Annotated in this window: 50 protein-coding genes and 2 tRNA genes (2 of these 52 running past the window's edge); 31 read left to right on the top strand and 21 right to left on the bottom strand. The window is 60.8% G+C overall.

Annotation, left to right across the window (positions count from 1 at the left end; genetic code table 11):
• Together F8N66_RS19555 and F8N66_RS19550 are read left to right on the top strand one after the other, a co-directional pair.
• Window positions 1-1,009, top strand: the 3' portion of a protein-coding gene (locus tag F8N66_RS19555) for an adenylosuccinate synthase (RefSeq protein ID WP_095192127.1). 284 nt of this gene lie to the left of the window's left edge; 1,009 of the gene's 1,293 nt are visible here — the last part of the coding sequence; its start codon lies off the left edge, out of view; it ends in the stop codon at window positions 1,007-1,009.
• 150 nt (window positions 1,010-1,159) lie between these two features.
• The gene (locus tag F8N66_RS19550) at window positions 1,160-3,094 is read left to right on the top strand and encodes a methyl-accepting chemotaxis protein (RefSeq protein ID WP_150771758.1); all 1,935 of its coding nucleotides are present in this window, start codon (window positions 1,160-1,162) and stop codon (window positions 3,092-3,094) included.
• A 118-nt stretch (window positions 3,095-3,212) separates the two neighbouring features.
• Here F8N66_RS19550 and F8N66_RS19545 read toward each other — a convergent pair whose 3' ends face one another.
• The 4 genes from F8N66_RS19545 to F8N66_RS19530 all read right to left on the bottom strand — a co-directional run bounded on the left by F8N66_RS19545 (window position 3,213) and on the right by F8N66_RS19530 (window position 6,419).
• Window positions 3,213-4,775: an ABC transporter permease gene (locus F8N66_RS19545; protein WP_150771757.1), complete on the bottom strand. Its 1,563-nt coding sequence runs from the start codon at window positions 4,773-4,775 to the stop codon at window positions 3,213-3,215.
• Entirely contained in the window at window positions 4,775-5,785 is a 1,011-nt protein-coding gene (locus tag F8N66_RS19540) for an extracellular solute-binding protein (protein WP_150771756.1), read from the bottom strand. The genes F8N66_RS19545 and F8N66_RS19540 overlap by 1 nt, the downstream gene beginning before the upstream one ends.
• A 294-nt stretch (window positions 5,786-6,079) precedes the next feature.
• A tRNA-Leu gene (locus tag F8N66_RS19535) sits at window positions 6,080-6,166 on the bottom strand.
• A gap of 166 nt (window positions 6,167-6,332) precedes the next feature.
• A tRNA-Leu gene (locus tag F8N66_RS19530) sits at window positions 6,333-6,419 on the bottom strand.
• A 225-nt stretch (window positions 6,420-6,644) separates the two neighbouring features.
• Between F8N66_RS19530 and rnr the strand changes: the two genes are divergently transcribed.
• The 11 genes from rnr (at window position 6,645) to F8N66_RS19470 (ending at window position 23,585) form a co-directional block, all read left to right on the top strand.
• Entirely contained in the window at window positions 6,645-9,281 is a 2,637-nt protein-coding gene (gene rnr, locus F8N66_RS19525) for a ribonuclease R (RefSeq protein ID WP_150771755.1), read from the top strand.
• A complete protein-coding gene (rlmB, locus tag F8N66_RS19520) occupies window positions 9,278-10,039 on the top strand; it encodes a 23S rRNA (guanosine(2251)-2'-O)-methyltransferase RlmB (RefSeq protein ID WP_150771754.1) in 762 nt (253 codons plus the stop codon). The genes rnr and rlmB overlap by 4 nt, the downstream gene beginning before the upstream one ends.
• 307 nt (window positions 10,040-10,346) lie before the next feature.
• Window positions 10,347-10,769: a 30S ribosomal protein S6 gene (gene rpsF / locus F8N66_RS19510; RefSeq protein WP_007939579.1), complete on the top strand. Its 423-nt coding sequence runs from the start codon at window positions 10,347-10,349 to the stop codon at window positions 10,767-10,769.
• A 28-nt stretch (window positions 10,770-10,797) separates the two neighbouring features.
• Window positions 10,798-11,028, top strand: coding sequence for a 30S ribosomal protein S18 (gene rpsR, locus F8N66_RS19505; RefSeq protein WP_002551829.1), 231 nt, complete (start codon window positions 10,798-10,800; stop codon window positions 11,026-11,028).
• 36 nt (window positions 11,029-11,064) lie between these two features.
• Window positions 11,065-11,958 (top strand): hypothetical protein, encoded by an 894-nt coding sequence (locus tag F8N66_RS19500; protein ID WP_150771752.1) that lies wholly within the window; start codon window positions 11,065-11,067, stop codon window positions 11,956-11,958.
• A 19-nt stretch (window positions 11,959-11,977) separates the two neighbouring features.
• The gene (gene rplI / locus F8N66_RS19495) at window positions 11,978-12,424 is read left to right on the top strand and encodes a 50S ribosomal protein L9 (RefSeq protein ID WP_008058981.1); all 447 of its coding nucleotides are present in this window, start codon (window positions 11,978-11,980) and stop codon (window positions 12,422-12,424) included.
• A gap of 135 nt (window positions 12,425-12,559) precedes the next feature.
• Window positions 12,560-13,957 (top strand): replicative DNA helicase, encoded by a 1,398-nt coding sequence (gene dnaB, locus F8N66_RS19490; RefSeq protein ID WP_150771751.1) that lies wholly within the window; start codon window positions 12,560-12,562, stop codon window positions 13,955-13,957.
• A 194-nt stretch (window positions 13,958-14,151) separates the two neighbouring features.
• Window positions 14,152-16,455, top strand: coding sequence for a YgiQ family radical SAM protein (locus F8N66_RS19485; protein ID WP_150771750.1), 2,304 nt, complete (start codon window positions 14,152-14,154; stop codon window positions 16,453-16,455).
• A gap of 389 nt (window positions 16,456-16,844) precedes the next feature.
• Entirely contained in the window at window positions 16,845-20,120 is a 3,276-nt protein-coding gene (locus F8N66_RS19480; protein WP_150771749.1) for a DUF2126 domain-containing protein, read from the top strand.
• An 88-nt stretch (window positions 20,121-20,208) separates the two neighbouring features.
• On the top strand, window positions 20,209-22,695 hold the full coding sequence (locus F8N66_RS19475) for a circularly permuted type 2 ATP-grasp protein (protein WP_150771748.1): 2,487 nt from the start codon (window positions 20,209-20,211) through the stop codon (window positions 22,693-22,695).
• Window positions 22,695-23,585 (top strand): transglutaminase family protein, encoded by an 891-nt coding sequence (locus F8N66_RS19470; RefSeq protein WP_150771747.1) that lies wholly within the window; start codon window positions 22,695-22,697, stop codon window positions 23,583-23,585. Before F8N66_RS19475 ends, F8N66_RS19470 begins: the two co-directional genes overlap by 1 nt.
• 222 nt (window positions 23,586-23,807) lie before the next feature.
• Here F8N66_RS19470 and F8N66_RS19465 read toward each other — a convergent pair whose 3' ends face one another.
• Both F8N66_RS19465 and F8N66_RS19460 read right to left on the bottom strand, forming a co-directional pair.
• On the bottom strand, window positions 23,808-23,999 hold the full coding sequence (locus F8N66_RS19465) for a hypothetical protein (protein WP_150771746.1): 192 nt from the start codon (window positions 23,997-23,999) through the stop codon (window positions 23,808-23,810).
• 68 nt (window positions 24,000-24,067) lie between these two features.
• The gene (locus F8N66_RS19460; RefSeq protein WP_150771745.1) at window positions 24,068-24,655 is read right to left on the bottom strand and encodes a TIGR00730 family Rossman fold protein; all 588 of its coding nucleotides are present in this window, start codon (window positions 24,653-24,655) and stop codon (window positions 24,068-24,070) included.
• 345 nt (window positions 24,656-25,000) lie between these two features.
• On the opposite strand from F8N66_RS19460, the gene azu reads away from it, so the two are divergent.
• A complete protein-coding gene (azu, locus tag F8N66_RS19455) occupies window positions 25,001-25,447 on the top strand; it encodes an azurin (RefSeq protein ID WP_150771744.1) in 447 nt (148 codons plus the stop codon).
• Between the two features lie 174 nt (window positions 25,448-25,621).
• Here azu and nadE read toward each other — a convergent pair whose 3' ends face one another.
• The 3 genes from nadE to F8N66_RS19440 form a co-directional block, all read right to left on the bottom strand.
• Window positions 25,622-26,449 (bottom strand): ammonia-dependent NAD(+) synthetase, encoded by an 828-nt coding sequence (gene nadE, locus F8N66_RS19450; RefSeq protein WP_150771743.1) that lies wholly within the window; start codon window positions 26,447-26,449, stop codon window positions 25,622-25,624.
• 4 nt (window positions 26,450-26,453) lie between these two features.
• Window positions 26,454-27,680 carry a nicotinate phosphoribosyltransferase gene (pncB, locus tag F8N66_RS19445; protein WP_150771742.1) on the bottom strand — a complete coding sequence of 409 codons (1,227 nt, stop codon included), beginning with the start codon at window positions 27,678-27,680 and terminating at the stop codon, window positions 26,454-26,456.
• A 135-nt stretch (window positions 27,681-27,815) separates the two neighbouring features.
• Entirely contained in the window at window positions 27,816-28,703 is an 888-nt protein-coding gene (locus F8N66_RS19440) for a LysR family transcriptional regulator (RefSeq protein ID WP_150771741.1), read from the bottom strand.
• Between the two features lie 174 nt (window positions 28,704-28,877).
• On the opposite strand from F8N66_RS19440, the gene F8N66_RS19435 reads away from it, so the two are divergent.
• The 8 genes from F8N66_RS19435 (at window position 28,878) to F8N66_RS19395 (ending at window position 38,875) form a co-directional block, all read left to right on the top strand.
• Window positions 28,878-30,368 carry an aldehyde dehydrogenase family protein gene (locus tag F8N66_RS19435; protein WP_150771740.1) on the top strand — a complete coding sequence of 497 codons (1,491 nt, stop codon included), beginning with the start codon at window positions 28,878-28,880 and terminating at the stop codon, window positions 30,366-30,368.
• A 159-nt stretch (window positions 30,369-30,527) separates the two neighbouring features.
• The gene (locus F8N66_RS19430; protein ID WP_150771739.1) at window positions 30,528-31,811 is read left to right on the top strand and encodes an NAD(P)/FAD-dependent oxidoreductase; all 1,284 of its coding nucleotides are present in this window, start codon (window positions 30,528-30,530) and stop codon (window positions 31,809-31,811) included.
• A gap of 364 nt (window positions 31,812-32,175) precedes the next feature.
• The gene (locus tag F8N66_RS19425; protein WP_150771738.1) at window positions 32,176-33,309 is read left to right on the top strand and encodes an ABC transporter substrate-binding protein; all 1,134 of its coding nucleotides are present in this window, start codon (window positions 32,176-32,178) and stop codon (window positions 33,307-33,309) included.
• 171 nt (window positions 33,310-33,480) lie between these two features.
• Window positions 33,481-34,395 carry an ABC transporter permease subunit gene (locus tag F8N66_RS19420; protein WP_150771737.1) on the top strand — a complete coding sequence of 305 codons (915 nt, stop codon included), beginning with the start codon at window positions 33,481-33,483 and terminating at the stop codon, window positions 34,393-34,395.
• Between the two features lie 3 nt (window positions 34,396-34,398).
• Entirely contained in the window at window positions 34,399-35,682 is a 1,284-nt protein-coding gene (livM, locus tag F8N66_RS19415) for a high-affinity branched-chain amino acid ABC transporter permease LivM (protein ID WP_150771736.1), read from the top strand.
• Window positions 35,679-36,551 (top strand): ABC transporter ATP-binding protein, encoded by an 873-nt coding sequence (locus F8N66_RS19410; RefSeq protein WP_150771735.1) that lies wholly within the window; start codon window positions 35,679-35,681, stop codon window positions 36,549-36,551. The genes livM and F8N66_RS19410 overlap by 4 nt, the downstream gene beginning before the upstream one ends.
• Window positions 36,548-37,264, top strand: a complete 717-nt coding sequence (locus tag F8N66_RS19405; protein WP_150771734.1) for an ABC transporter ATP-binding protein — start codon at window positions 36,548-36,550, stop codon at window positions 37,262-37,264. Before F8N66_RS19410 ends, F8N66_RS19405 begins: the two co-directional genes overlap by 4 nt.
• An 840-nt stretch (window positions 37,265-38,104) precedes the next feature.
• The gene (locus tag F8N66_RS19395; RefSeq protein ID WP_150771733.1) at window positions 38,105-38,875 is read left to right on the top strand and encodes an SDR family oxidoreductase; all 771 of its coding nucleotides are present in this window, start codon (window positions 38,105-38,107) and stop codon (window positions 38,873-38,875) included.
• Window positions 38,876-38,996: 121 nt separating this feature from the next.
• On the opposite strand, the gene F8N66_RS19390 is transcribed toward F8N66_RS19395, so the two are convergent.
• The 7 genes from F8N66_RS19390 to F8N66_RS19360 form a co-directional block, all read right to left on the bottom strand.
• Entirely contained in the window at window positions 38,997-40,124 is a 1,128-nt protein-coding gene (locus F8N66_RS19390) for an AGE family epimerase/isomerase (protein WP_150771732.1), read from the bottom strand.
• Window positions 40,125-40,289: 165 nt separating this feature from the next.
• Entirely contained in the window at window positions 40,290-40,862 is a 573-nt protein-coding gene (locus F8N66_RS19385) for a HupE/UreJ family protein (RefSeq protein ID WP_150771731.1), read from the bottom strand.
• 27 nt (window positions 40,863-40,889) lie between these two features.
• Complete coding sequence (gene ureG / locus F8N66_RS19380) at window positions 40,890-41,504, bottom strand: urease accessory protein UreG (RefSeq protein ID WP_034149659.1); 615 nt, start codon at window positions 41,502-41,504, stop codon at window positions 40,890-40,892.
• 37 nt (window positions 41,505-41,541) lie between these two features.
• Window positions 41,542-42,216 (bottom strand): urease accessory protein UreF, encoded by a 675-nt coding sequence (locus tag F8N66_RS19375; protein ID WP_150771730.1) that lies wholly within the window; start codon window positions 42,214-42,216, stop codon window positions 41,542-41,544.
• Complete coding sequence (gene ureE / locus F8N66_RS19370; RefSeq protein WP_150771729.1) at window positions 42,213-42,713, bottom strand: urease accessory protein UreE; 501 nt, start codon at window positions 42,711-42,713, stop codon at window positions 42,213-42,215. Before ureE ends, F8N66_RS19375 begins: the two co-directional genes overlap by 4 nt.
• A gap of 250 nt (window positions 42,714-42,963) precedes the next feature.
• A complete protein-coding gene (locus F8N66_RS19365) occupies window positions 42,964-43,596 on the bottom strand; it encodes a TetR family transcriptional regulator (RefSeq protein ID WP_150771728.1) in 633 nt (210 codons plus the stop codon).
• A gap of 172 nt (window positions 43,597-43,768) precedes the next feature.
• The gene (locus F8N66_RS19360) at window positions 43,769-44,149 is read right to left on the bottom strand and encodes a hypothetical protein (RefSeq protein ID WP_150771727.1); all 381 of its coding nucleotides are present in this window, start codon (window positions 44,147-44,149) and stop codon (window positions 43,769-43,771) included.
• Between the two features lie 376 nt (window positions 44,150-44,525).
• Here F8N66_RS19360 and F8N66_RS19355 point away from each other — a divergent pair, with 376 nt between their 5' ends.
• Window positions 44,526-46,595: an AsmA family protein gene (locus tag F8N66_RS19355; RefSeq protein ID WP_150771726.1), complete on the top strand. Its 2,070-nt coding sequence runs from the start codon at window positions 44,526-44,528 to the stop codon at window positions 46,593-46,595.
• A gap of 104 nt (window positions 46,596-46,699) precedes the next feature.
• On the opposite strand, the gene F8N66_RS19350 is transcribed toward F8N66_RS19355, so the two are convergent.
• Complete coding sequence (locus F8N66_RS19350) at window positions 46,700-47,614, bottom strand: LysR substrate-binding domain-containing protein (protein WP_191623028.1); 915 nt, start codon at window positions 47,612-47,614, stop codon at window positions 46,700-46,702.
• A 110-nt stretch (window positions 47,615-47,724) separates the two neighbouring features.
• On the opposite strand from F8N66_RS19350, the gene F8N66_RS19345 reads away from it, so the two are divergent.
• The 3 genes from F8N66_RS19345 to F8N66_RS19335 all read left to right on the top strand — a co-directional run bounded on the left by F8N66_RS19345 (window position 47,725) and on the right by F8N66_RS19335 (window position 49,674).
• Entirely contained in the window at window positions 47,725-48,363 is a 639-nt protein-coding gene (locus F8N66_RS19345) for an FMN-dependent NADH-azoreductase (RefSeq protein ID WP_150771724.1), read from the top strand.
• Entirely contained in the window at window positions 48,364-48,669 is a 306-nt protein-coding gene (locus F8N66_RS19340; protein WP_150771723.1) for a DMT family transporter, read from the top strand.
• A 114-nt stretch (window positions 48,670-48,783) separates the two neighbouring features.
• Window positions 48,784-49,674 (top strand): esterase/lipase family protein, encoded by an 891-nt coding sequence (locus F8N66_RS19335; protein ID WP_150771722.1) that lies wholly within the window; start codon window positions 48,784-48,786, stop codon window positions 49,672-49,674.
• A gap of 94 nt (window positions 49,675-49,768) precedes the next feature.
• Here the strand turns inward: F8N66_RS19335 and F8N66_RS19330 are convergent, their stop codons facing one another.
• On the bottom strand, window positions 49,769-50,656 hold the full coding sequence (locus F8N66_RS19330) for a DMT family transporter (RefSeq protein WP_150771721.1): 888 nt from the start codon (window positions 50,654-50,656) through the stop codon (window positions 49,769-49,771).
• A gap of 97 nt (window positions 50,657-50,753) precedes the next feature.
• Between F8N66_RS19330 and F8N66_RS19325 the strand changes: the two genes are divergently transcribed.
• The 3 genes from F8N66_RS19325 (at window position 50,754) to F8N66_RS19315 (ending at window position 53,165) form a co-directional block, all read left to right on the top strand.
• A complete protein-coding gene (locus tag F8N66_RS19325) occupies window positions 50,754-51,548 on the top strand; it encodes an AraC family transcriptional regulator (RefSeq protein WP_150771720.1) in 795 nt (264 codons plus the stop codon).
• A gap of 64 nt (window positions 51,549-51,612) precedes the next feature.
• A complete protein-coding gene (locus F8N66_RS19320; protein ID WP_150771719.1) occupies window positions 51,613-51,921 on the top strand; it encodes a PsiF family protein in 309 nt (102 codons plus the stop codon).
• Window positions 51,922-52,151: 230 nt separating this feature from the next.
• Window positions 52,152-53,165: an AI-2E family transporter gene (locus tag F8N66_RS19315; RefSeq protein WP_150771718.1), complete on the top strand. Its 1,014-nt coding sequence runs from the start codon at window positions 52,152-52,154 to the stop codon at window positions 53,163-53,165.
• 114 nt (window positions 53,166-53,279) lie between these two features.
• Here the strand turns inward: F8N66_RS19315 and F8N66_RS19310 are convergent, their stop codons facing one another.
• Window positions 53,280-54,554 carry an Hsp70 family protein gene (locus tag F8N66_RS19310; RefSeq protein ID WP_150771717.1) on the bottom strand — a complete coding sequence of 425 codons (1,275 nt, stop codon included), beginning with the start codon at window positions 54,552-54,554 and terminating at the stop codon, window positions 53,280-53,282.
• 296 nt (window positions 54,555-54,850) lie between these two features.
• On the opposite strand from F8N66_RS19310, the gene F8N66_RS19305 reads away from it, so the two are divergent.
• A complete protein-coding gene (locus tag F8N66_RS19305; protein ID WP_150771716.1) occupies window positions 54,851-55,795 on the top strand; it encodes a DnaJ C-terminal domain-containing protein in 945 nt (314 codons plus the stop codon).
• 23 nt (window positions 55,796-55,818) lie between these two features.
• Window positions 55,819-56,124, top strand: coding sequence for a chaperone modulator CbpM (locus tag F8N66_RS19300; protein ID WP_150771715.1), 306 nt, complete (start codon window positions 55,819-55,821; stop codon window positions 56,122-56,124).
• A gap of 52 nt (window positions 56,125-56,176) precedes the next feature.
• On the opposite strand, the gene F8N66_RS19295 is transcribed toward F8N66_RS19300, so the two are convergent.
• Together F8N66_RS19295 and F8N66_RS19290 are read right to left on the bottom strand one after the other, a co-directional pair.
• Window positions 56,177-57,058, bottom strand: a complete 882-nt coding sequence (locus tag F8N66_RS19295) for an RHS repeat-associated core domain-containing protein (protein ID WP_150771714.1) — start codon at window positions 57,056-57,058, stop codon at window positions 56,177-56,179.
• A 217-nt stretch (window positions 57,059-57,275) separates the two neighbouring features.
• Window positions 57,276-57,343: the final stretch of a sensor histidine kinase gene (locus F8N66_RS19290; protein ID WP_150771713.1), read on the bottom strand. It continues 1,063 nt past the right edge of the window; only the last 68 of its 1,131 coding nucleotides appear in the window; its start codon lies off the right edge, out of view — the gene reads right to left on this strand; it ends in the stop codon at window positions 57,276-57,278.

Raw genomic sequence — 57,343 nt, 5'->3', positions numbered from 1 at the left:
CGAGCGTCTGCGCATCAGCCCTTCCTGCCCGCTGATCCTGTCCTACCACGTAGCGCTGGACCAGGCCCGTGAAAAGGCCCGTGGCGAGCTGAAGATCGGTACTACCGGTCGCGGCATCGGCCCGGCTTATGAAGACAAGGTAGCGCGTCGCGGCCTGCGCATCGGTGACCTGTTCCACCGCGAGCGTTTCGCCGCCAAGCTGGGCGAGTTGCTGGACTACCACAACTTTGTCCTGGTCAATTACTACAAAGAGCCTGCAATCGACTTCCAGAAGACGCTGGACGAATGCATGGAATACGCCGAGCTGCTCAAGCCGATGATGCTCGACGTCACCGCCGAGCTGCACCAGCTGCGTCGCGCTGGCAAGGACATCATGTTCGAGGGCGCCCAGGGCTCCCTGCTGGACATCGACCACGGCACCTACCCGTACGTCACCAGCTCCAACACCACCGCGGGCGGCATCGCCACCGGTTCGGGTGTTGGCCCGATGTTCCTGGACTACATCCTCGGCATCACCAAGGCCTACACCACTCGCGTCGGTTCCGGTCCGTTCCCGACTGAGCTGTTCGACGACGTTGGCGCGTTCCTGGCCAAGCGTGGTCACGAATTCGGTGCAACCACCGGCCGTGCCCGTCGTTGCGGTTGGTTCGACGCTGTCATCCTGCGTCGCGCCATCGACGTCAACAGCATTTCGGGCCTGTGCCTGACCAAGCTGGACGTACTGGACGGCCTGGAAACCATCAACATCTGTGTTGGCTACAAGAACCAGGACGGTGCAGTGATCGACGCGCCGACCGACGCTGACAGCTACATTGGCCTGGAGCCTGTGTACGAAGAGATGCCGGGCTGGAAAGAATCCACCCTGGGTGCCAAGACGCTGGAAGAGCTGCCACAGGCTGCGCGCAACTACATCAAACGCGTCGAAGAGTTGGTCGGCGCGCCGATCGACATTATTTCGACGGGCCCGGACCGCAACGAAACCATCGTTCTGCGCCATCCGTTCGCTTGATAAGTTGTTGATGTAAAAAACAAAGGCCCCTTAATCGGGGCCTTTGTCGTTTATGCCTGTCGCACGGCATGACCTTTGCACCGAACATTGAAAAAAGCATGGCTACTGGCGTGCTATCAATTTAATGGCGCCAATGCAGAGGGATTTCCAGTGTCAGCCGTTCTCTCACTGTTACAAAGCCGTCTATTGCGGCCTGTGTTCGTTACCCTCGGTATCGCCCTTTTGGTGCAGGTGCTGGTGGCTGTCGCTCTGACCCGGAGCACGGTGACCGCGCTTGAAGCCGATCTGGGAGTACGCCTGGGGGCTGACAGTCAAAAACTGTCCGGCGAGCTGGAACAGGCCGGGCGTGAAGTCACGTCGAGCCTCGACAGTCTCTCGACCAGCACGCGTCAGCGCCTCACGGCCGGTTTGTCCTCGCGACTGGAGGAAGAGCAGGCTCAGTTGCGCGCCACCCTGGAAAAAGACCTGAAGGACTCCGCCAATGATATGGCGCAGCTCCTGGCGTCGGTCGCGCCCCGGGCCATGTGGGACAGCGATGTTCCAACCCTCTCCGAATTCGCCCGCCGCGCGCAGCGCAATCCGAACGTGTTGTTCGTGGTCTATGACGACGCGACGGGGCAGCACCTGACGCGCTACCTGAACCGGGAAAACCCGATCAACAAGGCCTTGCTGGAAAAAGGCCAGGGCGAGCGGGCGCTGGATAAGGTGCTGGATGCGGCGAAGAGCGATCCATCGGTCTACTACCTCGAAGCCTCGATCAACCCCAATGGCGTGGAAATCGGCAAGGTGCTGATGGGGGTCTCGACTGTCTCGGTGGAAACCGACCTGGCCGCCCTCGACAAGCGTTTCTCGGCCCTGATCGCCAGCAGTGATCAGCTGGTGGGCGACAGCCTCAAAGGGGCGGCAGCGGACAGCGCGACCGCCATGCGTGCGCGGCTGCAGTCGGCGCAGTCGACGGCGTCCGAGATGAAAGCCAATACCACCAGCACGGTGCAAGAGGCCGCAGCCACCTTGCGCTGGCGCATCGGCATGGGGCTGGCGGTGGTGGGTGCTGGCGTTCTGCTGCTGCTCGCCGTGGTGCTGGGGCGTCGCGTGGTCAATCGCCTGAAGATGCTGATTGCCGCCATGGATGACCTGGCGGCCGGCGAAGGTGATCTGACCAAGCGCGTTCAGATCAACAGCCAGGACGAAATCGGCGACATGGCTTCGGCCGTCAATCGTTTTGTGGATAAATTGCAGCCGATTGTGCGCGAGGCGGGTGACGTGGCTCAGCGCACCGGTGTGGAAATCGGTGCCATGACCTTGCGCAATGCCGGGGCCGATGCGGCGGCGGGCATGCAGCGCGATGAAGTGGCCGAGAGCCTGCGCGCGTTGTCGCAGATGGCGGATGAGGCTCAGTCTGAGAGCCAGGCCATGCAGGCGGCGTTGAAGCAGGTGGTGGATATTCGTCAGGCGACTGACGAGAACACCCGGACCTCGGCGAAAGTCGGTGGCCTGATCGAGGCGTTGGCCGGGCAGGTGGATACCGGTGCACAAGTGATCGAGCGACTGGCGCAGCAAAGTGAACAGATTGAAGTGGTGCTGACGGTGATTCACGGGATCGCCGAACAGACCAACTTGCTGGCATTGAATGCGGCGATCGAAGCGGCGCGGGCCGGCGAGACCGGGCGAGGATTCGCGGTGGTGGCTGACGAGGTGCGGGCACTGGCGAGCAAGACACAAAGCTCTACCGGCGACATTCAGGCGCACATCGTGGCGTTGCAGCAAGGCGCGCGCGAAGCAGTGGCGGCGATCGGGCAGGCGGGGCGCCAGGCCAACGAAGGGTTGCTGGTCTTGCGTGACAGCGCACGGTTGCAGCAATCGGTTCAGGCCTCGGTAGAGCAGGTGCATGCCGCGATTGGCCTGGCGACCCAGGCGGCGGCGCACCAGGCGCAGGGAGCCCAGGCAGTGCGCGGCCGGGTCGAGACGATTCATGCGCAGGCCGAGAAGGCAGCTCAGGCGGTGGTGGAGACCACGGCCAGTGGCAAGGTGCTCGATGGGTTGGCGGCGCAGTTGAAAGCGAGCCTGGGACAGTTCAGGGCTTAGGTTTTGAGTGGTTGTCTCTGACGCCTACGCGAGCCAGCCCGCCCGCCCCCACATTTGATCGCGTCCCATGGGGATAGCGCGGACAAATGCAGGGGCGGGCTTGCTCGCGAAGGCGATATCAACGGCTCAAATACATCCGCGTCGTCAGCAGATAAACCGGCAACCCCGACACCACGATCAACAACGCCGCATAAGGCGCCGCCGCCGCAAACTCGACATTCGCGGTATGCGCCCAGACTTCCGTCGCCAAAGTGCTGAGCCCGGTCGGGCTCAGCAGCAGTGTGGCCGTCAGTTCTTTCATCGCATCCAGGAACACCAGCGCAAAGGCCGCTCCCAGTGCCGGGAAGATGATCGGCAAGGTTATTCGGCAAAACGCGGTGAACGATGATGCGCCCAAGGTGCGTGCCGCCTCTTCCAGTTGCGGCGCCGCCTTGTTCAGCGCTGTGCGGATCGGAGCCTGGGCCAGCGGCAGAAACAGCAGCGCGTAAGCGATCAGCAGCAACGCCGACGTCTGGTACAGCGCCGGTACGTAGTGCAGGGCGAAATACACCAGGGTCAGGGCGATCACCAGGCCAGGCAGCGCGTGCAGCAGATACGGCAAGCGTTCGGCCCAAATTGCCAGTCGGCCCTTGTAGCGCACCACCAGCAGGCCTACAGGAACTGCAAGCACCAGGCACAGCGCCGCACCGCCCAGCGACAAGGCCAGCGATGACAGCAGTGCCTCGCTGATGGCGGCAATCGGGAAGGCCGCCGATGAGCCAACGGCCAGCCAGTAAGCCAGCATGCCCAGCGGAATGCCGCTGCCGATGATCGCCAGCAACAGGCAGTACAGCTGACCGGCAAGCGCCCAGGCTCCCAGGCCAACCTGTTCCGCCTGTCGTGCCGCCCCCTGGCCCGTGCGCACATGCCGCCCTTTGCCGCGAACACGCAGTTCCAGCCACAGCAATCCCAGGCACAGCACCAGAAGCACCGCTGACAGCATGGCCGCGTTGGCGTTGCTGAATTCCAGTTCGAACTGTTGGTAGATCGCAGTGGTGAACGTTTGCAGGCCAATGATCGACAGCGCGCCGAACTCAACCAGCATGTGCAGGGCGATCAACAGCGAGCCGGCAAGCAGCGATGGCCAGAGCAGCGGCAGGGTGACTTTGAAGAATACCCCCCAACGATGCTGTCCCAGCGTGCGTGCGGACTCTTCCAGCGATGGATCGAGGTTGCGCAGGGTGGCCGCCACCGGCAAGAAAATCAGCGGGTACTTGGACAGGGTCATCACCAGGATCGCCCCGCCGAGTCCCTCGAAGTGGGCGCTCAGCGAAACCCAGGTGAAGCTGCTGACAAATGCCGGTACGGCAAACGGCAAACACAGAATCACCCCCCACAATCGCCGCCCTCGCAGATTGCTGCGCTCCAGCAGCCATGCCAGCGAAAGGCCGATCACGCCGCAGGCCAGCGTAACGCCGATCATCAGGGCCAGGGTATTTCGCAGCAGGCCGAACACATAAGGCCGCCACAGTAGACGCAGCGCTTCGGCCCAGCCTGCTTGCCAGGCCTTGAGCCCGACATAAGCCAGCGGCAGGAGGCTGAGTACCACCAGCAGCAAAACCGGCAGCAACAGCCAGATCGACGGCCGCTTGCGTCGCGGCACATAAGCGCCGCGCATAGCGGTGGAGGGCGATGCACTCATCAGTTCAAGCCAACATCGCGTTCCAGGTCCAGGGCTTCTTCGGCGTTGCCGAGGTCGGCTGGCGTGACTTTCGGTGCTTCCAGCTCGCTGAATGGCTTGAGCCCGCGATCCGACTCCATGCCTTTATGCAGCGGGTATTCGGCGGTGGTCTGGGTGATCACGCGCTGGCCTTCTTCGCTGGCCATGTAGGCGAGCAGTTGCTGGGCTTCTTTTGGATGTTTGCTGGATTTGAGCACGGCCGCGCTGGATACGGTGATCAACCCGCCGACGTCGCCGCCGGTGAAGTAGTGCAGTTTCGAATCGAGCTGGCCTTTTTCGCGCTGCAGGGCGAACCAGTAGTAGTTGTTGACCAGTACGGTCGCGACTTCACCGTTCTCCACGGCTTTTAGGGCGACCATGTTGTTGCTGTAAGTCTTGCCGAACGCACGCAGCCCGGTGAGCCATTCTTCAGCAGCGTCCATGCCGTGCACCTTGATGATTGCGACGGCCTGTTCCTGGAAGGCGCCGCTGGTGGGCACGAAGCCGACCTTGCCTTGCCATTTCGGGTCGGAGAATTCCATCACTGATTTCGGCAAGTCTTTTTCGTCGATCAGTTTCGGGTTGAAGGCGACGACCCGAACACGTGCGGTCACGCCGATCCAGGTGCCATTGCCGGCGACATAGTCCTTGGGCAGAACGGCCAGGGTCGCTTCGTCGACCCTGGCCAGCAGACCTTGCTCGCCGAGCTTGTTCAGTGGCGGCGATTCTTCGGTGTAGATCACGTCGGCAGGGGAGCGATCGCCTTCTTCGACGACCTGGCTGGCCAGCTGGTTGCTGCTGCCTTTGCGGACATTGACGTGAATGCCGGTCTTGGCCTCGAAGGCTTTGGCGACGGCATCACCGACTTCCTTGTGTTGGCCGTTATAGAGGGTCAGGGAAACCGTGTCGGCGGCCTGGGTGAGGGGAGTGGCGAGTGCCAGGCCGAGCAGGGTGATGGTCAGGCCGCGGCGCAGGGTATTTCGAAACATCATTCGCAGGGTTCCTCACAGTCGCATTGCAAAAACTTGCAACAATGATAAACGATATTGGTTCTCAAATGCGCCTTGCGAGATGGGTAGGGTTTTGGTAGGAGCTGCCGAAGGCTGCGATCTTTTTGATGTTGACGGTGGGGGGGCTGGTATCGCTGGAGATCAAAAGATCGCAGCCTTCGGCAGCTCCTACAGAAGCCGCGTCGAAAGGCTCGGGAGTTTTTCAAGCGCCGTAAACGCAAAAACCCGCTTTCGCGGGTTTCTGTGAAATCCAAGGCCGTAACCTTGAATTTGAATTGGTGCCCAGAAGAAGACTCGAACTTCCACGACCTTGCGGTCACCAGCACCTGAAGCTGGCGTGTCTACCAATTTCACCATCTGGGCATTCATCTTCAGCGTTGCCGCTGTTGATGTGGCGCACTATACGGAGAGTATTTTTGTCTGTAAACCCCTGATTTAAAATTATTAAATCTGAGGGCCAGAATGCAAAAAACCCGCTTTCGCGGGTTTTGTGTGAGCCTTGAAATTGATCTAATCTCAAGCTCGGAATTGGTGCCCAGAAGAAGACTCGAACTTCCACGACCTTGCGGTCACCAGCACCTGAAGCTGGCGTGTCTACCAATTTCACCATCTGGGCAGTATCGGCAACGTTGTCCGTCGTCGATGGCGCGCACTATACGGAGCGTCTTTTTAACTGTAAACCCCTGGAATCAAAAAAACCTGGAAAATTTTACCAGTGGTCTGCAAATCAGCTTTGAGAGGTCGATACAGTGCTTTAGAAGGGGCGTCTTAGCCTGAAATTTCCCGTTTCATTACGCCTATGCCAAACTAACCCGTATATAGACAAGGTGAAAACTCTCTAATGGCCGATTGGCAGTCCCTCGATCCCGAGGCCGCTCGTGAAGCGGAAAAATATGAAAACCCCATTCCTAGCCGCGAACTGATCCTTCAGCATCTTGCTGATCGGGGTTCGCCTGCTAACCGCGAGCAACTGGTCGAAGAGTTTGGTCTGACCACAGAAGACCAGATCGAAGCCCTGCGCCGCCGCCTGCGCGCCATGGAGCGCGATGCTCAACTCATTTATACCCGTCGCGGCACTTATGCTCCGGTGGACAAACTCGACCTGATCCTTGGGCGCATCAGCGGCCACCGTGACGGTTTCGGCTTCCTGGTTCCGGACGACGGCAGCGATGACCTGTTCATGAGCCCGGCGCAAATGCGCCTGGTGTTCGACGGTGACCGTGCCCTGGCCCGTGTGTCCGGCCTGGACCGTCGCGGTCGCCGCGAAGGCATGATTGTCGAAGTGGTGTCCCGTGCTCACGAAAGCATCGTCGGTCGTTACTTCGAAGAAGGCGGAATCGGTTTCGTCGTCGCGGACAATCCGAAGATCCAGCAGGAAGTGCTGGTGACGCCGGGCCGCAACGCCAACGCCCAGATCGGCCAGTTCGTCGAAGTTAAGATCACTCACTGGCCGACGCCACGCTTCCAGCCGCAAGGCGACGTGGTTGAAGTCGTGGGTAACTACATGGCGCCGGGCATGGAAATCGACGTCGCCCTGCGTACGTATGACATTCCTCACGTCTGGCCGGATGCGGTGCTCAAGGAAGCCGGCAAGCTCAAGCCGGAAGTCGAAGAGAAAGACAAAGAGAAGCGCATCGACTTGCGTCATCTGCCGTTCGTCACCATCGACGGCGAAGATGCCCGCGACTTCGATGACGCCGTTTACTGCGAAGCCCGTCCAGGCAAGTTGCGCCTGTTCTCCGGCGGCTGGAAGTTGTACGTGGCGATTGCCGACGTTTCCAGCTACGTGAAACTCGGTTCGGCACTGGATGCCGAGGCCCAGGTGCGCGGCAACTCGGTGTATTTCCCCGAGCGCGTGATCCCGATGCTCCCAGAGCAGTTGTCCAACGGCCTGTGCTCGCTGAACCCGCAGGTTGATCGTCTGGCCATGGTTTGTGAGATGACCATCTCCAAGTCCGGCGAAATGACGGACTACTGCTTCTACGAAGCGGTGATCCACTCCCATGCGCGCCTGACCTACAACAAGGTCAGCGCCATGCTCGAAACGCCGAAAGTCACTGAGGCCCGCAAGTTGCGTGGCGAGTACAGTGACGTCGTGCCGCACCTCAAGCAGCTGTACGCGCTGTACAAGGTGTTGCTGGCTGCTCGTCATGTACGGGGTGCGATCGATTTCGAAACCCAGGAAACCCGGATCATCTTCGGCTCCGAGCGCAAGATCGCCGAAATTCGGCCGACTGTGCGCAACGATGCGCACAAGCTGATCGAGGAATGCATGCTGGCGGCCAACGTGGCCACCGCGGAATTCCTGAAGAAGCACGAAATTCCGGCCCTGTATCGCGTTCACGATGGCCCGCCGCCAGAGCGTCTGGAAAAACTGCGCGCCTTCCTTGGCGAGTTGGGTCTGTCCCTGCACAAAGGCAAGGATGGCCCGTCGCCGAAGGATTACCAGGCCCTGCTGGCCGGTATCAAGGATCGTCCGGATTTCCACCTGATCCAGACCGTCATGCTGCGCTCGTTGAGCCAGGCGGTGTACAGCGCCGATAACCAGGGCCACTTCGGCCTGAATTACGAGGCTTACACCCACTTCACCTCGCCGATCCGCCGTTACCCGGACCTGCTCACGCACCGGGCGATCCGCAGCGTGATCCATTCCAAGCAGGACACCCCGCACGTTCGCCGTGCCGGTGCGATGACCATTCCGAAGGCGCGTATCTATCCGTACGACGAGGCGGCCCTGGAGCAGCTCGGCGAGCAGTGCTCGATGAGCGAACGGCGTGCCGACGAGGCGACCCGCGATGTCGTGAACTGGCTCAAGTGCGAGTTTATGAAAGATCGCGTGGGCGAATCGTTCCCGGGTGTGATCACCGCAGTCACCGGTTTCGGCCTGTTCGTCGAGCTGACAGACATCTACGTCGAAGGCCTGGTGCACGTCACCGCGCTGCCGGGCGATTACTACCACTTCGATCCTGTGCACCATCGCCTGGCCGGTGAGCGTACCGGTCGCAGCTTCCGTCTTGGCGATACCGTTGAAGTGCGCGTCATGCGCGTCGACCTCGACGAGCGCAAGATCGACTTCGAGATGGCCGAGCAGACACTCAGCGCGCCGATCGGTCGTAAAAAGCGCGGTACCGAGACAACGGCTCCAGCGGCCGCGTCCGCGAAAACAGCCGCAGAGCCGGCGCCGGCGAAAGCTGGTCGTCGTCCTGCCAAGGAAAAGGCTGTCGAAGCTTATCGCCCGAGTGATGCAGCGGCGAAAAACGCCGAAGTGCGCAAAAGTCGTGAAATGAAAAAGGCGTTGCTGGCCGATGCGAAAAGCGGCGGTAAAGCGGCGTCTGCGGGAAAGACCGGACGGTCGGCGCCTGACAAGGCAGTCGGCGGCAAACCAGCCAAACCGAGCAAACATCGTAAAGGCCCGCCCAAAGCGGGCTCGGCCCCAGCCAAGAGTGGTGGGGCGCGTAAACCTAAGGCCAAGCCATGAGTCAGTTGGAAAAAATCTACGGCGTGCATGCAGTAGAAGCGTTGTTGCGTCATCACCCGAAACGCGTCAAGCAGATCTGGCTGGCCGAAGGCCGCAGTGATCCGCGGGTGCAGACGCTGATCGAGCTGGCCAACGAAAATCGTGTCCAGGTCGGTCAGGCCGAGCGTCGCGAGATGGATGCCTGGGTAGAAGGCGTGCATCAGGGCGTGGTGGCGGACGTCAGTCCGAGCCAGGTCTGGGGCGAGGCGATGCTCGACGAGCTGCTCGATCGCACCGAGGGGGCGCCGCTGCTGCTGGTGCTCGACGGCGTGACCGATCCTCACAACCTGGGTGCCTGCCTGCGTTCCGCCGATGCGGCGGGTGCGCTGGCGGTGATCGTACCGAAGGACAAGTCCGCGACGTTGACGCCGACTGTCCGGAAAGTTGCCTGTGGCGCTGCAGAAGTCATTCCGCTGGTCGCCGTGACTAACCTGGCGCGCACCCTGGAAAAGCTCAAGCAGCGTGGCTTGTGGGTTGTCGGTACGGCGGGCGAGGCGGAAGTGAGTCTTTACGATCAGGACCTGACCGGCCCGACCATCCTGATCATGGGCGCAGAAGGCAGCGGCATGCGTCGCCTGACCCGCGACCTGTGTGACTACCTGGTGCGCCTGCCGATGGCGGGCAGCGTCAGCAGTCTGAACGTTTCCGTAGCGACCGGCGTTTGCCTGTTCGAAGCCTTGCGCCAGCGTGGCGTAAAAGCGGCGACCAAAAAGTCATAAGCCGAACACGATCCAGTTGTGGGAGCGGGCTTGCCCGCGAAAGCGGTGTGTCATTCAGCAGAAATGCTGGATGAGTAATCGTATTCGCGAGCAAGCCCGCTCCCACAGTGTTTTGTGTATGGGCAAGGATTGGTGGCTGTTCAAATAATCACCAATTGCCTTGCGCCTGCGCAGTCCCTTCTCTACAATTGCGCCCCTTGCTGTGACGGCAGGCACGCATGTGCCTTACCCACGCAAGTCCATTAGTGTCATTCACTCCTTGTCTGACCGCTTTTGAGCGGCAGGCTACAACCCGTAAGGAGCATTCATGCGTCATTACGAAATCATCTTTTTGGTCCACCCGGATCAAAGCGAGCAAGTCGGCGGCATGGTTGAGCGTTACACCAAGCTGATCGAAGAAGACGGCGGCAAAATCCACCGTCTGGAAGATTGGGGCCGTCGTCAACTGGCCTACGCAATCAACAATGTTCACAAGGCTCACTACGTGATGCTGAACGTTGAGTGCACCGGCAAGGCCCTGGCCGAGCTGGAAGACAACTTCCGCTACAACGATGCAGTGATCCGTAACCTGGTCATCCGTCGCGAAGAAGCCGTTACCGGCCAATCCGAGATGCTCAAGGCTGAAGAAAACCGCAGTGAGCGCCGTGAGCGTCGCGACCGTCCTGAGCACTCCGACGCTGAAGGCGTTGACAGTGATGACAGCGACAACAGCGATAACGCTGACGAGTAATCCACGGACCTTTTAAGGAGCCTATCAAATGGCACGTTTCTTCCGTCGTCGTAAATTCTGCCGCTTCACCGCTGAAGACGTGAAAGAGATCGATTACAAAGATCTCAACACTCTGAAAGCCTATGTATCCGAGACCGGCAAAATCGTTCCAAGCCGCATCACCGGTACCAAAGCTCGTTATCAGCGTCAGCTGGCCACCGCTATCAAGCGCGCCCGCTTCCTGGCCCTGCTGGCCTACACCGACAGCCACGGCCGCTGAGACCGGGCAGTCGACACGTAGCAAAGGATTGAATGTATGCGTGCCTTGGCTGAGTTCATCATGCGGGGCCGTATGCAGGCCACTCTGGTAGTGGCTGGATGCGCGGCATTGCCGTTGTTGTATTGGTTGGGTGCTGCCGCCGGATGCCTCGTGCTCCTGCGGCGCGGATTGAAGGACGCCCTGGGCGTTCTTGCTCTGGGACTGCTGCCGGCATTGATCTGGTGGCTTTACTCCGACGACCCACGGGCACTTCTGGTGCTGCTGGGGTCTGCGAGCCTTGCGTTGGTTTTGCGCGCAAGCGAGTCCTGGAACCGCGTGCTGCTGGTCAGCATAGCGATGGGAGTGGTGTTTTCAGTGGTGCTGGGGACGGCTTTTGGTCCCCAGATCGAGATGCTGGCGCAGGCTTTGATCAAAGTCATGCCGTCGCTACTCGGTGAGGTCTACCAGAAGATGTCGGTAGACGAGCAAGCGCGTTTCGCGTCCCTGATTGCACCGATCCTGACCGGCCTGATTGCGGCCTTGTTGCAAATCGTCAGTGTGCTGAGCCTGATTGTCGGGCGCTACTGGCAGGCGTTGTTGTACAACCCCGGTGGTTTCGGTCGCGAGTTTCGCGCCGTCCGAATCCCGCTGGGGCCCGCGATGTTGCTGCTGGCGGGCATGGTTGTGACACCGAATCTCGGTGTCCAGATGTCCATGCTTGTGCCGTTGTGCAGCGTACCGCTGGTTTTCGCCGGGCTGGCCCTGATTCACGGGCTGGTGGCGCAAAAGCGACTGGCCAGGTTCTGGCTGGTGGGGTTGTACGTCACGCTGTTGCTGTTCATGCAGCTGATCTATCCGTTGCTGGTGGTCTTGGCCATCGTCGACAGCCTGATTGATTTTCGCGGTCGTCTGGAGTCGAAAGGCCCCGATAACGCGAACGGTGAAGGTTAAAAGTTAAGAGGATTTTCACATGCAACTGATCCTTCTGGAAAAAGTCACCAACCTGGGCAACCTGGGTGACAAAGTGAACGTTAAGGCTGGTTACGGTCGTAACTACCTGCTGCCTTACGGCAAAGCTACCGCTGCGACCCCAGCCAACCTGGCTGCGTTCGAAGAGCGTCGCGCTGAGCTGGAAAAAGCTGCAGCAGACCGTAAATCGTCGGCTGAAAGCCGTGCCGCCCAACTGGCTGAGCTGGAAGTGACTATCACTGCCACCGCTGGTGACGAAGGCAAGCTGTTCGGTTCGATCGGCACCCACGACATCGCTGATGCACTGACCGCCTCTGGCGTTGAAGTTGCAAAAAGCGAAGTTCGTCTGCCGAACGGCACTATCCGTAACGTAGGTGAATTCGACGTAGCCGTGCACCTGCACGCCGAAGTTGAAGCCACCGTACGCGTTGTCGTGGTAGCAGCTTAAGCAGCACTTGTCGGCTGGCACCCTCGGGTGCTTGCCGGTAACATCGGGCACGATCCTGTTTACAGGTCGTGCCCTTTGTCTTTCTGGTAACGCCCGTTTTTAAACCCCTGCTTTTTCCTGAACAACCAAGTGGCCATGAACGAAATTACCGCTCCCGAGCAATACGATCTGCAAACCGCCGCGCTGAAGGTGCCGCCGCATTCCATCGAGGCCGAACAGGCCGTGCTCGGTGGTCTGATGCTGGACAACAACGCCTGGGAACGCGTGCTCGATCAAGTCTCCGACGGCGATTTCTATCGACATGACCACCGCCTGATTTTCCGTGCGATCGCCAAACTGGCCGATCAGAACATGCCGATCGACGTCGTGACCCTGTCCGAGCAACTGGACAAGGAAGGTCAGACCTCGCAAGTCGGTGGCCTCGGTTACCTTGGCGAACTGGCGAAAAACACGCCGTCCGTCGCCAACATCAAGGCCTACGCGCAAATCGTTCGTGAGCGGGCGACCCTGCGCCAGTTGATCGGCATCAGCACCGAGATCGCCGACAGCGCCTTCAACCCGGAAGGCCGCACGGCTGCCGAGATTCTCGATGAAGCCGAACGGCAGATCTTCCAGATCGCCGAGGCCCGGCCTAAAACCGGCGGCCCGGTGGGCGTGAATGACCTGCTGACTAAGGCCATCGACCGAATCGACACCCTGTTCAACACCGACAACGCCATCACCGGCCTGTCCACCGGCTACACCGACCTCGACGAGAAGACCAGCGGCCTGCAACCGTCCGACCTGATCATCGTCGCCGGCCGTCCGTCCATGGGTAAGACCACCTTTGCGATGAACCTGGTGGAAAACGCCGTGCTGCGCAGCGAGAAGGCCGTTCTGGTTTACTCGCTGGAGATGCCAGGCGAATCGCTGATCATGCGTATGCTGTCGTCCCTGGGCCGCATCGACCAGACCAAGGTGCGTTCCGGCCAGCTGGAAGACGACGACTGGCCACGCCTCACTTCGGCGGTCAACCTGCTCAACGATCGCAAGCTGTTCATCGACGATACCGCCGGCATCAGCCCGTCGGAAATGCGTGCCCGTACCCGGCGCCTGGTGCGTGAGCACGGCGAAGTCGGCCTGATCATGATCGACTACCTGCAACTGATGCAGATCCCGGGTTCCAGCGGCGACAACCGGACCAACGAGATTTCCGAGATTTCCCGGTCCCTCAAGGCACTGGCCAAGGAATTCAATTGCCCGGTCGTGGCGCTGTCCCAGCTCAACCGATCCCTGGAGCAGCGGCCGAACAAGCGCCCGGTCAACTCCGACTTGCGGGAATCCGGAGCGATCGAGCAGGACGCCGACGTGATCATGTTCGTATACCGCGACGAGGTGTATCACCCGGAAACCGAACACAAAGGCATTGCCGAGATCATCATCGGCAAGCAGCGGAACGGTCCGATCGGCTTTATCCGGTTGGCGTTCATCGGTAAATACACCCGATTCGAGAACCTGGCGCCGGGTAGCTATAACTTCGATGATGACGAATGATGTGTGGGAGCGGGCTTGCTCGCGAAAACGGTGTGTCAGACAACATCAATGTCGAGTGACACATCGCTATCGCGAGCAAGCCCGCTCCCACATGGATTGCGCGTAATTTCCGACCATGGCCGTCGGAATTGATCAAAATTTGTGCTATATTCCGCGCCCGCGAAATTCAATGAAAGCCAACACCGGTTATCGACATGCAAGCAGCCAAGCCGTTATTTGACTATCCCAAGTACTGGGCCGAATGTTTCGGGCCAGCGCCATTCCTGCCCATGAGCAGGGAGGAGATGGATCAGCTTGGCTGGGATTCCTGCGACATCATCATCGTCACCGGTGATGCCTACGTCGATCACCCGTCGTTCGGCATGGCGATCATCGGCCGGCTGCTGGAGTCCCAGGGCTTCCGCGTCGGGATCATTGCCCAGCCTAACTGGCAGTCCAAAGACGATTTCATGAAGCTCGGCGAGCCGAACCTGTTCTTCGGCGTCGCGGCCGGCAACATGGACTCGATGATCAACCGCTACACCGCCGACAAGAAAATCCGTTCCGATGACGCCTACACCCCGGGTGGTATGGCGGGCAAGCGTCCGGACCGCGCGAGCCTGGTCTACAGCCAGCGCTGCAAGGAAGCCTACAAGCATGTGCCGATCGTGCTCGGCGGCATCGAGGCATCCCTGCGCCGCATCGCCCATTACGACTACTGGCAGGACCGTGTCCGCAACTCGATCCTGATTGACGCCAGTGCCGACATCCTGCTGTACGGCAACGCCGAGCGTGCGATCGTCGAAGTCGCCCAGCGCCTGTCCTACGGTCACAAGATCGAAGACATTACCGATGTGCGCGGCACTGCGTTCATCCGTCGCGACACACCGAAAGACTGGTACGAAGTCGACTCCACGCGGATCGACCGTCCGGGCAAGATCGACAAGATCATCAACCCGTACGTGAATACCCAGGACACACAGGCCTGCGCCATCGAGCAGGAAAAGGGTCCGGTTGAAGATCCGCAGGAAGCCAAGGTCGTGCAAATCCTGGCCAGCCCGAAGATGACCCGCGACAAGACCGTGATTCGCCTGCCGTCGGTGGAAAAGGTCCGTGGCGACGCCGTGCTGTACGCCCACGCCAACCGCGTGTTGCACCTGGAAACCAACCCGGGTAACGCCCGCGCATTGGTCCAGAAGCATGGTGAAGTCGATGTCTGGTTCAACCCGCCACCAATTCCTATGACCACCGAAGAAATGGACTACGTGTTCGGCATGCCTTACCAGCGCATTCCGCACCCGGCGTACGGCAAGGAAAAAATCCCGGCCTACGACATGATCCGATTCTCGGTGAACATCATGCGTGGCTGCTTCGGTGGCTGTACGTTCTGCTCGATCACCGAGCACGAAGGCCGGATCATCCAGAACCGTTCCGAAGAGTCGATCATTCGCGAAATCGAAGAGATTCGCGACAAGGTCCCCGGTTTTACCGGCGTGATTTCCGACCTCGGCGGCCCGACCGCGAACATGTACCGCATTGCCTGCAAGAGCCCGGAGATCGAATCCGCGTGCCGTAAGCCGTCCTGCGTGTTCCCGGGCATCTGCCCGAACCTGAACACCGACCATTCGTCGCTGATTCAGCTGTATCGTAGCGCCCGTGCCTTGCCGGGTGTGAAGAAGATCCTGATCGCGTCCGGCCTGCGTTACGACCTCGCGGTCGAGTCGCCGGAATACGTCAAGGAGCTGGTGACCCACCACGTCGGTGGCTACCTGAAGATCGCCCCGGAACACACCGAGGAAGGTCCGCTCAACCAGATGATGAAACCGGGCATTGGCAGCTATGACAAGTTCAAGCGCATGTTCGAGAAGTATTCGAAGGAAGCGGGCAAAGAGCAGTACCTGATCCCGTACTTCATCGCCGCCCACCCGGGCACCACCGACGAAGACATGATGAACCTGGCGCTGTGGCTCAAGGGCAACGGCTTCCGTGCCGACCAGGTGCAGGCGTTCTACCCGTCGCCGATGGCCACCGCCACCGCGATGTACCACTCGGGCAAGAACCCGCTGCGCAAAGTGACCTACAAGAGCGACGCGGTGACCATCGTCAAGAGCGAAGAGCAGCGTCGCCTGCACAAGGCGTTCTTGCGCTATCACGACCCGAAAGGCTGGCCGATGCTGCGTGAAGCGTTGACCCGCATGGGTCGCGCCGATCTGATCGGGCCGGGCAAAAATCAGCTGATCCCGTTGCACCAGCCGTCCACCGACAGCTACCAGAGTGCCCGTCGCAAGAACTCGACGCCGGCCGGCAGCCATAAAGTGGCCGGGGAAAAGACCACCAAGATCCTGACCCAGCACACCGGCCTGCCACCGCGCGCCAGCGATGGCGGCAATCCGTGGGACAAGCGTGAACAGGCCAAGGCGGCGGCATTCGCCCGCAACCAGCAGGCGGCCAAGGAACGCAAGGACGCGGCCAAAGGCAAAGGGCCCAAGCCTGCGCGCAAGCCGGTTGTACCGCGCTAAGCCTCGCTTGAGCTGAACAGAACGCCAACCTTCGGGTTGGCGTTTTGCGTTTATGGGCCATGGCACCGCGGTGAACCGGGTTCAGAAGCTGTGTCGAGGCACGCGGCCTCTTCGCGGGCAAGCCCGCTCCCACAGGGAGCTGCTGTGAACACTGAATCTGGGAACACCACGGAGCAATGTGGGAGCGGGCTTGCCCGCGAAGAGGCCGGCCCTGTCGGTATCTTTTGAACTGCCCGCCACAATTCTGTGCAACGCCCGCAAACCAATTTCCCGCATCGCCCGATTTTGGTGCTGTACTGCCTCCAGTAACCGGAGAAAGCGCCAAGGCCGCTGGATGGCATAAGTCTTGCGCGCTTTCGAATACGCTTAAGGCTCGCAGGAGGCACGCCGTGTCGATTCATGTCGCATTGCACCATGTCACGCATTACCGCTATGACCGCGCCGTCGAGCTCGGTCCGCAGATCGTTCGCCTGCGTCCGGCAGCCCACAGTCGCACGCGGATTCTGTCTTATGCGCTCAAGGTGTCGCCCGAGCAGCATTTCATCAACTGGCAACAAGACCCCCAGGGCAACTACTTGGCGCGGCTGGTGTTCCCGGAGAAAACCGATGAGCTGCGCATCGAGGTCGATCTGCTGGCGGAAATGGCGATCTTCAATCCCTTCGACTTTTTCCTCGAGCCCTACGCGGAAAAAATCCCCTTCGCCTATGCCGCGGACGAGCGCAAGGAGTTGGCGCCGTACCTCGAAACCCTGCCCCTGACACCAAAGTTCAAGGCGTACCTGGACGGTATCGACCGCACACCGCTGCCCGCCGTGGATTTCCTCGTCGCACTCAACCAGCGCCTGAGCGAAGACGTCGACTACCTGATCCGCATGGAACCGGGTGTACAAACCCCCGAATACACCCTCGAACACGCCTCCGGTTCGTGCCGCGATTCGGCCTGGTTGCTGGTGCAACTGCTGCGCAACCTCGGTTTGGCAGCGCGCTTCGTCTCGGGTTATCTGATCCAGTTAACCGCCGACGTGAAAAGTCTGGACGGCCCATCGGGCACAGAAGTGGACTTCACCGATCTGCATGCCTGGTGCGAAGTGTATTTGCCCGGTGCTGGCTGGATCGGCCTGGACGCGACCTCGGGGCTGTTTGCGGGTGAAGGGCATATTCCGTTGGCCTGTAGTCCCGATCCGTCCTCCGCGGCACCGATCAGTGGCCTGGTGGAGCCGTGTGAGTGCGAATTCAGCCATGAAATGTCCGTGGAGCGGATCTGGGAGGCGCCCAGGGTCACAAAGCCCTACACCGACGAGCAGTGGCTGGCGATCCAGACCCTGGGCCGGCAGATCGATGCCGACCTGCTCGAAGGCGACGTGCGCCTGACCATGGGCGGCGAGCCGACCTTCGTGTCCATCGATGACCCTGACGGCGCCGAATGGAATACCGCCGCACTGGGGCCTGACAAGCGTCGCCTGTCCGCCGAACTGTTCCAGCGCATGCGCAAACGCTACGCACCTCAGGGCCTGGTGCATTTCGGCCAGGGCAAGTGGTACCCCGGCGAGCAACTGCCGCGCTGGTCACTCAACTGCTATTGGCGCCGCGACGGCGTGCCGATCTGGCATAACAGCGCGTTGATCGCCGATGAGCAGCAGGACTACGGCGCCGATGGCGAGTTGGCCGGGCGTTTCCTGGCGAGTGTGGCCGAACGCCTGAAGATTCCGACACGCTTCGTGTTTGCGGCCTACGAAGATAATTTCTATTACCTCTGGCGCGAAGGCACGCTGCCGCAGAACGTCAGCGCCGAAGATTCACGTCTTGAAGAGCCGCTGGAGCGTGCGCGCCTGCGCAAAGTCTTCAGCCAGGGCCTGGACAAGGTCATTGGCCAGGTGCTGCCGCTGGCGCGCACCGCCAAGGGTGATCAATGGCAAAGCGGGCGTTGGTATCTGCGTGACGAGCATTGCCGGCTGGTGCCGGGGGATTCGCCACTGGGCTATCGCCTGCCGCTCGGCTCGCAGCCTTGGGTGAAGGCGGCGGAGTATCCGTTCATTCATCCCAACGATCCGAACCAGGAGTTCCCGCCGCTGCCCGACACGATGCGGCTCAATCGCCCGGATGCGCCCGCCGAAGCGGTTGACCGCGAGCCGAAGATCGACGAGTCCGCCGACTGGCTGACCCGAACCGCGTTCTGCGCCGAAGCCCGGGAAGGCCGGTTGTACCTGTTCATGCCGCCGCTGGAGCGGGTCGATGACTACCTGGAACTGGTGACGGCCATCGAAGCCACCGCACAGGAGCTGCATTGCCCGGTGCTGCTGGAAGGCTATGAACCACCCAGCGACCCACGCCTGAGCAACTTCCGCATCACCCCGGATCCGGGCGTGATCGAGGTCAACGTGCAGCCGTCCGCGACCTGGGATGAGTTGGTCGAACGCACCGAGTTTCTCTACGAAGAAGCGCGACAGACCCGACTGACCACCGAGAAATTCCTGATCGATGGCCGGCACACCGGCACCGGCGGCGGTAACCATTTCGTACTGGGTGGCGCGACACCGGCTGACTCACCGTTTCTGCGTCGCCCGGATTTACTGCGCAGCCTGATCAGCTACTGGCACAACCACCCGTCACTGTCCTACCTGTTCTCCGGACTTTTCATCGGCCCGACATCCCAGGCCCCTCGAATCGACGAGGCACGCAATGATTCCTTGTACGAACTGGAGATCGCCTTCGCACAGATGCCGCAACCGGGTGAAGCGTGCGCACCGTGGCTGGTCGACCGATTGCTGCGCAATCTGCTGATCGATGTCACCGGCAACACCCACCGCGCCGAGTTCTGCATCGACAAACTGTACTCGCCGGATGGCGCGACCGGGCGCTTGGGGTTGCTGGAGTTGCGCGCGTTTGAAATGCCGCCCCATGCGCGCATGAGCCTGGCCCAGCAGTTATTGCTGCGGGCATTGGTCGCCCGGTTCTGGCGCGAGCCTTACGCACCGCCAAAGCTGGCGCGCTGGGGCACGGAGTTGCACGACCGGTTCCTGTTGCCGCACTTCATCGAGCAGGATTTTGCCGACGTGATCGTTGATCTCAACGCCTCGGGTTATCCGGTGCGGGCCGAGTGGTTTGCGGCCCATCTGGAGTTCCGCTTTCCCAAGGTGGGCGATTACGCCGTCAGTGGTATCGCGCTGGAGCTGCGCCAGGCGCTGGAGCCGTGGCATGTGTTGGGTGAGGAGGGCGCGGTCGGGGGCACGGTGCGCTATGTGGATTCGTCCCTGGAGCGCTTGCAAGTCAAGCTCACCGGCTTGCCGCCCCAACGCTATCTGCTGACCTGCAATGGCATCCCGGTGCCGTTGCAACCCACTGGACGTGTAGGCGAATTCGTCGCGGGCGTGCGATTCCGTGCCTGGCAACCGGCGAATTGCCTGCAACCGACCATCCCGGTCCACGCGCCGCTGGTGTTCGACCTGCTCGACACCTGGATGGGTCGTTCGCTGGGCGGTTGTCAGTATCACGTCGCGCATCCGGGCGGGCGCAACTACGAGACCTTGCCGGTGAACGCCAATGAAGCCGAGAGCCGCCGCATGGCGCGTTTCTTCCGCATCGGACACACGCCGGGGAAACTGCCTGTACCGATTCTGGAAATCAACGACGAGTTGCCGATGACGCTCGATTTACGACGTTTCTAAACCGTACGCGACGCCCGGGTTTTTCGTCTATCCGGGCGTCATGAGCCTGCGTTAGTCTGACCGTTCATTGCTGTCTGCCGAGCTTTCCATGCCAGACCTGCTAGACCGCTACCCGCTGACAGCGGGCACTTATCACGAATTGCTCGACGACAGCGGGGCCGTGCGCCCGCACTGGCGCCGGTTGTTCGACCAATTGCAGCGCAGCACGCCGGCGCAACTGGTGCAGCGGCAGGCGCTGCTGACCCGGCAGATCCAGGAAAACGGCGTCACCTACAACGTCTACGCCGACCCCAAGGGCGCCGACCGGCCGTGGGAGCTGGACCTGCTGCCCCATGTGATTGCCGCCGATGAGTGGGAGCAGCTGTCTGCCGGCATCGCCCAGCGCGCGCGCTTGCTCAACGCCGTGCTGGCCGACCTGTACGGGCCGCAACGGCTGATCGCCGAAGGGTTGCTGCCGGCAGAGCTGGTGTTCGGCCACAACAACTTTCTTTGGCCCTGTCAGGGCATCAGCCCGCCTGACGGGGCTTTTCTGCATCTGTATGCCGTGGACCTGGCCCGCACCCCCGATGGCCGATGGTGGGTGACGGCGGACCGAACCCAAGCGCCGTCCGGTGCCGGCTATGCGCTGGAAAATCGCACCATCGTGTCCCGGGCGTTCCCCGAGTTGTATCGCGATTTGAAAGTGCAGCATCTGGCTGGTTTCTTCCGCACCCTCCAGGAAACCCTGGCCCGGCAGGCGCCCAGCGGTGAGGAGGTGCCCTTGGTGGTGCTGCTCACGCCGGGGCGTTTCAACGAAAGCTACTTCGAACACCTGTACCTCGCTCGCCAACTCGGCTATCCGCTGGTGGAGGGTGGCGACCTGACGGTGCGCGATGCCACGGTCTACCTGAAAACCCTGAGTGGCCTGCGCCGGGTTCACGCCATCATGCGCCGGCTCGACGACGATTTCTGCGATCCGCTGGAACTGCGCACCGACTCGGCGCTTGGCGTTCCGGGCTTGCTTGAAGCCGCGCGACAAGGGCGTGTCCTGGTGGCCAACGCCCTGGGCAGCGGGGTGCTGGAGTCGCCGGGATTGCTGGGCTTCCTGCCGAAAATCAGTCAGTTCCTGTTTGGTGAAGAGCTGATCCTGCCCTCCATTGCCACCTGGTGGTGTGGCGAAGCGCCGGTACTGGCCCAGGCCCTGGAGAAGTTACCGGAACTGTTGATCAAGCCGGCGTTCCCTTCCCAGAGCTTTTCACCGGTATTTGGCCGCGACTTGAGTGAAAAACAGCGCCAATCCCTTACAGAGCGCATGCAGGCGCGGCCTTATGCCTACGTTGCGCAAGAATTGGCGCAGTTGTCCCAGGCGCCTGTCTGGCAGGCCGAAGGCGGGCAGCTGCAACCCCGGGCCATTGGCATGCGCGTGTATGCGGTGGCCAGCCGCGATGGTTATCGGGTGTTGCCCGGCGGCTTGACCCGCGTGGCCGCCGAAGCCGATGCCGAAGTGGTGTCGATGCAGCGGGGCGGCGCCAGCAAGGACACCTGGGTGCTGGGTGATCGCCCGCCCAGCGGCGAACAATGGAAAGCCCAGCGCAACATTGGCGTGCACGATCTGGTGCGACGCGATCCCTATCTGCCGTCGCGGGTGGTGGAAAACCTGTTCTGGTTCGGTCGTTATTGCGAGCGTTGCGATGGCAGCGCGCGATTGCTGCGCATCATGCTGGCGCGCTATGTGGACGGTGATGACCCTCAGGCCCTGCAAGCGGCGGTCGAGCTTGGCGAACGGCTGATGCTGTTGCCCGATGAGGGCGAGCTGCCGGAGCGTCTGCTCGCGGCGATCCTGGGCGATGACTGGCCGTTCAGCCTGCGCTCCAACCTGCAACGGCTGCAATGGGCGGCCTCGCAGGTGCGCGGCAAGCTCTCCCGGGAAAACTGGCAGGCGCTGGTGGAGTTGCAGCGCGAAGCCATGGAGCTGGAAACCGATGAGCCGGATTTCGGCGAATTGCTGGATTTTCTCAACCGTCTGGTGATGTCCCTGGCGGCGTTGTCCGGTTTTGCCCTGGACGACATGACGCGTGACGAAGGCTGGCGCTTCCTGATGATCGGCCGGCGGATCGAGCGCCTGCAATTTCTCAGCGGCAGCCTGGCGGCGTTTCTGCGCGGCGCCGGGGCGTTCGATCAGGCCGGGCTCGAATGGCTGCTGGAACTGGGCAACAGCAGCATCACCTACCGCTCGCGTTACCTGGCGGTGGCGCAGTTGATCCCGGTGCTGGACCTGTTGCTGCTCGACGAGCAGAACCCGCACGCCGTGCTGTTCCAGTTGAAGCTGGTGACCCGCACGCTCAAGCGCTTGAACGACGACTTTGGTGCGCCGCGAGAAGTCGGGTTGCCCCTGTTGGTGGAGCGCCTGGCGGGTTTCGACCTGGGCTGCCTGGAAAACCCGCTGTTCGGCGAAACCAGCGTGCGTGCGGCGCTCGACGGATTGGCGGCTTTGCTGCAAGAGATTGCCGATGCCAGCGGGCAGGTGTCCGATCGCCTGGCGTTGCGCCATTTTGCCCATGTCGATGATGTCAGCCAGCGTACGGTGTCCGTCTGATGAGCGCTCGATACCAGATCTTCCACGACACCCATTATCACTACGACAGCCCGGTGTCCCTGGCCCAGCAACTGGCGCATCTGTGGCCGCGCCCTTGCGCCTGGCAATGCTGCACGGAACAGCAGTTGGAGATCAGTCCGGACCCGACGACCCGCCGCGATGAGCTGGATGTTTTCGGTAACCCGCTGACCCGGCTGGCGTTCGAGCGCCCTCATGATGAATTGCTGGTCAACGCCAGCCTCACGATCGAAGTGCTGCCCCGGCCTGCGCCGGACTTCAATCGCTCCCCCGCCTGGGAAGACACCCGCAACGCGCTGACCTACAGCAGCCAACCCCTTTCGCCCGAATTGCTCGAGGCTTGCCGTTACCGGTTTCAATCGCCCTATGTGCATCTGAAACGCAACTTCGTCGAGTTTTCAGAAAGCTGCTTTCCGGCGGGGCGACCGCTGCTGCTGGGCGTACAGGCGCTGATGGAGAAAATCTTCAGCGAGTTCACCTTCGATGCCGAGGCGACTCAAGTGGCGACGCCGCTGGTGGAGGTGCTGGAACGTCGGCGCGGCGTTTGCCAGGACTTCGCCCACCTGATGCTCGCGTGCGTGCGTTCCCGGGGCCTGGCTGCGCGCTACATCAGCGGCTACCTGTTGACCCAGCCGCCACCGGGCCAGCCACGACTGATCGGTGCGGATGCGTCCCATGCCTGGGTGTCGGTGTATTGCCCGGCGTCGGGTTGGGTCGACTTCGATCCGACCAACAACGTGCAGCCGGCCCTGGAGCACATCACCCTGGCCTGGGGCCGGGATTTTTCCGATGTGTCGCCGCTGCGCGGAGTGATTCTGGGGGGCGGCAATCACGACCCGGAAGTCCGCGTCACCGTGATGCCGTTGGATTAGTGACGATCCAATGTGGGAGCGGGCTTGCTCGCGAAAGCGGTTTGTCAGTCCACGATGTTGTCGACGGGGCCACCGCTTTCGCGAGCAAGCCCGCTCCACAGGGAACTGTAGTGGATTCGAGATTCGGGGTATTTCAGATTGACCTGTGAGGGCCGGCAGCAACGCTGCCAACCCTGGACACAGATCCGGTGGGCCTGATCCATTCATCCGGCCCGGAGGGTCTCAGGCGTCGGGCGCCTGGTCTTTCGGTGCTTCAACATCATCTTCTGCCGCGACTTCACCTTCTGCATCCGGGTTCAGTGCTGCTGCATCTTCTTCAGCCATCGCTTTCTTGCGCTGAAGCTTTTCCTCTTTCTTCTGCTCCTTGGCCAAGTCACGCTGACGTTTGGCGAAGGAATAATTGGGTTTAGCCATGGGCGATCCTCTGGGGTCGAAGGTGAGGTTGAGCGGCGCGTATTCTGCCCTGTATCGGTGCCAAGTCGTTAGTCGGGTTTTTGCTCGGCCCACTTGGGCAGTACGCTCGGTTGCCAGCTATCGAGGGCGTCGAGCAGCGTTTGTGGCGATTCGCTCACTTGCAGCATGTCACGGTGCGCCCCGCGAACGAAGCCTTCGCCGACGATGTGATCGAGAAAACCGGTGAGTTTGCTGTAGAAACCGTTCACTTCCAGCAAGCCCAACGGTTTGCCGTGGTAGCCCAGCTGGCCCCAGGTCCAGACTTCGAACAGCTCTTCCAGGGTGCCCAGGCCGCCAGGCAAGGCGATGAAGGCGTCGCTGAGCTCAGCCATCCGCGCCTTGCGCGCATGCATGCCGTCGACCACTTCCAGGCGGGTCAGGCCGCTGTGGCCGATTTCCTTGTCCTTGAGACTTTGCGGGATGATGCCGATCACTTCGCCACCGGCCGCCAGCGCGGCGTCGGCCACGATGCCCATCAGGCCCACGGCACCGCCGCCATAGACCAGGGTCAGCTTGCGTTCGGCCAGCGCCCGGCCGAGGGCCACGGCCGCTTCGCGATAAGCCGGGTTCGTGCCGGTACTGGCACCACAAAATACACATACGGATGCTAAAGACATGCCTTACTCCAGGGGCGATCAGGGCCACAGAGTAAAGGCAGGCGCGAAACGCTCCAAGGGCTAAACTTCCCCTCTGGGCGTTTCATGGGTGCCGCTGGCGCCACAGGCGTAGGCGGCAAGCAGGCTGCACAACAGGCTATTGAGGGACATGTCAGGCGCTCCGGTCGGTGATGTTGAACCGATCATAGGGCCGGGCCAGACGCTTGGCTGGTAGATTGTTTCGATCGATGTCATAGCCCGAAAGTTGTATACAATTTTTGATTCAGGTCATATGAACTTGCGAAGTTTTCAGGCAGTCTTCTGTCCATTCGCATTTTTTCACTAACCCTGCCTTGGAGATTCACCATGTTTGCCAAACTTGTTGCGGTATCCCTGTTGACACTGGCCAGCAGCCAACTGATGGCTGCAGAGTGCAAAGTCACTGTTGACTCCACCGATCAAATGTCCTTCAACACCAAGGCCATTGAAATCGACAAGAGCTGCAAGACCTTCACCGTCGAACTGACTCACTCCGGCAGCTTGCCGAAAAACGTCATGGGCCATAACTGGGTGCTGAGCAAAGAAGCCGACATGCAGCCAATCGCCACCGACGGCCTGAGCGCTGGCATCGACAAGGACTACCTGAAAGAGGGCGATGCCCGCATCATCGCGCACACCAAGATCATCGGCGCCAAGGAAACCGACTCGGTGACCTTCGATGTGTCGAAGCTGGATGCCAATGAAAAATACGGTTTCTTCTGCTCGTTCCCGGGCCACATCTCGATGATGAAAGGTACCGTTACTCTGAAGTAATCAGGCCCACCGCGTCATCGTCCTTCGCGAGCAAGCCCGCTCCCACAGGTACAGAGCTGCCCGTGTGGGAGCGGGCTTGCTCGCGAAGAGGCCGGTAGCATCGACACAATGTTCTGGCCAAAGAAAAGCCCGCTGAAGATCAACTCTTCGGCGGGCTTTTCTTTCATTCACACATCACGGCGCGAACGGCATCACACGCTTGTGATGGGTCTTGTTGTACGTATCGCAAATGATCCTGAACGCTTCCTCACGCACCGGGTTGCCATGCAGGAACGCGTCGATCTCGGCATAGGTCACGCCGTGGGACGCTTCGTCCGGCTTGCCCGGCGACAGGTCTTCGAGGTCGGCGGTCGGGACTTTTTCCACCAGCGATTCCGGCGCACCGAAGCTGCGGGCAAACGCCCGGACCTGGTTCTTCACCAGGCCGCTGAGCGGTGCCAGGTCGCAGGCGCCGTCACCGAACTTGGTGAAGAAACCCATCACCGCTTCCGCGGCGTGGTCGGTGCCGATCACCAGGCCGTGGGCCGCGCCGGCGATGGTGTACTGGGCGACCATGCGCATCCGCGCCTTGGTGTTGCCCAGCACGAAATCCACCGACACCGCGTGCTTGCCTTCAAACGCGGCGACTTCGTTGGCCAGGGCCTTGACCGCCGGGCCGATGTTCACGGTGTGGCGCTCGTCCGGGGCGATGAAATCCACCGAAGCCTGGGCGTCGTGTTCATCGAACTGGGTTTCGTACGGCAGGCGCACAGCGATGAACTTGTAGCTGCCGTCTCCCGTGCGCTGGCGCAGTTCGCGCATGGCACGCTGGGCCAGCAGGCCGGCGGTCAGGGAGTCGACACCGCCGCTGATGCCCAGCACCAGGGTCTTGAGCCCGGATTTGACCAGGCAGTCCTGAATGAAAGTAATCCTTCGGGCAACTTCCGCCTCGACGGCGGCCTCGTCGGCGAATGGCGGTTGGACATTGAGCTGTTCAGCAATCTCACGCTGTACGGCTTGCATGAATTCACTCCTTGCTAGATGCGCTTGAAAGGGCGGCAGGTACTTGGAAAACGTGTCGCAAATAAGCGACGAAATTCGGGTCTTTACAGTGCGTCTTGCCAGGCTCGTCGGAGATCTTCGCCACCGGCGCGCCGTTGCAGGCGGTCATTTTAAGCACGATGCTCATCGGTTCGACACCGGGAATATCACAGGTCAGGTTGGTGCCGATACCGAAGCTGACATTGATCCGACCCCGCAGCGCCCGGAATATCTCCAGGGCCTTGGGCAGTGTCAGGCTGTCGGAGAAGGTCAGCGTCTTGCTCATCGGGTCGATGCCGAGCTGGTGATAGTGGGCAATGGCCTTTTCCGCCCAGACCACCGGGTCGCCCGAGTCGTGGCGCAAGCCGTCGAACAGCTTGGCGAAAAACAGATCGAAATCGCCGAGGAAGGCATCCATGGTGATGCAATCGGTCAGGGCGATCCCCAGCAGGCCGCGGTACTCGCGAACCCAGCAATCGAGGGCGGCGATCTGGCTGTCGATCAGCCGCGGGCCGAGTTGCTGGTGGGCCATGATCCATTCGTGGGCCATGGTCCCCAGCGGTTTCATGTCCAGCTCCCGCGACAGGTGCACGTTGCTGGTGCCGACGAAGCGCCCGGGGAAATCGTGCTTGAGCACATTCACCACTTCTTCCTGCACGCGGTAGGAAAAGCGCCGGCGGGTGCCGAAATCGGCGACCTGCAATTCGGACAATTCGTCGCTGCCGGCGTTGGCGGTCAGCCAGTCGAACTTGCGGTAGAGCTGCTCCCGGGCCTGTTCCAGAACGATTTCCCGGTAGCGATAGCGGTTGCGCACTTCGCTGACGATCGCCAGCATCGGCACTTCAAACAGGATCACGTGCAGCCACGGACCTCGCAGGCGGATGAACAACTCACCATTTTCGATGCCCGTGTGGACGTAGCGCAGGTTGAAGCGAAACAGCCCGAGAAAGCGCAGGAAATCCGGCTTGAGGAAGCTGATGCGCTCCAGAAAACCCAACTGATCGGCGCTCAGGCTCAACTCGGCCAGGCGCTCGATCTGGAAGCGGATCTCGGCCAGGTACGGGCGCAAATCCTCACTGTTACGGCAACGAAACTCCCATTCGACTTCCACGTTCGGGTAGTTATGCAGCACCGCCTGCATCATCGTCAGTTTGTAGAAGTCGGTGTCGAGCAGGTTCTGCACGATGCGATCGGCAAACACACTCTCGCTCATAACGGGGGTTCTCCAGATTCAATAGAGATAGTGGCGCATATCGTTGTAGGAGCTGTCGAGTGAAACGAGGCTGCGATCTTTTGATTTTGATTTTTCAAGATCAAAAGATCGCAGCCTCGCTTCGCTCGACAGCTCCTACAGCTGCTCCAGCATCCACTTCACAAAGTCCCGTACCTTGGGCACTTCCGCCGAATGCTCCGGGTACGCCAGGTAATAGGCATCGGTGCTGGGCATCGCATGCTGCCAGGGAATGACCAGCTTGCCGTCCGCCAGTTCTTCTTCCACCAGAAACCGTGGCAGCAACGCCACACCGCAGCCCACTTGCGCGGCGCGGATGCACATGTAGAAGGTTTCGAAACGCGGGCCGTGGTAGCTGTGTTCGGTGTGGTAGCCCTGGCTGTCGAACCAGTCATGCCAGGCCTGGGGGCGGGAGGCGTTTTGCAGCAGGACCAGGTCGGTGAGTTGCGTCGGGTCGGTGAAGGGTTCGGCGGGCAGGCTGCCGGGGGCGCAGACTGCTACCAACTCCTCGCCGAACAGCTTCAGGCATTCGGTGCCGGGACGTGAACCCTGGCCGAAGTAGAACGCCAGATCGCTGCGACCTTGCAGCAGATCATCGGCTTCCTGCTCGCTGCACAGATCCAGATGAATCGACGGATGGCGCAGGCGCCATCCTTTGAGCCGTGGCACCAGCCAGCGCGCGCCGAAGGTCGGAGGGGTAGAGACGCGCAGGACCTCCGTTTCACCGCCGTAGGAACGCAGATAGTGGGTCGACATTTCGACCTGTGTGAGGATTTTTCGTACTTCGACCAGGTACAAATCGCCCGCCGGGGTCATTTGCAGGCGTCGGCGCACCCGGCGAAACAACAGATGCTGCAACAGCTCTTCGAGTTGCGCGACCTGCTTGCTGACGGCGCTCTGGGTCAGGTTCAGCTCTTCGGCGGCCCGGGTGAAGCTCAGATGCCGGGTCACGGCTTCGAAACACTGCAGGGCAGCGATCGATGGCAAATAGCGTTTGTTCAGCATGGGCGGTCCTTGTGCTTGTCTTTTTATTGCCAGCAATGCACAGCATGAATAAACGGAATGATATCTCTCTTAAAGGTCGTTTGTTGAGTAACCTGCGGGGAGCTAAAACTACAGGTCTGATCAGCCGTGATTTTCCGGCTGCACCCGTTCCGTTTTTTGCTTGAGGAGTGACCCATGGTTGCCGCATTGCTTGATCGTCTTGGTGTGAACCCGGCCCTGTACCAGAACGGCAAAGTGCCGGTGCATTCGCCCATCGACGGCAGTCGCATCGCCGCCGTGAACTGGGAGGGTGCCGCTGAAGTCGAGCAGCACATCAGTCGCGCAGATCATGCGTTCGAACTGTGGCGCAAGGTCCCGGCGCCGCGCCGTGGCGAACTGGTACGTCAACTGGGCGACATCCTGCGCGAATACAAGGCCGACCTCGGCGAGCTGGTGTCCTGGGAAGCCGGCAAGATCACGCAGGAAGGCCTGGGTGAAGTTCAGGAAATGATCGACATCTGCGACTTCGCCGTCGGCCTGTCCCGCCAGCTGTACGGTTTGACCATCGCTTCAGAGCGTCCTGGCCACCACATGCGGGAGACCTGGCATCCGCTGGGCGTCGTCGGTGTCATCAGCGCTTTCAACTTCCCGGTGGCGGTCTGGGCCTGGAACGCCACGTTGGCGCTGGTCTGCGGCAACCCGGTGATCTGGAAACCGTCGGAAAAAACCCCGCTGACCGCCCTGGCCTGCCAGGCACTGTTCGACCGTGTCCTGAAGAATTTCAGCGATGCACCGGCCGGCCTGAGCCAGGTCGTCATCGGTGGGCGCGATGCCGGCGAAGCGTTGGTCGATGATCCGCGCGTCGCACTGGTCAGCGCCACCGGCAGCACCCGCATGGGCCGCGAAGTGGCGCCGAAGATCGCCGCCCGCTTTGCCCGCAGCATCCTGGAACTGGGGGGCAACAACGCGATGATCCTCGGCCCAAGCGCCGATCTGGACATGGCCGTGCGCGCGATCCTGTTCAGCGCCGTCGGCACCGCCGGTCAGCGTTGCACAACATTGCGTCGCCTGATTGCCCACGAATCGGTGAAAGAAGAAATCGTCACCCGCCTGAAGGCCGCGTATTCCAAAGTGCGTATTGGCCATCCGCTGGAAGGCAACCTGATCGGCCCGCTGATCGACAAGCAAAGCTTCGACAACATGCAAGATGCGCTGGAGCAAGCGCTGAGCGAAGGCGGTCGGGTATTCGGCGGTCAGCGCCAGCTGGAGGACAAATTCCCGAATGCCTACTACGTGGCGCCGGCCATCGTCGAAATGCCGGAGCAGAGCGATGTGGTCTGCCACGAAACCTTCGCGCCGATCCTGTACGTGGTCGGCTACACCGATTTCAACGAAGCCCTGCGCCTGAACAACGCCGTGCCGCAAGGCCTGTCGTCCTGCATTTTCACCACCGACGTGCGTGAAGCCGAGCAGTTCATGTCGGCGGTGGGCAGCGACTGCGGCATCGCCAACGTCAATATCGGGCCGAGCGGCGCAGAAATCGGTGGCGCATTCGGTGGCGAGAAAGAAACCGGTGGCGGTCGTGAGTCCGGTTCCGATGCATGGCGCGGGTACATGCGTCGTCAGACCAATACCGTGAACTATTCGCTGGAGTTGCCGTTGGCGCAGGGTATTACGTTCGACTGAGTCTAGAGTCGACCGATGGTCCCCTGTGGGAGCGGGCTTACATCGCGAAGGCAACCTGTCAGTCGACACTCATGGTGACTGACACACTGCTTTCGCGGGCAAGCCCGCTCCCACAATGATTTGTGTGGGTTGGTTAGGTTTCATTTTCGGAGTCTGGCAATGCCGTTACGCGAAGAGTGTCTGTGGGAAAAACTGACGCCACAAAGGCTCGACAATGCGGCGCTCAAGGGGGAGGTAACGGTCGATGTCTGCGTTATCGGCGCCGGTTTTACCGGGCTGTCGGCAGCGGTGCATCTGCTGGAGCAGGGCAAAAGTGTCTGCGTGCTGGAAGCCCATCGCGCCGGCCATGGCGGTTCGGGACGCAACGTCGGACTGGTCAACGCCGGGATGTGGATTCCACCGGACGAGATCGAGGCCGGTTTTGGCGAGGCGGTCGGCAGCCAGCTCAACCGCATGCTGGGGGCGGCACCAGCGCTGGTGTTCAGCCTGGTGGATAAGTACGACATCGACTGTCAGTTGCGCCGCGAAGGCACGCTGCACATGGCGCACAATGCCCGTGGCGAAGCCGACCTGCGCAGTCGTGAAGAACAATGGAAGCGTCGTGGTGCGCCGGTTGAACTGCTGACCGGACAAGCCTGCGAACAAGCGACAGGCACTAAAAAGATCGCCGCTGCGCTGCTCGACAAGCGTGCCGGCACCCTCAATCCAATGGCTTACACCACGGGGTTGGCCAAGGCGGCCATTGGCCTCGGCGGCCAGCTGTTCGACCACTCAGCGGTGACCCGTCTTGAACGCCAGGGCCGGCGCTGGTCAGTGCAGACCGCTCAGGGATCGGTCCTGGCCGAACAGGTGGTGATTGCCTCCAACGCTTACACCGAAGGCGACTGGACCGAGCTGCGGCGCAATTTTTTCCCCGGGTATTACTATCAAGTGGCCTCGGTCCCGCTGACAGAAGAGGCCGCGCAGCAAATTCTTCCTGGTGGCCAGGGTTCCTGGGATACCCGTCAGGTGCTCAGCAGTATTCGTCGAGACAAGGACGGCCGTTTACTTCTGGGCAGCCTGGGTAATGGCAATCAGAAACCGGCCTGGTTCCTCAAGGCCTGGGCCGATCGCGTGCAGCAACATTACTTCCCCTACCTCAAGCCGGTGGAATGGGAGTGCACCTGGACGGGGCGCATTGCCTTCACGCCGGATCACTTGATGCGACTGTTCGAACCGGCGCCTGGCATAGTGGCAGTCACCGGGTATAACGGCCGTGGCGTGACCACGGGGACGGTGGTCGGCAAGGCCTTTGCCGACTATTTATGTAACGGAAATCCTCAAGCGCTACCCATTCCTTTCGCGCCGATGCAGCCCCTGGCAGGGGTGGGGTTGCGCAGCTGTTTGTACGAGGCCGGATTTTCGCTGTATCACGCAGGCCAGTGCTTGCGGATCGTGATCTGATTGTTGAAATTTGTTGCTGGGAGCGGCGCTTTTTCGCGCAGCGACTAGCCTGTAGTGGTGCGGGTTGTAGCAGTTGCGCACCAGCAGTGTGCAGTTCGGTGACGCACGTTGTTACAGGCTGGTTGCACGCCGTTTGGTGCCGCGGTTGCAATGATGGCGCAGGAGGGTTGCGCCTCTAAAAATTAATGGTTTTACCTTCCGCGGTTTAGACGGTTGCACGCCCAATGAAAATGGGCTCGAAACAGTCGAAATAACAATAAAGCAGCGACTTTTTTCAGAATAAAAAACCGATGGCACGGCCCTTGCTCTGAGCATTCAGTGAAGTCGCAGTGCCAATTAAAAAAAAACCTTGGAGCACCACCTCATGTCCCAGACGTTTTACAAGAAAGGCTTTCTGGCCCTCGCAGTGGCAACTGCGTTGGGTGTTTCTGCGTTTGCTCAGGCTGACATCAAGATCGGCGTAGCGGGTCCAATGACGGGCGCCAACGCAGCATTTGGCGAGCAGTACATGAAGGGTGCACAGGCGGCGGCCGATGCGGTCAACGCAGCAGGCGGCGTGAACGGGGAAAAAATCGTACTGGTCAAGGGCGATGACGCCTGCGAACCGAAACAGGCTGTGACGGTCGCCAAGGACCTGACCAACCAGAAAGTTGCCGGCGTGGTCGGTCACTTCTGCTCCTCGTCGACCATCCCGGCTTCCGAGATCTACGACGAAGCGGGCATCATCGCAATCACTCCAGGCTCCACCAACCCAGCCGTGACCGAGCGTGGCCTGAGCGCCATGTTCCGTATGTGCGGTCGTGACGACCAGCAAGGCATCGTGGCCGGCGACTATATCGTCGACGTGCTCAAGGGCAAGAAGGTTGTCGTGCTGCACGACAAGGACACCTACGGCCAGGGCCTGGCGGATGCCACCAAGGCTCAGCTGGTCAAGCGCGGCGTAACGCCGGTGCTGTATGAAGGCCTGACCCGTGGTGAAAAAGACTTCAGCACCATCGTGACCAAAATCCGCGGCGCTGGCGCCGATGTTGTCTACTTCGGCGGCCTGCACCCTGAAGCCGGTCCTCTGGTTCGTCAGCTGCGTGAACAAGGCCTGAAAGACGTCACGTTCATGTCCGACGACGGCATCGTGACCGACGAACTGGTGACCACGGCTGGCGGCCCGCAGTTCACCAAGGGCGTGCTGATGACGTTCGGCGCCGACCCTCGCCTGCTGCCAGACAGCAAGGCCGTGGTAGAAGCTTTCCGTAAAGCCGGCACCGAGCCTGAGGGCTACACCCTGTACGCCTATGCCTCGGTCCAGACCCTGGCTGCGGCCTTCAACGGCGCCAAGTCCAACAAGGGCGAAGAAGCTGCTGCGTGGCTGAAGAAGAACCCGGTCAAAACCGTCATGGGCGAGAAGACCTGGGACAGCAAAGGCGACCTGAAGGTCTCCGACTACGTGGTTTACGAGTGGGACGCGAACGGCAAATACCATCAACTGGAAAAACAGAAGTGATATGAGCGGTTGACCTGCCCGGTGCCTTGCGCGCCGGGCAGTCCTGAAACATGTCCGTGCAGTACCTGTCTTTTCTCGTAGAGCTGCACACAACCGTATTGCGCCGGCGGCTGAACCCCGGTCCGTCGCATGCGGCTTCTGTGCAGTCTCTCAAATGCGTGAGATTGCGTTATGGATGGTATTTTCCTGCAGCAACTGGTCAACGGCCTGACCCTCGGGTCGGTCTATGGCCTGATCGCCATCGGCTACACAATGGTCTATGGCATCATTGGCATGATCAACTTCGCCCACGGCGAGGTTTACATGATTTCCGCTTACCTCGCGGCAATCAGTCTGGCACTGCTGGCTTACTTCGGTATTGAATCCTTCCCGCTGCTGATGCTCGGCACATTGATCTTCACCATCATCGTCACGGCGGTGTATGGCTGGGTCATCGAACGTGTCGCGTACAAACCCCTGCGTAACTCCACCCGACTGGCTCCGCTGATCAGCGCCATCGGTATTTCGCTGATCCTGCAAAACTATGCACAGATCGCCCAGGGCGCGAAGCAACAAGGCGTTCCCACCTTGCTGACGGGTGCCTGGCGTGTCGACATCGGCACAGGTTTCGTGCAATTGACCTACACCAAGGTTTTCATTCTGGTCGCAGCGTTTGCCGGGATGGCCCTGCTGACCTACATCATCAAGTACACCAAGCTCGGCCGCATGTGCCGCGCGACCCAGCAAGACCGCAAGATGGCCTCGATCCTGGGGATCAACACCGACCGCGTGATCTCCTACGTATTCATCATCGGTGCAGCCATGGCGGCCCTGGCCGGCGTGCTGATCACCATGAACTACGGCACGTTCGACTTCTATGCCGGCTTCATCATCGGGATCAAGGCGTTCACCGCCGCGGTACTCGGCGGGATCGGCTCGCTGCCTGGCGCCATGCTCGGCGGGATCATCCTCGGGATTTCCGAGTCGCTGTTCTCCGGCCTGGTCAACTCGGACTACAAAGACGTATTCAGCTTCTCGCTGCTGGTTCTCGTTCTGGTCTTTCGGCCCCAAGGCCTGCTCGGCCGTCCTCTTGTGTCGAAGGTGTAAGCGATGTCTTCAACCACTAAAAAAACCATTGATCTCAAAAAAAGTCTGGTTGATGCGATTCTCGCCGGCCTCATTGCCCTGATCGTGTTCGGGCCGATTGTCGGCGTCGTGCTCGATGGCTACGGCTTCAACCTGGAAACAACCCGTGTGGCGTGGATTATTGCCATCGTCATGGCCGGTCGCTTTGCCCTGAGCACGTTCCTGCAAACCCCAAAGGGCCTGAGAATCCTTGAAGGTTTCGAAAGCACCGGTTCCGGGGTGCATGTACTGGCTCCCGACTACAAGTCACGCCTGCGCTGGATCATCCCGCTGATGATCGTCCTCGCCGTGGTGTTCCCGTTTTTCTCCAACTCCTACCTGCTGGGCGTGGTCATCCTCGGACTGATCTACGTGCTGCTGGGCCTGGGGCTGAACATCGTGGTCGGCCTGGCCGGCCTGCTCGACCTGGGCTACGTGGCGTTCTACGCCATCGGTGCCTACGGGCTGGCGCTGGGTTATCAGTACCTGGGGCTGGGTTTCTGGACAGTGCTGCCGCTGGCGGCGATTACCGCCGGGCTGGCCGGCTGCATCCTCGGTTTCCCGGTGCTGCGCCTGCACGGTGACTACCTGGCGATCGTGACGCTGGGTTTCGGTGAAATCATCCGCCTGATCCTCAACAACTGGCTGTCCCTGACCGGCGGTCCGAACGGCATGGCTGCACCATTGCCGACATTCTTCGGCCTCGAGTTCGGCAAGCGGGCAAAGGACGGCGGTGTGCCGTTCCATGAGTTCTTCGGCATCGCCTATAACCCGGACGTGAAGTACTACTTCATCTATGCGGTGTTGTTCCTGGTGGTGCTGGCCGTGCTGTACATCAAGCATCGTCTGGTCAAGATGCCGGTCGGACGTGCGTGGGAAGCCTTGCGTGAAGATGAAATCGCCTGCCGCTCGATGGGCCTGAACCATGTACTGGTCAAGCTCTCGGCGTTCACCATCGGGGCTTCGACGGCGGGTCTGGCCGGGGTGTTCTTCGCCACCTACCAGGGCTTCGTCAACCCGACCTCGTTCACGTTCTTCGAATCGGCCCTGATCCTCGCCATCGTGGTACTCGGCGGCATGGGTTCGACCATCGGTGTCGTCATCGCGGCCTTCGTACTGACCGTGGCCCCGGAGTTGTTGCGTGGCTTCGCCGAATACCGCGTCCTGCTGTTCGGCATCCTGATGGTGTTGATGATGATTTGGCGACCGCGCGGCCTGATTCGGATCAGCCGTACCGGTGTGACCCCGCGTAAAGGAGTAGCGCCATGAGCGAAGTCGTACTCAGTGTCGAAAAACTGATGATGCACTTCGGCGGCATCAAGGCGTTGAGCGATGTCAGCCTGAAAGTGCACCGCAACTCGATCTTCGCCCTGATCGGCCCCAACGGCGCCGGCAAGACCACCGTGTTCAACTGCCTGACCGGGTTCTACAAGGCGTCCGGGGGCAAGATCGAACTCAATGTGCGTGGCGAGCGGACCAACGTCATCAAGTTGCTGGGCGAATCGTTCAAGCCGACCGATTTCGTCTCGCCCAAGTCGTTCGCCAGCCGGCTGTTCTACAAGGCGTTCGGCGGCACCCACCTGGTGAACCGGGCCGGGCTGGCGCGGACGTTCCAGAACATTCGCCTGTTCAAGGAAATGTCGGTACTGGAAAACCTGCTGGTAGCCCAGCACATGTGGGTCAACCGCAATATGCTGGCCGGCATCCTCAACACCAAGGGGTATCGCAAGGCTGAAAGCGATGCGCTGGACCACGCGTTCTACTGGCTGGAAGTGGTGGACCTGGTCGACTGCGCCAACCGTCTGGCCGGCGAGCTGTCCTACGGCCAGCAACGTCGCCTGGAAATTGCCCGGGCCATGTGCACCCGTCCACAGATCATCTGCCTGGACGAACCGGCCGCCGGCCTCAACCCTCAAGAAACCGAAGCGCTGAGCGCGATGATCCGGCTGCTGCGCGACGAGCACGATCTGACCGTGGTGCTGATCGAACACGACATGGGCATGGTAATGAGTATTTCCGATCACATCGTGGTGCTGGACCACGGCGTCGTCATCGCCGAGGGTGGCCCCGACGACATCCGCAACGACCCGAAAGTGATTGCCGCTTACCTGGGCGCCGACGAAGAGGAGGTGGTATGACCCAACCCATCCTCGAACTCAAGGCGCTGGACGTGTTTTACGGGCCGATCCAGGCCCTGAAAAAAGTCTCGCTGCACATCAACGAAGGTGAAACCGTCAGCCTGATCGGCTCCAACGGCGCCGGCAAGTCGACCCTGCTGATGTCGATCTTCGGCCAGCCACGGGCGGCGGACGGGCAGATCCTGTATCAGGGCGTGGACATCACCCACAAGTCGTCGCACTACATCGCCTCCAACGGCATTGCGCAGTCGCCGGAAGGCCGGCGGGTGTTCCCCGACATGACCGTCGAGGAAAACCTGCTGATGGGCACCATTCCGATCGGTGACAAGTACGCCAAGGAAGACATGCAGCGCATGTTCGAGCTGTTCCCGCGACTCGAAGAACGGCGCACCCAGCGCGCCATGACCATGTCCGGCGGCGAGCAGCAAATGCTCGCCATCGCCCGCGCACTGATGAGCCGGCCGAAACTGCTGCTGCTCGACGAGCCGAGCCTGGGCCTGGCCCCGATCGTGGTGAAGCAGATCTTCACCACCCTGCGGGAACTGGCGAAGACCGGCATGACCATTTTCCTGGTCGAGCAGAACGCCAACCACGCCCTCAGGCTGTCGGACCGGGCGTATGTGATGGTCAACGGCGAGATCCGCATGACCGGCACAGGCAAGGAGCTGCTGGTCAACGAGGATGTGCGCAACGCCTATCTCGGCGGGCACTGATTCTCTTTTGTTATGCACAGGCCCCGGCGCGAAAGCCCCGGGGCTTTTTTACATCCCCTGTACACCGCCAAACCCTGTGGGAGCGGGCTTGCTCGCGAGTACGATCTGGCAGTCGACATCAATGCGGACTGATATACCGCTTTCGCGAGCAAGCCCGCTCCCACAGGGAGCAGTGCATCATTCGGGAAATTGTGGAAAACAATATTCGCAAGCTCTCGAAGCGCGACATAAAGCCGCTGCAAATAGTTGTTTTGTCACGGTTTTGACTTGTCCCCGTTTGCTGTGGAACCGGCTGTGAATAACGTGGGAGTAGCTGGCCGGAGGCCTTTGATTCCGTGGCCTGTAGAGTGATGGTTGTTTTTTGACCAGGCTTTTTTGGCGGGCTTAAGGCAGGGTTTGTCAACTATTTTATTGAGGGTGAAACGGCTGCAGTCGGGTGTGAACAAGCCTGTGGATAAGTCTGTGGTTAAACTCTGGAAAGACTTCGCTGAAGGCCGTAGTTACTGGCTTGCGGCCATCGTCGATTTGACCGGCCGGTCGAGAAAATAGCGATTGGCTGCACAGCGGGCCCACGAGGGTCAAGCGAAAAAGTTTTCAAATCCCTCGCAAAGCCTTGTGGACAGCGGCTTTCAGCTTTTCCACTTGCCCCCGGAATGTGTGGATGGGGCTGTGGATAAGGTGCGCGTACATGGCTGCAAGCCACGGTACGCAAGGTGTCGGTTGGTTTGGTTGTTTTTTGTACAGTGTGCGCGGTGGTTGCCGGTGTGGGCAAGGCCGGGCATTCTGCCTGCTGATTTTCTATTCCAATGGCTGACCCTCAGCCGACGCAAGGAGAACACGATGTCCAACACCCTGTTTATTACCGGCGCGACCTCCGGTTTTGGTGAAGCCTGTGCCCGTCGTTTTGCCGAGGCCGGCTGGAAACTGGTGCTGACCGGCCGTCGTGAAGAACGCCTCAATGCGCTGTGCGCCGAGCTGTCGAAGCAGACTGAGGTGCATGGCCTGGTGCTGGATGTGCGTGATCGCAAGGCGATGGAAGAGGCGATTGCCAACCTGCCGCCGTCCTTCGCCAAATTGCGCGGGCTGATCAACAATGCAGGCCTGGCCCTTGGCGCTGATCCGGCGCCCAAGTGCAGCCTGGACGACTGGGATACCATGGTCGATACCAACATCAAGGGCTTGATGTACAGCACCCGACTGTTGCTGCCGCGCCTGATTGCCCACGGTCGTGGCGCCGGTATCGTCAACCTGGGGTCCGTCGCCGGCAATTATCCGTATCCGGGCAGCCATGTGTATGGCGGGACCAAGGCCTTCGTCCAGCAGTTCTCCCTGAGCCTGCGCTGTGATTTGCAAGGCACCGGGGTGCGAGTCAGCAACCTTGAGCCGGGCCTGTGCGAGAGCGAGTTTTCGCTGGTGCGCTTCGCCGGTGACCAGGAGCGCTACAACGCCACCTACGCCGGTGCCGAACCGATCCAGCCGCAGGACATTGCCGACACCATTTTCTGGATGCTCAATGCGCCGGCGCACATCAACATCAACAGCCTGGAGCTGATGCCAGTGAGCCAGACCTGGGCCGGGTTTGCCATTGATCGCAGCGGTGGCAAGGCGTAAGACCGCGCAACGGCCATTCGCGAGCAAGCCCGCTCCCACACTGGATTTGCTGCGGACACATATCCTGTGGCCGACACCGTTCAATGTGGGAGCGGGCTTGCTCGCGAAAGCGATCTAAAAATTATCGAAGATATTCAGCCAGTCCGGCATAGCAGGTCGCCAGGTGATAAGGCGTGGTCGACGGCATGTCCCGACGGCTGACGTCACCCTGCTCGTCACGGCACTCATGCCAGCCACCGGCATGCAGAAACTGCTGGTGCAGCGCCTGCAATTGGCGCTGCACGGCGGCTTCGCTGTCCGGGCGCAGGGTCAGTGCGCGCAGGTACTCGGCCTGGGCCCAGATGCGTTGAGTCGCATCCCGGGTCTGGCCAGTGGGCTCGAGCATCGCTGCCACGGCACCGGTCTGCGGCTCGACCCCCCTTTGCTCGGTGAAAGCGAACGCACGTTCCAGCGAGGCATGCAGTTTCGAGCCACGCAGCACATCTGATGATTCGAGCAGGAAATACCACTCGAACTGATGCCCCGGTTCAAACCAGTTATCCACAGCACCCAGCGGTTTTTCCATCAGCACGCCGTGTTGCGCATGGATAAAGCGTTTTTGCATGGCTGTGCATAACTCGACCAGCGCCCGTTGCACGGCAAGGTCTTCACGCACCGACAGCGTGGCGAGGAAGGCTTCGGCCAGGTGCATCAACGGATTTTGCAGCGGGCCGGTTTCCAGGGTTATCCAGTCACGATCAAGGCAGGCTTCATAGAGGCCGTCACCGGTCGCAAACCGTCGCGCAATCACTTCCAGGGCGGCGTTGAGCACCGACTCCACCAACGGCTCGCGGACTTTGTCCCAGTAATGGGCGCAGGCAAACAGGATGAAGGCGTGGGTGTAGAGGTCTTTGCGCTGATCCAGCGGTTTGCCGTGGGAGTCGATGCTGTAGAACCAGCCGCCATGCTCGGCGTCGTGGAAATGCCGCTGCAAGGAGCGGAACAGCGCTGCCGCGCGCTCTTCGGCGGCCGGCACCTGGCCGATCAGGCTGGCAAACAGATACAGCTGCCGCGCGCAGGCCATGGCTCGGTAACGCTGGGGAGGGAGCGGCTGGTGCCCGGCGTCCAGCGCCTCATAGGGCAATGCCATGTCGACATTCCAGCCGGGGCCTTGCCAGAGCGGCACGATCACGTTCAGGAAGTGCTGTTGCACCGAAGCGAACAGAGCGGTCAGTTCAGGCTGGGGGGCGGAGCGGGGAGCATGCGGCATTGGCTGGCGTCGTCACGGCAGGGGCGAATGCGCGACATGTTAGCAGGCCTTGGAGATGTGGTGTCTGTCAGGCCGCCTTCGCGAGCAAGCCCGCTCCCACTGGGGACACATTCCAAATGTGGGAGCGGGCTTGCTCGCGAAGGGGCCGGTTCAATCAATACACAATCAACCCGCCAACAACCAGACACCTGCCCCCGCCGAAGCCGCACCCGCCAGTCGAACCAGCGGAGCCGCCGCCTGCGGCAACACCCGCACCCACGCATAACCTGCCGCATGCAGCGCCGCCGTCGCCGCCACAAACCCGGCCGCGTACGCCCAAGGGCTCGACATGTCCGGCAATTCAAGCCCATGCGCCACCCCATGGAACAGCGCAAACAACGCCGTAGCGCCGACCGCCACACTCAGCGGCGGGCGTACCGCCAGGGCCACCGCCAACCCCAGCGCCAGCACAGACGCGGCTATGCCGCTTTCCAGCGCCGGCAGGTTCAGCCCTTCAAATCCCAGCAGTCCGCCGAGCAGCATGGTGCCGACGAACGTGCACGGCAGCGCCCAGCGCGCCGCGCCTTTCTGTTGCGCTGCCCACAGCCCGACCGCGAGCATCGCCAGCAAATGGTCGAGCCCGCCGATCGGGTGGCTGATGCCGGCGATCAAACCGTTGTCGCCATGTCCAGGGTGAGCGAAGGCGATAGCAGGGCTCAAAAGCAGGGCCAGGGCCCCCAGAATGCGTTTCAGTGTCATGGTTAAGCTTCCTTGTGAATAGGTGAATCAGGCCGCCGTCAGCAGGCCCTGGCGTTCGATGAAGGCGATGATGTCTTCCAGGCCCTGGCCGGTTTTCTGGTTGCTGAAGACGAACGGCTTGCCGTTGCGCATGCGCGTGGTGTCGCTGTCCATCAGGGTCAGCGACGCCCCGACCAAGGGCGCGAGGTCGATTTTGTTGATCACCAGCAGGTCGGATTTGCAGATCCCCGGCCCGCCTTTGCGCGGCAGCTTGTCGCCAGCGGAGACGTCGATCACGTAGATGGTCAGGTCGGACAACTCAGGGCTGAAGGTCGCTGAAAGGTTGTCGCCGCCGGACTCCACCAAAATCAGGTCCAGACCCGGAAAGCGGCGGTTCAGCTGATCCACCGCTTCGAGGTTGATCGAGGCGTCTTCGCGAATGGCCGTGTGCGGGCAGCCGCCGGTTTCCACGCCGATGATGCGTTCCGGCGCCAGGGCCTGGTTGCGTACCAGAAAGTCGGCGTCTTCACGGGTGTAGATGTCGTTGGTCACCACGGCCAGGTTGTAACGATCGCGCAAGGCCAGGCACAGGGCCAGGGTCAGGGCGGTTTTACCGGAGCCGACGGGGCCGCCGATGCCGACGCGCAGGGGTTGAGTGTTCATGTAGTTCTCCAAAATAGTGCGGCCAAAATAAGGTTCCCTAGGAGCGGAACAGGCGGCTGTACTGGCGCTCGTGGGCCATACACGCCAGGGACAGGCCGAATGCGGCACTGCCATAGTGAGTGGGGTGGATGCCGGTGGCGTTCTGCCGGGCCTGTTGCAACAACGGCAGCAATTCGCTGGTCAGGCGTTGTGCCGCCTGCTGCCCTAAGGGCAGCGTCTTCATCAGCACCGCCAACTGGTTTTCCAGCCAGCTCCAGAGCCACGCAGCCAATGCATCCTGTGGGCTGATCTGCCAGGCTCGAGCGGCCAGCGCCCAGCCCAGGGCCAAATGCGGTTCCGGACGTTGTGCGAGAAAGGCGCGGGCCGTTGCATCCAGTTCCGGCAGACCATTGAGCAGCTGTTGCAGGGAGTAGCCCATCTGGCGGCTCTCCTGATGCAGCTCGCGGGTTTCCCGGCTGGCGCGATGTTCTTCGCAGCGTTGCAGCAGTTCGCACCAGTCTTCATCAAGCGCCGCCACGCAATGGGCGAGCAGCAAAGGGGCTTCGAAGCGCGCGAGATTGAGCAGCAATTGATCACTGATCCAGCGCCGAGCGCTGTCATGGTCGTGCACGCGACCGTTCTCCACTGCCATTTCCAGGCCTTGGGAATAGCTGTAGCCGCCAATCGGCAATTGCGGACTGGCCAGGCGCAGCAGCGCCCAGGCGCTATTCACAGGCGCACGCCGAACTGATGCAGTTTGGGCGGATAGTTGAAGTCTTCGTCGCCATGGCGCGAATGATGATGGCCGCCGCCATAGGCGCCATGCTCCGGTTGGAACGGCGCTTCGATGTGCTCGGTGACGGCGCCGAGTTGTTCGAGCATGGCCTTGAGCACGTAATCGTCGAGCAGGCGCAGCCAGCCGTCGCCCACTTGCAGGGCGACATGACGATTGCCCAGGTGATAGGCGGCGCGGGTCAATTCGAAGGCGTTGGCGCAGGTGACGTGCAGCAGTTGCTCGGGGCGGGCGCACACCCGGACGATGCGTCCGTCCTCGGCTTGCAGGCATTCGCCGTCATACAGGGGCGATTGGCCTCGCTCCAGGAACAACCCGACGTCTTCGCCCTCGGCACTGAAACAGCGCAAACGGCTTTTGCTCCTGGCTTCGAACGTCAGGTGCAATTCGGCGGCCCAGAGGGGTTGAGGGTCGATTCTGCGGTGAATCACCAGCATCGGAAAGCTTCCAGCAGTGGACAATGCTGAGGCTAGAGCAAGGGGCTTGCCAAGCGGGGGTATGTGTAGGAAATGTCTGAAGATGCTCGGTAGGTGCTTCAGAATGTTGCGGAATTTTGGTTGTTCTTGGTGCGCTGCGGTTTTACATGCACCAATTTGCGGCGCACAAAAAAAGATCGCGGCCTTCGGCAGCGCCTACAGAAGTACCGATCCCTGTAGGCGCTGCCGCAGGCTGCGATCTTTTCAGGCGTTACTCGGTGCTGCCCAGCCCTTGCCAATGCTTGAGGCCAATGAAGATAAACCGCAGCTGCTGGGTGATCTTCGCCTGGGGCGTCAAATGCTCGGGCAACGCCTGGGCCGGAGGGTCAATGATGTCCGGCAAGGTGGCGAACACGCTTTTCACGATCAGGTCCGCCATGACGCTCAGGCCGGCGAGTTCCAGGTGTTGCAACTTCGGCATCAACGACAGATCGGCCGCGAGGTCCGAGCTGATGTCTTCGCGCAGGCGGCCAATGGCCAGGCGCACCGGCAGCGAACCGCCGTACTGCTCGCGGGCAAGAAACAGAAATTGCGAACGGTTGGCGCTGACCACATCGAGGAAGATCCGCACGGAAGCGTCAATGATGCCGCCCATGACGAACTCGTTGTGTCGCACCAAACGGATGGTTTCCCGAAAGGTCTGGCCGACCTCGCTGACCAGCACCAGGCCCAGTTCATCCATATCGGCGAAATGCCGGTAGAAACCGGTCGGGACGATCCCGGCGGTTTTCGCCACTTCACGCAGGCTCAGGCTGCCGAATCCACGGCCGCCTTCCATCAGGTGACGGGCAGCGTCCATCAGGGCGTTACGGGTTTGTTGTTTCTGTTCGGCGCGGGGCAGCATCGCAAGGGCGTTTTCTGGAGAAGAAGAGCGGCGCACTCTAGCAAATCGGCTTTGCCGGCGTCGAACGTCGATAGGGATATGAGGCGGGGAGCGGGTACTTCTATTAAGCGAGGAGCCAGAAAGTCAAAAGCCCAATCCGGTGATTGGGCTTTTTTTCGGGGCCGCCATGGGCTCAGCTCATAGCGCTGTTGCGTTCGATGACACGGTCACCACCGCCTTCGGCAACGGTTTGACCTGGGGTGCGATCGGAACCGTCAGCAGCAACCGTCTGACCTTGAGGGGTCTGGTCGTAGCCGTCTTCGGCAACAGTCTGGCCTTGTGGAGTCTGGTCGTAGCCATCTTCAGTGAGCAGGCCTTTTTCTTTCAGGCGATCGTTACCACCTTCGGCGACGGTTTGGCCTGGGGTGCGGTCAGAGCCATCAGCAGCGACGGTTTGGCTGAATGCCGAGTGGCTGTCTTTCACTTGTGGAGTGGCCTGGTCAGCGGCCGGCAGTGCGAAAGCAGTGCTGGCCAACATAGAGAGGGTAAGGCTAAGCAGTAATTGGCGTTTCATAATGGGGTGCTCCGTAGGAGGGCGATAAAGTGGGTACGAGTGCAATGCTACTCTCGATAAGTCGATATAAAAGTTCATAAACGCAATGTTAATAATCAACGGAATTGATTGTTCTCTGCAGCCCTTGTAAACCGGGCCTTTGCGGTGCACCGAGGTGGGTATTTTCGACTCACTTGCGACTCGCAAAAGTGCGGGTGCGGTAACGCGGGGGTGGAAAGGAGCGGGCAACCGAGAGGTCGATTGCGGCAAAATCGGCGATTCGATTAAACCTGCGGGCCGTTTGCCAGTCGTAGATTCCATAGCGGGCCGGTTCCGGCCCAGCGTTTTTCATGTGCGCCGCCGTCGGGGCGTTCAGAAGTATCAGGAGCCCTGTGCAATGACGCGCACTCGTAAAATTCTTGCCTGGACCTTCACCAGCCTGGTGGTCTTGGTGACCGCGCTGGTGCTGATCATCGTGTTCTTCGATTGGAACCGGATCAAACCCACCCTCAATGCCAGGGTTTCCGAAGAACTGCACCGACCGTTCGCCATCAGCGGCAACCTGGCGGTGGTCTGGCGACGGGAGCTGGAGGAGGGCGGATGGCGCGCCTGGGTGCCATGGCCGCACGTGGTGGCTGAAGACTTGAGCCTGGGTAATCCGGACTGGTCGAAGGCGCCGCAAATGGTCACCCTCAAGCGCGTGGAACTGCGCATTTCGCCCCTAGCGTTGCTGGCGCAGCGCGTGGTGATCCCGCGCATCGACCTCACCGAACCCAATGCCGAGCTGCAACGCCTGGCCGATGGACGCGCCAACTGGACGTTCAAGTTCGATCCGAAAGACCCGAACGCCGAACCATCGCCGTGGGTGGTGGACATCGGCACCATCGGCTTCGACAAGGGCCATGTCACGCTCGATGATCAGAGCCTGAAGACACAGCTCGATGTATTGATCGATCCGCTGGGCAAGCCGATCCCGTTCAGCGACATCGTGGGCGACAAAGCGGCGAAAGCCGCACAGGACAAGGGGGCCACCCCCCAGGACTACGCGTTCGCCCTCAAGGTCAAAGGCCAGTACCATGGTCAGAAACTGGCGGGTCAGGGCAAGATTGGCGGCCTGCTGGCCCTGCAGGACGCGGCCCGGCCATTCCCGCTGCAAGCCCAGGCGAAAATCGCCGACACCAGCGTCGAACTGGCCGGCACCTTGACCGATCCGATGAACCTGGGCGCCCTGGACCTGCGCCTGAAGCTGGCCGGCAGCAGCCTGGGCAATCTCTACCCGCTGACCGGCGTGACCCTGCCGGATACGCCACCTTATTCCACCGACGGTCATCTGATCGCCAAGCTGCATGAGTCCGGTGGGGCGGTGTTCCGTTATGAAGCGTTCAACGGCAAGATCGGCGACAGCGATATCCATGGCGACTTGAGTTATGTCGCCAGCCAGCCACGGCCAAAGCTCAGCGGTTCTCTGTTGTCCAACCAGCTGTTGTTCGCCGACCTGGCGCCGCTCATCGGTGCCGACTCCAATGCCAAGCAAAAGGCCCGTGGCGGCGAGAGCAAGCAGCCGGCGGACAAAGTACTGCCGGTCGAGGAGTTCAAGACCGAACGCTGGCGCGATATGGACGCCGATGTCGAGTTCACCGGCAAACGCATCGTCCACAGCGAAAAGCTGCCGTTCAATGACCTCTACACGCACCTGGTGCTCACCGATGGCGTGCTCAGCCTTGAACCGCTGCGGTTCGGCGTGGCGGGCGGCAAGCTGGATGCGCTGATACGGTTGAACGGTCGCACCGATCCCCTTGAGGGCAATGCAAAGCTGACGGCGCGCGGTTTCAAGCTCAAACAGTTGTTCCCGACCTTCGAACCGATGAAAACCAGTTTTGGTGAACTCAATGGCGATGCCGACATCACCGGTCGCGGCAACTCGGTCGCCCGTTTGCTGGGCAGTGCCAACGGCAATCTGAAAATGCTGATCAACGACGGGGCCATCAGCCGCGAATTGATGGAACTGGCCGGATTGAATGTCGGCAACTACGTGGTGGGCAAGATCTTTGGCGACAAGGAAGTGAAGATCAACTGCGCGGCTGCTGACTTCGACATCAAGACGGGGCTGGCCACGACGCGGTTGTTTGTCTTTGATACCGAGAACGCGATCATTTACATCGATGGCACGGCGAACATGGCAACCGAGCAGCTGGACCTGACGATCACCCCGGAATCCAAGGGCTGGCGTTTGATTTCGTTGCGTTCGCCGCTGTACGTGCGGGGCAAATTCATCAAGCCCGATGCCGGGGTTAAAGCAGTACCGTTACTGTTGCGCGGGGCCGGGATGGTTGCACTGGGGGTGATTGCCGCGCCAGCGGCGGGGTTGCTGGCGTTAGTGGCACCGAGTGGCGGTGAACCGAATCAGTGCGCGCCGTTGCTGGAGCAGATGAAGGCGGGGAAGGCGCCGAAGACGGTGAAAAACTAAAGGTATTCTGGCAGTGCTTGATTGTTCCCGGAGCCAAGTACCGGGAACAATCACGCCTGTCTGACTGACATTCACATCAAGTCGATCGGCGTTGGAGCAGGCCATCAGCGCAAGACATGCCCCGACATCGACGCCTCCTCCTGCAACCACGCAAAAAACGCCCGCACCGGTGGATGTCGCTCGCGCCCTGGTACACACAGGGCGCTGTATCCGGCGCCATTCACCTGCACATCGCCCCGATAAGGCACCAACAAGCCGCTGGCCACGCTCTCGGACACCAGGATATTGCTCGCCAGCACCAGGCCTTGTCCGGCAATCGCCGCTTGCAGGGCGTAATGCTCTTCGTCGTACTCGCGCACGGCGGGCTGGCCGGTCAGCCAGGTCGCGCCGGACTGTGTGCACCAGGCTTCCCAGCCGTGGGCATAGAGTTTGGAGTTGTGCCAGCGCACGCTGATCAGCGTCGGTGTGCGAGTGGCGGCCAGGGCCACTTGTTCCGGTGAACCATAGACGCCGAAGGATTCGTCGAACAGGCACAGGCCATACAGGTTCGGGTAGTCATCGAGGCTGTAGCGCACCACCAGGTCGACGCTGGCGTCCTGATGCAGGTCGATGACCTCGCAATGGGTATCGAGGCGCAGGGTGATGTTGGGGTGCCGGGCGTAGAAACGGCCCAGGCGCGGCACCAGCCACAGGGCGGCGAAAGCGGCGGTGGTCGAGAGGGTCAGGTTCGCGGTGCTGCGTTGCGGGCGCAGGGTGTCGACGCTTTGCGCCACGTCCAGGAACGCACCGTGCAGGCTGTGGAACAGTCGTTCGCCGCCTTCGGTCAGGCGTACCTGTCGCGGCAGGCGCTCGAACAATTGCACGCCAAGCCAGGTTTCCAGGGAGCGGATCTGATGGGAAACAGCTGTCGGGGTGACCGACAGTTCCTCGGCCGCGGCCTTGAAACTCAGCAGGCGCGAGGCGGATTCAAAGGCGCGCAGGGCGGTCAGTGGCAGCGAGGCGAACATCTGGATCTCCATGGATGAATTGAACTCATCCCGACTAACTTTTGCTCAGTTGAACAGGGACAGCTTCAGGCTTGAAGCTGCAAGCCACAAGTGAGTTCAGTTTAGTCCTTGAGGAATTTCAGATGAGTAAAATTCTTGCAGTTCATGCCAGCCCCCGTGGTGAGCGTTCTCACTCTCGCCGATTGGCTGAAATCTTTCTATCGGCCTGGCAGGCGCGCAATCCGCAAGCGCAACTGACCCGTCGTGAAGTCGGGCGGGCGTTGATTGCGCCGGTCAACGAGGCGTTCGTTGCCGCCGCGTTTTACCCGGAGCCCGATGCGCGGCCGCTGTCGATGCAAGCGGACCTGGCATTAAGCGATGAATTGGTCGGCGAGTTGCTCGGCCACGATGTGCTGGTGATCTCCACGCCCATGCACAACTTCAGCGTGCCCAGCGGCTTGAAGGCCTGGATCGACCAGATCGTGCGGCTCGGGCTGACCTTCAATCACACGCTGGACAATGGCGTGGCGCAATACCAGCCCCTGGTGCAAGGCAAAAAGGCGTTGATCGTCACCAGTCGCGGCGGGTTCGGTTTCGGGCCTGGCGGCGAGCTGGAAGCCATGAACCATGCCGATCCTTTGCTGCGCACGGCATTGGGCTTTATCGGCATCACTGATGTCACCGTGATCGCCGCCGAAGGTGAAGAGTCGCAGGCGCGCACCTTCGCCGTCTCCGCTGCAGAGGCCGAACAGCGCTTGCTCGCACTGGCCAGGGAGTTCTAGGTGGCCTGGCTGTTTTTGCTGATCGCCGCCGGGTTCGAAGTGACTTTCGCCATGGGCATGAAGTATGCCGAAGGCTTCACCCGGTTGTGGCCCTCGCTGATCACCGTGGCGGCGGCGGTGGGCGGGGTGTATTTCCTGACCCTGGCGATGCGCGAGTTGCCGGTGAGCATCGCCTACCCGATCTGGACGGCCATCGGTTCACTGGGCACGGTTTTTCTCGGTTTCCTATTGCTGGGGGAAAGCCTGACGGCGGTCAAGTTGCTGTCGGTCGGGCTGATCGTGGCGGGGGTGGTGGGGTTGAAGTAGGGTGGATGTCATAGGCGAGTCGTCGAGTTGTCATCTTCGCTGGAGATGCTTGGCGGATGTCTTGCATCCCGCCTTGCTGCAACGCTCACTCACACATCACAAGGATGTCCGCCCATGTCGCAAGGTTCCGCCACGCGCTACCCACTGGTGTTGGTCCCGGGAATGCTCGGGTTCGTCCGGTTGCTGCTGTATCCGTACTGGTACGGGATTATTTCGGCGCTGCGCCAGGGTGGTGCGGTGGTGTTTGCTGTACAGGTGTCACCGCTCAATTCCAGCGAAGTGCGTGGTGAGCAATTGCTGGCGCGCATCGAAGAAATTCTGCGCGAAACCGGGGCAGAAAAGGTCAACCTGATCGGCCACAGCCAGGGCTCGCTGACAGCCCGCTATGCCGCCGCCAAGCGACCGGACCGGGTGGCGTCGGTGACATCGGTGGCGGGGCCGAATCATGGCTCGGAACTCGCCGATTACCTGCACAGGCACTATCCCCACGACAGCGCCAAGGGCCGCTTGCTGAGCTTTTTACTGCGTGTGATCGCGGCCTTGATGAGCCTGCTGGAAACCGGCTATCGCGGGCCAAAGCTGCCGGTGGATATCCACGCGTCCCACCACTCGCTCACCACCGCAGGCGTGGCGCTGTTCAATCAGCGTTATCCACAGGGGTTGCCCGAGATGTGGGGCGGGCACGGGCCGGAAGAGGTGAACGGCGTGCGGTATTACTCCTGGTCGGGCACCTTGCAACCGGGCAAGACCGATCGCGGGCGCAACCTGCTGGACGGCACCAACCGCAGTTGCCGGCTGTTCGCCAGGACTTTCGTGCGTGAAACCGGGCATTGCGACGGGATGGTCGGTCGCTACAGCTCGCACCTGGGAACGGTGATTGGCGATGAGTACCCGCTGGACCATTTTGATATCGTCAATCAGTCGTTGGGATGGGTGGGGAAGGGAGCTGAGCCGGTGCGATTGTTTGTCGAGCATGCGGCGCGACTCAAGACGGCGGGGCTTTAAACGAGTTGTTTTCATCGCGGGCAAGCCTTGCTCCCACAGGTTTTGCATGCGACATGTAACCTGTGGGAGCGGGCTTGCTCGCGAAGGCGTCGGGTCAGATGACCCTGACCTTGCGACCCAACGCGGTCGTCCAGCGCTCCGAAACAATCACCCCGCCCAGCGTCAACATCCCGCCCACCAGGTGATACATCGCCAACTGCTCATGCAGCACCACCGCCGCGATCAGCGCCGTCATCACCGGCAGCAAATTGAAGAACAGCGTGGTCCGGCTCGGCCCCAGGCGCACCACGGCCTGCATCCACGCCAGTGGCGCCACCATCGAGGCCAGCAGGCAGGCGTACAGCACCAACGGGATGTTCTGCAGGGTCGGACCGATCTTCGGTGAGGCGATGAACAGCGGAAACAGCACCACCACAGCCACCAGCACCTGCAAGTACAACAACACCAGCGGCGGCAATTTCAGCTGCCACTTCTTCAGCAGCGTGCTGTACACCGCATAGGCCAGGGTGGCGACGAGCATCATCGCGTCGCCCAGGTTAACGCCGTGCTCCAGCAGTACAGCGAAGCTGCCGGACGAGACGACCACCAGCACCCCGGCGAACGACAGCACCGCCCCCGCCAGTGCCCCGGCGGTCAGGCGCTGGCCGAGGCTGATGATCGCCATGGCCAGTGACATCAACGGCATCAGCGACAGGATGATGCCCATGTTGGTGGCCGAGGTCAGGGCCGCGGCGAAATACGCCAGGCTCTGATAGACCGCCATGCCGAGCACGCCGAGAATGAAAATCCTGCCCAGGTTCGGGCGAATCGCCGGCCAGTGGGCGATCACCGGTTTGAGCATGAAAGGGGTGAACAGCAGTCCGGCGAGCAGCCAGCGATAAAAACCGATCTCGGCGGGGTAGATGGCCCCGGCCGACATTTTTGTGATCACGGTGTTGCCGGCCCAGATGAAAATGGCCAGCAAGGGATAAGCGTATTGCATCGAGAGAAAACCAGAACGTTTATGAGGGCGCATTATCCTCTGTCTGGTTACGCGCCTATACTTCGATCCAGACAACCCACCCCTGATTCCGGACAGCATGACCAGTCAACACATCGACCTGCTGGATTTCAGCGAACTGCCTGCACCGGTGTACTTCCGCTACGCCGATTTCGATGCGCACCGCTTTGCCTCGGCGCATCGGCACCCGTGGGGCACGCTGGAGTATTCGGCCCATGGCGTGTTGCACATGGAGATCGGCGGCAGCCGCTTCATGTCACCGCCGCAATACGCGGTATGGGTTCCACCCGAGACCGAGCACAGCTTCTACAGCAATCAGCCGATCAACTACCGCGCAGTCTGCCTGGCGCCGGCCCTTTGCCGTGACTTGCCGGCACAGGCATGCACCCTGGCCATCAATGACATCCTCAAGGCCATCCTCAAGGATTTTGCCGCGCGGGATGTGAAGATTCCCGAGCGCGATGCCGACCAGCGCCTGGCCCAGGTCCTGGTGGATCAGCTGCAACAGGCGCCGGTGCATGAGTGCTACCTGCCCTACGCGAGCAGCGCCGGGCTGCTCGGCATCCTTGAAGCCTTGCAGAAGGAACCTGGCGACAACCGGCCGCTGGCGGAGTGGGCGGCGAACATTCATGTCAGCGAGCGCACCCTGGCGCGGCAGTTTGTCCGCGAATTGGGCATGAGCTTCGGCGAGTGGCGCCAGCGCCTGCGGTTTCTCGTTGCCATCGAAGCCCTGGACAGCCATCGCAGCATTCAGGAAATTGCCTTCGACATGGGCTACAGCACCGGTTCGGCCTTTATCGCCATGTTCCAGCGCCAGGCCGGGTGTACGCCGGATCAGTACCGGCGCAGCCATCTGGGAAGCAGGAAGGTGTAACGGGTGTTGTCTACACTGCACGGCGAGGCCGTTCCCCTCGGTGCGGCAACAAGGAGAAAACTCCATGAAGATGTTGCGTGTTCCATTGTTGATGATCGGTTTGCTGCTCTGCGCCCAGGGCTTCGCCGCCACCGCGCAACAGAACAAGATGACCACATGCAACGCCGACCCCATGGCAAAAACCCTCAAGGGCGAAGAGCGCGCAGCCTTCATGAAAAAGTGTCTCTCGGCGACACCGGCCGCCAACGAGGACGGCAAAGTCCTGACCCCGCAGCAGAAGAAGATGCAGACCTGTAATGCCGATGCCAAGACCAAAGCCCTCACGGGGGAAGCGCGCCAGGCGTTCGTGAATGATTGCCTGAGGAAGAAATAATCACCGGGCCGGAATGGGTAGAGGCTTTGAGGGCCCCTTCGCGAGCAAGCCCGCTCCCACAATGATTCGAGCAGCACTAATCACATGTGGGAGCGGGCTTGCTCGCGAAGGCGGCCGACAGGGGCGGAGCAATAAACCGAACTGCCCCGGTTGCCCCACACAATCCCTAGTGCTGACACCGGATCGCTGGCAGACTGCCAATCCTTTTACGCCGTTCGTTTTGAGGCTGTATGCCAACGTTTTCTCAGCGTCATGTATTGCTGGTCATCAGCTGGGTCATCATTTTTGGCGGACTGCTGCTGGTGCTTCCCCTGCGGTTGCTGCCCAGCCTGCTGGCCGGGTTGCTGGTGTTCGAACTGGTCAACATGCTCACCCCGCAATTGCAGCGGCTGATCGAAGGCCGGCGTGCGCGCTGGCTGGCGGTGGCGTTGCTGGGCACCCTGGTGGTCAGTGTGCTGACGCTGATCTTTGCCGGTGCCATCAGTTTCCTGCTGCACGAAGCGGAAAACCCCGGCGCGTCCCTCGACAAATTCATGGGCGTGGTCGACCGCGCACGCGGTCAATTGCCGCCGTTCATCGATGCTTACCTGCCGGCCAGCGCGGCCGAATTCCGGGTGGCGATTGGCGAGTGGATGAGCAAGCACCTCAGCGATTTGCAACTGGTGGGCAAGGACGCGGCGCACATGTTCGTGACGCTGTTGATCGGCATGGTGCTCGGCGCGATTATCGCCTTGCAGCGCGTGCCGGACCTGACCAAGCGCAAACCCCTGGCCGCCGCGCTGTTCGATCGCCTGCACCTGCTGGTCCAGGCCTTCCGGAACATCGTGTTCGCGCAGATCAAGATTTCCCTGCTCAACACCTTCTTCACCGGGATCTTCCTGGCCGTCGTGCTGCCGATGTTCGGCATCAAGCTGCCGCTGACCAAGACCCTGATTGTCCTGACCTTCCTGCTCGGCCTGTTGCCGGTGATCGGCAACCTGATGTCGAACACCCTGATCACCATTGTCGGCCTGTCGCTGTCGATCTGGGTGGCGGTGGCGGCGCTGGGTTACCTGATCGTTATCCACAAGCTCGAATACTTTCTCAACGCGCGCATCGTAGGCGGGCAGATCAGTGCCAAGTCGTGGGAGTTGCTGTTGGCGATGCTGGTGTTCGAGGCCGCGTTCGGTTTGCCGGGGGTGGTGGCGGGGCCGATTTACTACGCGTATTTGAAGAGTGAGTTGAAGCAGGTGGGGATGGTTTGATCAGGCGGATGTAGCGCCTGAACGGGCCCCTTCGCGAGCAAGCCCGCTCCCACAGGGGAATGCATTCCAATGTGGGAGCGGGCTTGCTCGCGAAGGTCACGCCTCGGTTTCGGATCAGTCCATCGAACCGTAACGCTTGGCCGCCTCGATAGCCAAACCACTGCCGATGCTGCCAAAGATGTTTCCTTCCACATGCCGCGCATTCGGCAGCATTGCCGAGATGCTGTTGCGCAGCGCCGGAATGCCGCTGGAACCACCGGTGAAGAACACCGTATCCACCTGATCGACCCGCACATTGGCATTGGTCAGCAACTGGCTCACGCTGTTGCGCACGCGCTCCAGCAAATTGTCGATGGCCGACTCGAACAGCGCACGGCTCAGTTCCACGCTCAAACCGGGTTCGATGCGATCCAGAGGGACCAGGCGGCTGTCGACGTGGGTCAGTTCGATCTTGGTTTCTTCCGTCAACATGGCCAGCCAGTGCCCGGCGCGCTGCTCGATCAGCTTGAACAGGCGATCGATGCCGCCGGTGTCCTCGATGTCGTAGCGCATGCTGCCCAGCGCCAGCTGTGACTTCTGCGAGTACACCGAGTTGATGGTGTGCCAGGTCGCCAGGTTCATGTGGTGGCTGGTGGGCATGTAGGCGCCACTCTTCATCCGGCTGCCGTAGCCGAACAGCGGCATCAAGCCTTGCAGGCTCAGTTGCTTGTCGAAGTCGGTCCCGCCGATGTGCACGCCGCCGGTGGCCAGGATGTCGTCGTGACGGTTATCCACGTCCCGCCGCTCGGGGGACAGGCGCACCAGCGAGAAGTCGGACGTACCCCCGCCGATGTCGACGATCAGCACCAGCTCTTCTTTTTCGATGGTCGACTCGTAGTCGAACGCGGCGGCAATCGGTTCGAACTGGAAGGACACTTCCTTGAAGCCGATCTTGCGCGCCACATCCACCAGGGTGTCTTCGGCTTCCTTGTCGGCCATCGGGTCATCGTCGACGAAGAACACCGGACGCCCCAGCACCACTTCTTCGAATTCGCGACCGGCGGCGGCTTCGGCGCGGCTCTTGAGCTGGCCGATGAACAGCCCGAGCAGGTCCTTGAACGGCATGGCCGTGCCGAGGACGCTGGTGTCGTGCTTGATCAGCTTGGAACCCAGCAGGCTCTTGAGCGAGCGCATCAGGCGGCCTTCGTAGCCTTCCAGGTACTCGTGCAGCGCCAGCCGGCCATACACCGGGCGGCGTTCTTCGAGGTTGAAGAAGACCACCGAGGGCAAGGTGATCTTGTCGTCCTCCAGCGCAATCAGCGTTTCCACGCCGGGGCGCAACCAGCCGACGGTGGAGTTGGACGTGCCAAAGTCGATACCCACGGCACGGGCTGGAGATGCGTTTTTCATGTCTTTCGAGTTCCGGTTAAAAAACGGCCGCGCAGTGTATGTCAGTGCGGCACAGAATCGAAGGCCGGTTATCTGCTAAATCTTGCTGTTCAACGCTTGAAACAGGTGCCATCACCCCCAAACTACCCTGCATCAACCGGACAGCCACGGGACGCACGCAAGTCGCCCCGCCTGCTGCCGATAAACTTCTGATGCGCCGCCCGGTCACAACCTTGAGATCGGTCAACCCCTGCGCTGCAAACGAGCGCATGCTGTGGCAGGTGGCGCGACTTCGATAACGGATGGTGATTCCCGCGATGGACTTCAAAGACTATTACAAGATTCTCGGTGTGGAGCCGACGGCAGACGATAAGGCGATCAAGGCCGCCTATCGCAAGCTGGCGCGCAAATACCACCCCGATGTCAGCAAGGAAAAGGACGCCGAGGCCAAGTTCAAGGACGCCTCGGAAGCCTATGAAGCGCTGAAAAGCGCCGACAAGCGCGCCGAGTACGACGAGCTGCGCCGTTATGGCCAGCACGGTCAACCGTTCCAGGGACCACCGGGCTGGCAGAGCCGCGGCGGTTTCGGTGGCGGTGGCCAGGACACCGGCGATTTTTCGGACTTTTTCAGTTCGATCTTCGGTAACCGTGGCCCTGGTTTCGGCGGTGGTGAGTCGCGCCGCAGCACCGGGCGTCGAGGGCAGGACGTGGAAATGGAGCTGGGGGTTTTCCTCGAAGAAACCCTGTCGAACGAATCGAAGAAGGTCACCTTCCAGGTGCCGCAATACAACGCGGCCGGCCAGCACGTCAGCAACACCAGCAAAAGCCTGAACGTGAAAATCCCCGCCGGCGTGACCGACGGCGAGCGCATCCGCCTCAAGGGCCAGGGTGCACCGGGCATCGGTGGCGGCGCCAATGGCGACCTGTACCTGACCATTCGTTTTGCGCCGCACCCGAAATTCGATGTCGAAGGCGAAAACCTGATCATCACCCTGCCTCTGGCACCGTGGGAGCTGGCGCTGGGCACGGAAGTCGCGGTGCCGACCCTGACCGGCAAGATCAACCTCAAGGTCCCGGCCGGCAGCCAGAATGGCCAGCGCATGCGCGCCAAGGGCCACGGCCTGTTGAACAAGGCCGGCGAGCGCGGTTACCTGTTCGTGCAACTGAAAGCCGTCATGCCGAAAAAAACCGACGATGACATCAAGGCCCTGTGGCAGGAACTGGCGAAAAAAGCCGCGTTCGACCCGCGAGAGAATTTCTGATCTGAACCAAGGAGTCACTGACCATGAGCAGTCCCCTGATCGTTCAACTGGACCTGGCAGAATTCTGTGAGGCGACCGACCTGTCGGACGTCTACGTGATCGAAATCGTCGAGCACGGCATCCTCGAACCTCAGGGCGCCGTGCCCAGGGACTGGCGTTTCACCGATTACGAACTGGCCCTGGCCAGGCGCGCCGCCAAGCTGCGCCATGACCTGGAGCTGGATTGGGAAGGGGTTGCCCTGGCGCTGGACCTGCTTGAAGAGGTCCAGCAGCTGCGGGCGGAGAACCGGATGTTGAAGCAGCGGTTGGGGCGGTTGGTGGTGGAGTAAGCATTTTTTTCGAAATGCGCCCATCCTTAATGTGTAGTTGCGCTTCAAGTCGCTACTTTGTTGTTTTACGGAGCCTTTCACTGATTTCTTGCATCGTCATCACTTCATAAGTACTCAATGTTGGATAACCAACCTTGTCGTAATGGACACGGAATTTTTTTGTAGCTCCGGAAGGCAGTTTTCTTGGCTGGGGAACAGGAGCGTGAGCGGAAGTAAATTGATAGGGTTCAGACCTCCATACTTCATCGCTGGCGGTACTTACTTGGCTACCTGTGTCATTGATACGGGGGAGTAGACGCGTTTGCTTTAAGGGAATTTGTGGAGGCATTTCACGCGAGGGACCGTAATCAATAAATCGGTGGTTAGTCACATCTCCAGTAGGGCTCCGAGTTTGAATGTGGGTCTCAGTCTGTACATGAGTCAAAGTCCGAGTCTTCCGGGTGATCGCTGGTATGGTTTGGTATGTGGCCTCGGACTTAATCTTAGAAACTGTTTCGGGGATCAAAGGGCTTAAGCTAGAAGAGCTTGATGCGCCAGTTAATGGCTTGTTCCGCAACTTACTTAAAAATTTCGGTAGCTTGAACATATGCCCCGTCGGATCCGTAAAATTCCTCGGATCCCCCTCGCAGTACGCATACGCATTCAACCCCCCCTCCCCAAACGGACTCCAACTGTCCGGGCTGTGAAAGCGCATCAATATCGGGTTGTAGGCACGGTAGCCTTTACCCAGCCAGTACCAGCCGAAGATCCTCTCGCACCATTCACCATTGAACCCTAACTGCGAGGCCACCGCCTGATGCGCCGATTGCGCGCCGTAGACGGCATAAGCGATGGGGTTGGGCTGGTCACCCGCAAGCTCGGTAACCACCGAGTTTTTGTCATCGGTCGCCAGCAGTATCGTGCGCGTCTGCTTGATAGAAGTTGGACGGGGCATGGTTTAGCCTTCCTGCGCAGGGGCTCGGAACAATGCCTCCAGTCTGACTCTGCCGGGTAGGGAGGGGAACTAGCAGAACTGATAGTCAGGCCTTGCCAAGTCCTGTAGGAGCTGACGAGTGAAACGAGGCTGCGATCTTTTGATTTTGATTTTTTAAGATCAAAAGATCGCAGCCTCGTTTGCACTCGTCAGCTCCTACACAGCTCCTACACAGCTCCTACCCGCTCTTGCGGGGCAACACCACGGTAAACAACGTCCCGGACGCCTCGCTGGAGCTGACTTCTA

This window comes from Pseudomonas fluorescens, assembly GCF_902498195.1.
In the GTDB taxonomy this organism is placed as follows: Bacteria; Pseudomonadota; Gammaproteobacteria; order Pseudomonadales; family Pseudomonadaceae; genus Aquipseudomonas; species Aquipseudomonas fluorescens_BU.
The sequence above is the reverse complement of the archived record's forward strand: the minus strand, read 5'-3'. Positions and strand labels throughout refer to the sequence as shown.

Bases quoted from the DNA above. Each gene is read 5' to 3' on its own strand.
- F8N66_RS19545 (WP_150771757.1), bottom strand. From the start codon at position 4,775: ATGAGTGCATCGCCCTCCACCGCTATGCGCGGCGCTTATGTGCCGCGA.
- F8N66_RS19540 (WP_150771756.1), bottom strand. From the start codon at position 5,785: ATGATGTTTCGAAATACCCTGCGCCGCGGCCTGACCATCACCCTGCTC.
- rnr (WP_150771755.1), top strand. From the start codon at position 6,645: ATGGCCGATTGGCAGTCCCTCGATCCCGAGGCCGCTCGTGAAGCGGAA.
- rlmB (WP_150771754.1), top strand. From the start codon at position 9,278: ATGAGTCAGTTGGAAAAAATCTACGGCGTGCATGCAGTAGAAGCGTTG.
- rpsF (WP_007939579.1), top strand. From the start codon at position 10,347: ATGCGTCATTACGAAATCATCTTTTTGGTCCACCCGGATCAAAGCGAG.
- rpsR (WP_002551829.1), top strand. From the start codon at position 10,798: ATGGCACGTTTCTTCCGTCGTCGTAAATTCTGCCGCTTCACCGCTGAA.
- F8N66_RS19500 (WP_150771752.1), top strand. From the start codon at position 11,065: ATGCGTGCCTTGGCTGAGTTCATCATGCGGGGCCGTATGCAGGCCACT.
- rplI (WP_008058981.1), top strand. From the start codon at position 11,978: ATGCAACTGATCCTTCTGGAAAAAGTCACCAACCTGGGCAACCTGGGT.
- dnaB (WP_150771751.1), top strand. From the start codon at position 12,560: ATGAACGAAATTACCGCTCCCGAGCAATACGATCTGCAAACCGCCGCG.
- F8N66_RS19485 (WP_150771750.1), top strand. From the start codon at position 14,152: ATGCAAGCAGCCAAGCCGTTATTTGACTATCCCAAGTACTGGGCCGAA.
- F8N66_RS19475 (WP_150771748.1), top strand. From the start codon at position 20,209: ATGCCAGACCTGCTAGACCGCTACCCGCTGACAGCGGGCACTTATCAC.
- F8N66_RS19470 (WP_150771747.1), top strand. From the start codon at position 22,695: ATGAGCGCTCGATACCAGATCTTCCACGACACCCATTATCACTACGAC.
- F8N66_RS19465 (WP_150771746.1), bottom strand. From the start codon at position 23,999: ATGGCTAAACCCAATTATTCCTTCGCCAAACGTCAGCGTGACTTGGCC.
- F8N66_RS19460 (WP_150771745.1), bottom strand. From the start codon at position 24,655: ATGTCTTTAGCATCCGTATGTGTATTTTGTGGTGCCAGTACCGGCACG.
- azu (WP_150771744.1), top strand. From the start codon at position 25,001: ATGTTTGCCAAACTTGTTGCGGTATCCCTGTTGACACTGGCCAGCAGC.
- nadE (WP_150771743.1), bottom strand. From the start codon at position 26,449: ATGCAAGCCGTACAGCGTGAGATTGCTGAACAGCTCAATGTCCAACCG.
- pncB (WP_150771742.1), bottom strand. From the start codon at position 27,680: ATGAGCGAGAGTGTGTTTGCCGATCGCATCGTGCAGAACCTGCTCGAC.
- F8N66_RS19440 (WP_150771741.1), bottom strand. From the start codon at position 28,703: ATGCTGAACAAACGCTATTTGCCATCGATCGCTGCCCTGCAGTGTTTC.
- F8N66_RS19435 (WP_150771740.1), top strand. From the start codon at position 28,878: ATGGTTGCCGCATTGCTTGATCGTCTTGGTGTGAACCCGGCCCTGTAC.
- F8N66_RS19430 (WP_150771739.1), top strand. From the start codon at position 30,528: ATGCCGTTACGCGAAGAGTGTCTGTGGGAAAAACTGACGCCACAAAGG.
- F8N66_RS19425 (WP_150771738.1), top strand. From the start codon at position 32,176: ATGTCCCAGACGTTTTACAAGAAAGGCTTTCTGGCCCTCGCAGTGGCA.
- F8N66_RS19420 (WP_150771737.1), top strand. From the start codon at position 33,481: ATGGATGGTATTTTCCTGCAGCAACTGGTCAACGGCCTGACCCTCGGG.
- livM (WP_150771736.1), top strand. From the start codon at position 34,399: ATGTCTTCAACCACTAAAAAAACCATTGATCTCAAAAAAAGTCTGGTT.
- F8N66_RS19410 (WP_150771735.1), top strand. From the start codon at position 35,679: ATGAGCGAAGTCGTACTCAGTGTCGAAAAACTGATGATGCACTTCGGC.
- F8N66_RS19405 (WP_150771734.1), top strand. From the start codon at position 36,548: ATGACCCAACCCATCCTCGAACTCAAGGCGCTGGACGTGTTTTACGGG.
- F8N66_RS19395 (WP_150771733.1), top strand. From the start codon at position 38,105: ATGTCCAACACCCTGTTTATTACCGGCGCGACCTCCGGTTTTGGTGAA.
- F8N66_RS19390 (WP_150771732.1), bottom strand. From the start codon at position 40,124: ATGCCGCATGCTCCCCGCTCCGCCCCCCAGCCTGAACTGACCGCTCTG.
- F8N66_RS19385 (WP_150771731.1), bottom strand. From the start codon at position 40,862: ATGACACTGAAACGCATTCTGGGGGCCCTGGCCCTGCTTTTGAGCCCT.
- ureG (WP_034149659.1), bottom strand. From the start codon at position 41,504: ATGAACACTCAACCCCTGCGCGTCGGCATCGGCGGCCCCGTCGGCTCC.
- ureE (WP_150771729.1), bottom strand. From the start codon at position 42,713: ATGCTGGTGATTCACCGCAGAATCGACCCTCAACCCCTCTGGGCCGCC.
- F8N66_RS19365 (WP_150771728.1), bottom strand. From the start codon at position 43,596: ATGCTGCCCCGCGCCGAACAGAAACAACAAACCCGTAACGCCCTGATG.
- F8N66_RS19360 (WP_150771727.1), bottom strand. From the start codon at position 44,149: ATGAAACGCCAATTACTGCTTAGCCTTACCCTCTCTATGTTGGCCAGC.
- F8N66_RS19355 (WP_150771726.1), top strand. From the start codon at position 44,526: ATGACGCGCACTCGTAAAATTCTTGCCTGGACCTTCACCAGCCTGGTG.
- F8N66_RS19350 (WP_191623028.1), bottom strand. From the start codon at position 47,614: ATGGAGATCCAGATGTTCGCCTCGCTGCCACTGACCGCCCTGCGCGCC.
- F8N66_RS19345 (WP_150771724.1), top strand. From the start codon at position 47,725: ATGAGTAAAATTCTTGCAGTTCATGCCAGCCCCCGTGGTGAGCGTTCT.
- F8N66_RS19335 (WP_150771722.1), top strand. From the start codon at position 48,784: ATGTCGCAAGGTTCCGCCACGCGCTACCCACTGGTGTTGGTCCCGGGA.
- F8N66_RS19330 (WP_150771721.1), bottom strand. From the start codon at position 50,656: ATGCAATACGCTTATCCCTTGCTGGCCATTTTCATCTGGGCCGGCAAC.
- F8N66_RS19325 (WP_150771720.1), top strand. From the start codon at position 50,754: ATGACCAGTCAACACATCGACCTGCTGGATTTCAGCGAACTGCCTGCA.
- F8N66_RS19320 (WP_150771719.1), top strand. From the start codon at position 51,613: ATGAAGATGTTGCGTGTTCCATTGTTGATGATCGGTTTGCTGCTCTGC.
- F8N66_RS19315 (WP_150771718.1), top strand. From the start codon at position 52,152: ATGCCAACGTTTTCTCAGCGTCATGTATTGCTGGTCATCAGCTGGGTC.
- F8N66_RS19310 (WP_150771717.1), bottom strand. From the start codon at position 54,554: ATGAAAAACGCATCTCCAGCCCGTGCCGTGGGTATCGACTTTGGCACG.
- F8N66_RS19305 (WP_150771716.1), top strand. From the start codon at position 54,851: ATGGACTTCAAAGACTATTACAAGATTCTCGGTGTGGAGCCGACGGCA.
- F8N66_RS19300 (WP_150771715.1), top strand. From the start codon at position 55,819: ATGAGCAGTCCCCTGATCGTTCAACTGGACCTGGCAGAATTCTGTGAG.
- F8N66_RS19295 (WP_150771714.1), bottom strand. From the start codon at position 57,058: ATGCCCCGTCCAACTTCTATCAAGCAGACGCGCACGATACTGCTGGCG.